This is a genomic window from Bradyrhizobium zhengyangense (assembly GCF_022012435.1).
In the GTDB taxonomy this organism is placed as follows: domain Bacteria; phylum Pseudomonadota; class Alphaproteobacteria; order Rhizobiales; family Xanthobacteraceae; genus Bradyrhizobium; species Bradyrhizobium zhengyangense.
Genome location: NZ_JAKLUA010000009.1, coordinates 115343 through 172138 on the forward strand (window position 1 = coordinate 115343; position 56796 = coordinate 172138).

The 56796-nt window shown below is 59.3% G+C and carries 54 protein-coding genes and 1 pseudogene (2 of these 55 only partly in view); 31 read left to right on the forward strand and 24 right to left on the reverse strand.

From position 1 onward, the window contains the following. From L6637_RS25720 to L6637_RS25755, 8 genes are all read right to left on the reverse strand, one after another. Window positions 1–542, reverse strand: partial view of an amino acid ABC transporter permease gene (locus tag L6637_RS25720; RefSeq protein ID WP_128930043.1) — the 5' portion only. The gene continues 106 nt to the left of window position 1, outside the view; the window shows 542 of its 648 coding nt (coding positions 1–542); it begins with the start codon at window positions 540–542; its stop codon lies beyond the left edge, outside the window. A 15-nt stretch (window positions 543–557) separates the two neighbouring features. Further along, window positions 558–1241, reverse strand: a complete 684-nt coding sequence (locus L6637_RS25725) for an amino acid ABC transporter permease (RefSeq protein ID WP_128930044.1) — start codon at window positions 1239–1241, stop codon at window positions 558–560. Window positions 1242–1275: 34 nt separating this feature from the next. Next, a complete protein-coding gene (locus L6637_RS25730) occupies window positions 1276–2073 on the reverse strand; it encodes a transporter substrate-binding domain-containing protein (RefSeq protein ID WP_128930045.1) in 798 nt (265 codons plus the stop codon). Between the two features lie 354 nt (window positions 2074–2427). Next, window positions 2428–3222: a shikimate dehydrogenase family protein gene (locus L6637_RS25735; RefSeq protein ID WP_128930046.1), complete on the reverse strand. Its 795-nt coding sequence runs from the start codon at window positions 3220–3222 to the stop codon at window positions 2428–2430. Between the two features lie 17 nt (window positions 3223–3239). Beyond that, window positions 3240–3713, reverse strand: coding sequence for a nuclear transport factor 2 family protein (locus tag L6637_RS25740; RefSeq protein WP_128930047.1), 474 nt, complete (start codon window positions 3711–3713; stop codon window positions 3240–3242). Window positions 3714–3717: 4 nt separating this feature from the next. Further along, window positions 3718–4446, reverse strand: a complete 729-nt coding sequence (locus L6637_RS25745; RefSeq protein WP_128930048.1) for a ribonuclease activity regulator RraA — start codon at window positions 4444–4446, stop codon at window positions 3718–3720. A gap of 138 nt (window positions 4447–4584) precedes the next feature. Further along, window positions 4585–5712, reverse strand: coding sequence for a mandelate racemase/muconate lactonizing enzyme family protein (locus L6637_RS25750; RefSeq protein WP_237864938.1), 1128 nt, complete (start codon window positions 5710–5712; stop codon window positions 4585–4587). Beyond that, window positions 5709–7361, reverse strand: a complete 1653-nt coding sequence (locus tag L6637_RS25755) for an IclR family transcriptional regulator domain-containing protein (protein WP_128930050.1) — start codon at window positions 7359–7361, stop codon at window positions 5709–5711. Before L6637_RS25755 ends, L6637_RS25750 begins: the two co-directional genes overlap by 4 nt. 233 nt (window positions 7362–7594) lie before the next feature. On the opposite strand from L6637_RS25755, the gene L6637_RS25760 reads away from it, so the two are divergent. Further along, the gene (locus L6637_RS25760) at window positions 7595–8242 is read left to right on the forward strand and encodes a type IV toxin-antitoxin system AbiEi family antitoxin domain-containing protein (protein ID WP_128930201.1); all 648 of its coding nucleotides are present in this window, start codon (window positions 7595–7597) and stop codon (window positions 8240–8242) included. 218 nt (window positions 8243–8460) lie between these two features. Here the strand turns inward: L6637_RS25760 and L6637_RS25765 are convergent, their stop codons facing one another. The 3 genes from L6637_RS25765 to L6637_RS25775 form a co-directional block, all read right to left on the reverse strand. Next, window positions 8461–9051: a mobile mystery protein B gene (locus tag L6637_RS25765; RefSeq protein WP_128930051.1), complete on the reverse strand. Its 591-nt coding sequence runs from the start codon at window positions 9049–9051 to the stop codon at window positions 8461–8463. Beyond that, window positions 9048–9500, reverse strand: coding sequence for a mobile mystery protein A (locus L6637_RS25770; RefSeq protein WP_128955143.1), 453 nt, complete (start codon window positions 9498–9500; stop codon window positions 9048–9050). The genes L6637_RS25765 and L6637_RS25770 overlap by 4 nt, the downstream gene beginning before the upstream one ends. 246 nt (window positions 9501–9746) lie before the next feature. Continuing rightward, window positions 9747–10664 (reverse strand): LysR family transcriptional regulator, encoded by a 918-nt coding sequence (locus L6637_RS25775; RefSeq protein WP_128930053.1) that lies wholly within the window; start codon window positions 10662–10664, stop codon window positions 9747–9749. Between the two features lie 122 nt (window positions 10665–10786). On the opposite strand from L6637_RS25775, the gene L6637_RS25780 reads away from it, so the two are divergent. The 3 genes from L6637_RS25780 (at window position 10787) to L6637_RS25790 (ending at window position 14716) form a co-directional block, all read left to right on the forward strand. After that, complete coding sequence (locus tag L6637_RS25780; protein WP_128930054.1) at window positions 10787–12139, forward strand: MFS transporter; 1353 nt, start codon at window positions 10787–10789, stop codon at window positions 12137–12139. A gap of 46 nt (window positions 12140–12185) precedes the next feature. Continuing rightward, window positions 12186–13382, forward strand: coding sequence for an L-talarate/galactarate dehydratase (locus tag L6637_RS25785; RefSeq protein WP_373291656.1), 1197 nt, complete (start codon window positions 12186–12188; stop codon window positions 13380–13382). An 83-nt stretch (window positions 13383–13465) separates the two neighbouring features. Continuing rightward, entirely contained in the window at window positions 13466–14716 is a 1251-nt protein-coding gene (locus L6637_RS25790) for a lactonase family protein (protein WP_164933592.1), read from the forward strand. A gap of 83 nt (window positions 14717–14799) precedes the next feature. Here the strand turns inward: L6637_RS25790 and L6637_RS25795 are convergent, their stop codons facing one another. From L6637_RS25795 to L6637_RS25805, 3 genes are read right to left on the reverse strand one after another with little or no spacing between them, the layout of a single operon-like run. Beyond that, on the reverse strand, window positions 14800–16095 hold the full coding sequence (locus L6637_RS25795) for a glycerate kinase type-2 family protein (protein ID WP_128955144.1): 1296 nt from the start codon (window positions 16093–16095) through the stop codon (window positions 14800–14802). A 9-nt stretch (window positions 16096–16104) separates the two neighbouring features. Further along, window positions 16105–17181, reverse strand: coding sequence for a tartrate dehydrogenase (locus L6637_RS25800; RefSeq protein WP_128930057.1), 1077 nt, complete (start codon window positions 17179–17181; stop codon window positions 16105–16107). Between the two features lie 27 nt (window positions 17182–17208). Then, complete coding sequence (locus L6637_RS25805) at window positions 17209–18501, reverse strand: MFS transporter (RefSeq protein ID WP_128930058.1); 1293 nt, start codon at window positions 18499–18501, stop codon at window positions 17209–17211. Between the two features lie 153 nt (window positions 18502–18654). Here L6637_RS25805 and L6637_RS25810 point away from each other — a divergent pair, with 153 nt between their 5' ends. Together L6637_RS25810 and L6637_RS25815 are read left to right on the forward strand one after the other, a co-directional pair. Continuing rightward, window positions 18655–19572, forward strand: coding sequence for a LysR family transcriptional regulator (locus tag L6637_RS25810; RefSeq protein ID WP_128930059.1), 918 nt, complete (start codon window positions 18655–18657; stop codon window positions 19570–19572). A 608-nt stretch (window positions 19573–20180) separates the two neighbouring features. Then, entirely contained in the window at window positions 20181–20435 is a 255-nt protein-coding gene (locus L6637_RS25815; protein ID WP_232995554.1) for a type 2 periplasmic-binding domain-containing protein, read from the forward strand. Between the two features lie 443 nt (window positions 20436–20878). Here L6637_RS25815 and L6637_RS25820 read toward each other — a convergent pair whose 3' ends face one another. Further along, window positions 20879–21784 (reverse strand): LysR family transcriptional regulator, encoded by a 906-nt coding sequence (locus L6637_RS25820; protein ID WP_128955145.1) that lies wholly within the window; start codon window positions 21782–21784, stop codon window positions 20879–20881. Between the two features lie 442 nt (window positions 21785–22226). Between L6637_RS25820 and L6637_RS25825 the strand changes: the two are divergent. The 17 genes and pseudogenes from L6637_RS25825 to L6637_RS25905 all read left to right on the forward strand — a co-directional run bounded on the left by L6637_RS25825 (window position 22227) and on the right by L6637_RS25905 (window position 38691). Further along, window positions 22227–23211 (forward strand): annotated as a pseudogene (locus L6637_RS25825) (pyruvate kinase). A gap of 232 nt (window positions 23212–23443) precedes the next feature. Then, window positions 23444–24421: a LysR substrate-binding domain-containing protein gene (locus L6637_RS25830; RefSeq protein WP_128930062.1), complete on the forward strand. Its 978-nt coding sequence runs from the start codon at window positions 23444–23446 to the stop codon at window positions 24419–24421. Continuing rightward, window positions 24411–26078 (forward strand): GspE/PulE family protein, encoded by a 1668-nt coding sequence (locus L6637_RS25835; protein WP_128930063.1) that lies wholly within the window; start codon window positions 24411–24413, stop codon window positions 26076–26078. Before L6637_RS25830 ends, L6637_RS25835 begins: the two co-directional genes overlap by 11 nt. 4 nt (window positions 26079–26082) lie before the next feature. Beyond that, entirely contained in the window at window positions 26083–27297 is a 1215-nt protein-coding gene (locus tag L6637_RS25840; RefSeq protein WP_128955146.1) for a type II secretion system F family protein, read from the forward strand. Window positions 27298–27317: 20 nt separating this feature from the next. Further along, a complete protein-coding gene (gene gspG, locus L6637_RS25845) occupies window positions 27318–27788 on the forward strand; it encodes a type II secretion system major pseudopilin GspG (protein WP_128930065.1) in 471 nt (156 codons plus the stop codon). Then, the gene (locus L6637_RS25850) at window positions 27778–28242 is read left to right on the forward strand and encodes a GspH/FimT family pseudopilin (protein WP_128930066.1); all 465 of its coding nucleotides are present in this window, start codon (window positions 27778–27780) and stop codon (window positions 28240–28242) included. Before gspG ends, L6637_RS25850 begins: the two co-directional genes overlap by 11 nt. Further along, on the forward strand, window positions 28220–28618 hold the full coding sequence (locus L6637_RS25855) for a general secretion pathway protein GspI (RefSeq protein ID WP_128930067.1): 399 nt from the start codon (window positions 28220–28222) through the stop codon (window positions 28616–28618). The genes L6637_RS25850 and L6637_RS25855 overlap by 23 nt, the downstream gene beginning before the upstream one ends. Beyond that, entirely contained in the window at window positions 28615–29349 is a 735-nt protein-coding gene (locus L6637_RS25860; RefSeq protein ID WP_128930068.1) for a general secretion pathway protein GspJ, read from the forward strand. Before L6637_RS25855 ends, L6637_RS25860 begins: the two co-directional genes overlap by 4 nt. Window positions 29350–29431: 82 nt before the next feature. Next, complete coding sequence (locus L6637_RS25865) at window positions 29432–30295, forward strand: type II secretion system minor pseudopilin (protein ID WP_164933593.1); 864 nt, start codon at window positions 29432–29434, stop codon at window positions 30293–30295. Beyond that, window positions 30292–31365 (forward strand): PilN domain-containing protein, encoded by a 1074-nt coding sequence (locus L6637_RS25870; RefSeq protein ID WP_128930070.1) that lies wholly within the window; start codon window positions 30292–30294, stop codon window positions 31363–31365. The genes L6637_RS25865 and L6637_RS25870 overlap by 4 nt, the downstream gene beginning before the upstream one ends. Then, window positions 31343–31900, forward strand: coding sequence for a type II secretion system protein GspM (gspM, locus tag L6637_RS25875; protein WP_128930071.1), 558 nt, complete (start codon window positions 31343–31345; stop codon window positions 31898–31900). The genes L6637_RS25870 and gspM overlap by 23 nt, the downstream gene beginning before the upstream one ends. Continuing rightward, window positions 31897–32496 carry a hypothetical protein gene (locus L6637_RS25880; protein ID WP_128930072.1) on the forward strand — a complete coding sequence of 200 codons (600 nt, stop codon included), beginning with the start codon at window positions 31897–31899 and terminating at the stop codon, window positions 32494–32496. Before gspM ends, L6637_RS25880 begins: the two co-directional genes overlap by 4 nt. A gap of 460 nt (window positions 32497–32956) precedes the next feature. Next, window positions 32957–34234: an MBL fold metallo-hydrolase gene (locus L6637_RS25885; RefSeq protein ID WP_128955148.1), complete on the forward strand. Its 1278-nt coding sequence runs from the start codon at window positions 32957–32959 to the stop codon at window positions 34232–34234. Between the two features lie 82 nt (window positions 34235–34316). Further along, entirely contained in the window at window positions 34317–34967 is a 651-nt protein-coding gene (locus L6637_RS25890; protein ID WP_128930074.1) for a DUF1007 family protein, read from the forward strand. Between the two features lie 279 nt (window positions 34968–35246). Next, the gene (gspD, locus tag L6637_RS25895) at window positions 35247–37544 is read left to right on the forward strand and encodes a type II secretion system secretin GspD (protein WP_128955149.1); all 2298 of its coding nucleotides are present in this window, start codon (window positions 35247–35249) and stop codon (window positions 37542–37544) included. Window positions 37545–37560: 16 nt separating this feature from the next. Next, window positions 37561–38160, forward strand: a complete 600-nt coding sequence (locus L6637_RS25900; RefSeq protein WP_128930076.1) for a prepilin peptidase — start codon at window positions 37561–37563, stop codon at window positions 38158–38160. A 45-nt stretch (window positions 38161–38205) separates the two neighbouring features. Beyond that, a complete protein-coding gene (locus L6637_RS25905; protein WP_128930077.1) occupies window positions 38206–38691 on the forward strand; it encodes an SEL1-like repeat protein in 486 nt (161 codons plus the stop codon). Window positions 38692–39423: 732 nt separating this feature from the next. On the opposite strand, the gene L6637_RS25910 is transcribed toward L6637_RS25905, so the two are convergent. Continuing rightward, entirely contained in the window at window positions 39424–40509 is a 1086-nt protein-coding gene (locus tag L6637_RS25910) for a TRAP transporter substrate-binding protein (protein ID WP_128930203.1), read from the reverse strand. 88 nt (window positions 40510–40597) lie between these two features. Beyond that, complete coding sequence (locus L6637_RS25915) at window positions 40598–42328, reverse strand: thiamine pyrophosphate-binding protein (protein WP_128930079.1); 1731 nt, start codon at window positions 42326–42328, stop codon at window positions 40598–40600. 129 nt (window positions 42329–42457) lie between these two features. On the opposite strand from L6637_RS25915, the gene L6637_RS25920 reads away from it, so the two are divergent. From L6637_RS25920 to L6637_RS25930, 3 genes are all read left to right on the forward strand, one after another. Beyond that, entirely contained in the window at window positions 42458–43933 is a 1476-nt protein-coding gene (locus tag L6637_RS25920) for an aldehyde dehydrogenase (RefSeq protein WP_128955150.1), read from the forward strand. Window positions 43934–44064: 131 nt separating this feature from the next. Further along, window positions 44065–45435: an amidohydrolase family protein gene (locus L6637_RS25925; RefSeq protein WP_128930081.1), complete on the forward strand. Its 1371-nt coding sequence runs from the start codon at window positions 44065–44067 to the stop codon at window positions 45433–45435. Between the two features lie 101 nt (window positions 45436–45536). Further along, a complete protein-coding gene (locus L6637_RS25930; RefSeq protein ID WP_164933595.1) occupies window positions 45537–46508 on the forward strand; it encodes a Bug family tripartite tricarboxylate transporter substrate binding protein in 972 nt (323 codons plus the stop codon). Between the two features lie 27 nt (window positions 46509–46535). On the opposite strand, the gene L6637_RS25935 is transcribed toward L6637_RS25930, so the two are convergent. Next, window positions 46536–47330, reverse strand: coding sequence for a GntR family transcriptional regulator (locus L6637_RS25935; protein WP_128930083.1), 795 nt, complete (start codon window positions 47328–47330; stop codon window positions 46536–46538). 553 nt (window positions 47331–47883) lie between these two features. Here L6637_RS25935 and L6637_RS25940 point away from each other — a divergent pair. Next, window positions 47884–48843, forward strand: coding sequence for a LysR family transcriptional regulator (locus L6637_RS25940; protein WP_128930084.1), 960 nt, complete (start codon window positions 47884–47886; stop codon window positions 48841–48843). 790 nt (window positions 48844–49633) lie between these two features. Here the strand turns inward: L6637_RS25940 and L6637_RS25945 are convergent. Both L6637_RS25945 and L6637_RS25950 read right to left on the reverse strand, forming a co-directional pair. Continuing rightward, window positions 49634–50161, reverse strand: a complete 528-nt coding sequence (locus L6637_RS25945; protein ID WP_128930085.1) for a GNAT family N-acetyltransferase — start codon at window positions 50159–50161, stop codon at window positions 49634–49636. Continuing rightward, the gene (locus L6637_RS25950) at window positions 50149–50463 is read right to left on the reverse strand and encodes a type II toxin-antitoxin system TacA family antitoxin (RefSeq protein WP_128930086.1); all 315 of its coding nucleotides are present in this window, start codon (window positions 50461–50463) and stop codon (window positions 50149–50151) included. The genes L6637_RS25945 and L6637_RS25950 overlap by 13 nt, the downstream gene beginning before the upstream one ends. Window positions 50464–50884: 421 nt before the next feature. Between L6637_RS25950 and L6637_RS25955 the strand changes: the two genes are divergently transcribed. Then, window positions 50885–51172: a type II toxin-antitoxin system Y4mF family antitoxin gene (locus L6637_RS25955; RefSeq protein ID WP_128930087.1), complete on the forward strand. Its 288-nt coding sequence runs from the start codon at window positions 50885–50887 to the stop codon at window positions 51170–51172. A 9-nt stretch (window positions 51173–51181) separates the two neighbouring features. On the opposite strand, the gene L6637_RS25960 is transcribed toward L6637_RS25955, so the two are convergent. The 4 genes from L6637_RS25960 to L6637_RS25975 all read right to left on the reverse strand — a co-directional run bounded on the left by L6637_RS25960 (window position 51182) and on the right by L6637_RS25975 (window position 52478). Beyond that, window positions 51182–51412 carry a hypothetical protein gene (locus tag L6637_RS25960; protein WP_188637393.1) on the reverse strand — a complete coding sequence of 77 codons (231 nt, stop codon included), beginning with the start codon at window positions 51410–51412 and terminating at the stop codon, window positions 51182–51184. 37 nt (window positions 51413–51449) lie between these two features. After that, window positions 51450–51632, reverse strand: coding sequence for a hypothetical protein (locus L6637_RS25965; RefSeq protein ID WP_188637394.1), 183 nt, complete (start codon window positions 51630–51632; stop codon window positions 51450–51452). Window positions 51633–51681: 49 nt separating this feature from the next. After that, window positions 51682–51912, reverse strand: coding sequence for a hypothetical protein (locus tag L6637_RS25970; protein WP_188637395.1), 231 nt, complete (start codon window positions 51910–51912; stop codon window positions 51682–51684). A 209-nt stretch (window positions 51913–52121) separates the two neighbouring features. Further along, the gene (locus tag L6637_RS25975; RefSeq protein WP_232995558.1) at window positions 52122–52478 is read right to left on the reverse strand and encodes an XRE family transcriptional regulator; all 357 of its coding nucleotides are present in this window, start codon (window positions 52476–52478) and stop codon (window positions 52122–52124) included. Between the two features lie 291 nt (window positions 52479–52769). On the opposite strand from L6637_RS25975, the gene L6637_RS25980 reads away from it, so the two are divergent. The 3 genes from L6637_RS25980 to L6637_RS25990 all read left to right on the forward strand — a co-directional run. Then, complete coding sequence (locus L6637_RS25980; protein WP_128930088.1) at window positions 52770–52949, forward strand: hypothetical protein; 180 nt, start codon at window positions 52770–52772, stop codon at window positions 52947–52949. 612 nt (window positions 52950–53561) lie between these two features. Next, entirely contained in the window at window positions 53562–55625 is a 2064-nt protein-coding gene (locus L6637_RS25985) for a hydantoinase/oxoprolinase family protein (protein WP_128930089.1), read from the forward strand. Then, window positions 55622–56796 carry the 5' portion of a hydantoinase B/oxoprolinase family protein gene (locus L6637_RS25990; protein WP_128955152.1) on the forward strand. It continues 487 nt past the right edge of the window, so 1175 of the gene's 1662 nt are visible here — the first part of the coding sequence; its start codon is at window positions 55622–55624; its stop codon lies beyond the right edge, outside the window. Before L6637_RS25985 ends, L6637_RS25990 begins: the two co-directional genes overlap by 4 nt.

The window sequence follows — 56796 nt, forward strand, 5'->3', positions numbered from 1 at the left end:
GGCTCAAATGTTGCGTTGTTGATGATCTTTGCGTTGTAGGAGAGCTCGGCGTATCCGACCACAAGTGAGGCGATCGATGTGTTCTTGACGATCTGGACCAAGAAGCCGACTGTCGGTGGAATGGCAATGCGCAGAGCTTGCGGCAGGATGACAGCCCTCATGCGCTGCCAGCGCGTCAGGCCGAGGCACTCTGCGGCTTCCCATTGCGGCTTCGCCACCGCCTGAATGCAGCCGCGCCAGATCTCGCCCAGATAGGCGCTGCTGTAAAGTGTGAGCGCGAAGGTCGCTGCCGTCAGCGGAGATAAGGAGTCGTAGCCCAAAATGCTCGGCCCGTAAAAGCACAGACCCATGAGGACGAGCAACGGAAGTCCCTGCATGATCTCGATATAGGCCGCCGCCCCGCGCGAAATCGCCCAATTCCGCGAGATGCGTGCCAGAGCGACGATGAAGCCGGCGATGCCGCCAAACAGGAAAGTTAACAGGCTCAATACGACCGTCGCCCATAGCCCCTGGAGCAACGAGAGAATGTAGGCGCTATTCATCTGCTATCTCCATGCTCACAGCGGGGTTCCGAGCTTGCGGCGGCGAGGAAACATCGCAAGCCCGAGGAGAGCAAAACCCCCACGTACCAGTATGGCGAGACCTAGATAGATGCCGCCGAGCACGACGAAGATTTCGAAATTGCGATAAGTCTCGCTCTGGATACGGTTAGAGATCCCGAATAGCTCCTCAACGCCAACCGAGGACACGATGCTCGAGGCCAGCATCAACAGAACATACTGGCTCGACAGCGCCGGATAGACGCGCTCCAGCGCTGGCCGAATAATCACATGCAGATAGGTTTGGGTGCGCGACAGTCCAAGGCAGGTCGCCGCCTCAAGCTGGCCGCGATGGATCGATTCAATGCCCGCACGCACGATCTCAGTCGTATAAGCTCCGATATTGACCGTCAGCGCGATGGTCGCACCAACCAGGATGGGCAACCGAATTCCCATGCTCGCAATGCCAAAGATTAGGAAGTAGCACTGCACGAGCAGCGGCGTATTGCGGATGAACTCCACATACAAGGAGACGATCCAACGGGCCCAGGTTGGCCCGCCGGTCCGGACCACGGCGCAGGCACCACCTAAAAGGATGCCGAACACCGTGCAGAATAAAGTGAGCCGTAGCGTCGTCCAGATACCCTCCAACAGGAGCGGCCAATAAGCCAGCACGGCTGCGAAGTCGAAATTGTAAGTCATAGGACTTTGCTCGTTTCAAGGGCCGTAGGCCATGTCATTGAGACGCGGCGATGACTTCCTGGGGCAGGTCGGCGCCCTGAAACTTCTTGAAGATCGCTTGGAGTTTTCCGTTGGCGATGTTCTTCTTCACCCAGCTGTCGACCCATTCCTTCAGATCCGTATCCTCCTTACGCATGCCAACACCCATAGGCGCGGTCCGAAGCGGCAGCTTCAGCTCAAGCTCTTTGGCCGGGTTCTTCTTATTGATCAGGTCGACAAGGGTCGGCACCTGCGCGACCAAGTCAAGCTGGTTGGACACGACCGCCGTCATGGTCGTTGCTTCATCCTCAAAGCGCACGATTTCCGCATCTCGCGGGGCCGCCGCAGTCACATCCGCATCGTTCGTCGTGCCGCGCGTGACGGCAATGCGCTTTCCCGACAAATCAGCGAACGTCTTGATCTGCATGCTCTTCGGTGCTGCCACATAGGACGTCGCTCCAGAATATGGCAGCGAGAACGCGATCAGCTTCTTGCGCTCATCAGTGATCGACAAGGCCGAAAGGACTGCGTCTGCGCGATGCGACATCAGGAAAGGAATGCGATTGGCGCTGTTCGTCCCCACGATCTCCATCTTCACGCCGAGATCGGCAGCCAAGAGCTTAGCTGTTTCGACTTCCGAGCCAGTGGGATTGAGGTCTTCGTCCTTGAATGCCCAGGGAGGGACACTGAGATCGACGGCGATGCGAATGATACCCGCGGACTTGATCTTCTCAAGCGTCCCGGCTGTCGCTGTTTGCCCCAAGAGGGCCAGCGAGACAACAGCAGCTGTCAAAACTCTAGCAAGAGTCTTCATTTTCAATCCTCCCGATGGCAATTGACTGTTCGAATTAGAGCTACGCCCAGATTTTCGGCTAGAAGAGGTCGATTCGGACTCGGTATTCGGAGCGCATCCGCTTCCGCCCCGGCGTTATTCTCGTCGCGGCGGTGCCAGGCAGAGCGACCACTCAGGGAGCAGGCGGCGATCGATTCCTTTGGCCCGACCGCCTCGATGGCGTTCGCAAGTGTCTCCTCCAGAGTGCCAAGTATTGTTGTTATGATTGCGCGAAACGTTAGCGAGCGCGGCTTTCAACGTGAAGCCCGTCTTTCATTGTCCGCGAGAGATCGTCTCACTTCGTGAGACTGTCGCCGTTAGTGAGCGGTCTGATGCTCAATGACCAGAGGTCATGAAGGAGAACAGAAGCGCGATCTGTCCATCCAGCATGTGCGTGCCGTCTCGCGTGGCGCAGCCAATCTTGGCTGCCTCCGACAGGAGCCTTGTCGGGACCGGATCGGTGATAACGTCGGCAACGATCATGTGCGGCGCAAGTTGAGCGGGATCGACTGGTAGCGGGTCGCCGTCCCGCAAGCCTGCCGACGTCGCATTGACGACAATATCGCAATCGCGAGGAACGGCAGTATCGATGGAGACCTTGCCTGGATATGCCTTACTAAGCCTGTCAAACAGGCTGTTCTGGTTTGACGCGTCGAGGTCGTGGAAGGTCAACCGGCGGGCGCCTTCTTCGAGCATGGAGACGCCGATCGAGGAGCCTGCACCGCCCGCGCCGACCATGAACACGTTTTTGCCGGCGATGGCATGGCCCGCCTTCTTCAATCCGGCAGTCAGACCGGCACCGTCGAAATTGTCGCCGAGCCAGCGGCCGTCCTGTTCTCGTCGCATGGCGTTGATCGCCCCGAGGACCTTGGCGCGATCAGACAGGCGGTCGCAATGCGCGATCGCCCCGAATTTGTGTGGCAGCGTGATAAGAATACTGTCGATGTTGAGCATTGCTTTGAGGGCCGCCAGAGCCGTGTCAAGATTGCCTCTCTCGACCTGCAGCGGCACCAGCACACCGTCATATCCGGCATCCTCCATTCGCTTGGTCAGCCAGCCCGGTGCCAGCACCTGCGAAATAGGCGAGCCTATTAGCGCATGAACGCGTGTCTTTCCGGTCAGTGAGGTCATGAACAGGCCCGGGCGCTTCAGGACAATTTGGGCGGAGGCGAGGGCGGCGCCATGGCATAGCCCCTGGCCTCATAGTCGAAGTCATGCAGCTTGTTGACTGTCTCGGCCTTGTTGACGGGAGAGGCATAGTAGGCCCGGATCTCGGCAATCCGTGTGACGTCGTCGTTGAAGACGTACCATTCATCGCCGCGCAGCACCTCACCAAGGGCCGTCTTCCAATGGGTCCATTCGATCACCGCTTCGTGGCCGTCCGAGCTGGCCAGAACCTTCTCAATGGTCCAGCGCGATCCCATCGTTTTGACACACCAGACCCAGCCGTCGGCTATTGCCTGAGCGCCGCGCCAGGGCGCACCAGGCAGGCCGGGTGGGAAATAGTGGACAGCATTGCTCGTGAAGCAGTCCAGCAGCGCCTGGTGATCGGCATCGTTGCAGGCTTGAAAGTATCGGCGGATCAAGGCCTCCGCCTGCGCGGCTTTCGTGAGCGCACCCATCGCTTTACTCCGCCGCTCGCCGGGCTCGCCATTCCGCGTATTCCTTCAGCGTTGCCTCGTTCGGCGGGTAGGTGCCCCAAAGAGGCGCGCCAGCATCGATCTTGGTGAATAGAAATCTCTCGCGCAGCTCCTGCTCATGAGACTCCTCCGCCACCTCCTCGGCGATGGCACGTGGGATGACGACGACGCCATCGCTGTCCCCGACGATGATGTCGCCGGGGTAAACGGCAACATCGGCGCAGCCGATTGGCAATTGCATGTCAACCGCGCGATGATAGGCAGGGCGCGTCGAGGCCGTGTTGGCCCTGCAGTAAGCGGGAAACGCCATTTTTGAGATTTCTGTCCCGTCGCGGAATGCGCCGTCGGTAATGGCTGCCGCAACGCCCTTGCGCATCATGCGCGTCATCAACATGTTGCCGGCCGATGCGGCACGCGGGTCGTTGCGGCTGTCGATCATCAGGACTTGGCCTGCACCAATCGCCTCCACGGCCTCCCACTGCATATTGTCCTCACCCCGCTTGCGGAGATCAGAAAGATCCCAGTCCTTGTCTTCCCGCGAGGGAATGAAGCGCAAGGTGAAAGCCTCCCCGGCAAACGCACCAGCGCTCGGATTGAGCGGCGTGATCCCAACCAGGAATTGCTGACGATAGTTGCGCTTGAAGAGCTGCGTGGTCAGCGTCGCTGTCGAGCAGGCCTTCAGCTTTTCGAGGGTTTGGGAAGCAATCGGAGCCATGCGTATCTACCTCCAAGAACGGAATCTAAACCAGCGCAAGCAGTGCAATGCTTGCCTTCAGGCATCACCATAGCGGCAGCAGTGCTCGGCGGAAGGCCTATCAAGCTCGCAGCGAGTGCGCCGTCTCACATGTTGAGATCAGGTGCGGGGAGCGTAGCGCTTGAGGACATCGAGATCTGGTTCAAAGCCGATGCCGATGCGATCAGATGCGCTGACAACCCCCTTCACCGGCTTCGGTGTGCTCGCGAGCCACACTTCAGGGTCGACGAACAGGAACTCGATCAGCGTCTTCTCCTGCATCAAAGGCAGCATCGCCAGGGTCGCAAGATATCCCGGCCCGAAGTAAGGCGTATGTGGCATGACGCTCTTACCGTGTCGCTCGCATGCGGCCAAGATCTTGACGAATTCGGAGATCCCGCCGACTTTTGTCATACTCGGCTGTGGATAGGTAACAGCGTTGATGATCCGCATGAAATCAAAGGCCGTGCTGGCGTTCTCACCGCTGCCAACGGGGATTGCGGCCTTCTCAATCTCCTCCATACTCTTGTAGTCGTCGGGCGGGAATACCGGCTCCTCCACCCACAAGGTGTTGCAGGCGCGGAACGTTTCTCGCAAAGCGATCGTCTCCTGCATGGACCAGGCGCAATTGGCGTCAACCATCAGCGCGACACCGGGCCCGATGACCTCGCGCGCGTGCCTGATTACATCCGGGGCGATCTCGTGAAGCTTGATGTGCCGGTAGCCGCGCTCGAGCGCCCGCTTGCATTGCTCAGCGACGAGGTCCTTGTCGCCATACCTGACGAGGCTCGCATAGGCCGGCCGGTGCGTCGGCGCATTCGCCCGGAAAAGCCGCCATAGCGGCACGCCCTGCCGTTTCGCCTTCAAGTCCCACAGCGCGATGTCGACCCCTGACAGCGCGAACATGGTTATGCCGTAGCGTCCAAAGAGATGAAGTTTCTTTTGCACCTCCAGGTTCCAGGCAGCGATATCGTCGATGGCTGCCTCGGTCACAAACGGCGCGATCATGTGATCGACGGCCGCGCGCACCGCCTCCAAGCAGAAATAGGCAAAGGCATCGCCCCAGCCGACATGCCCATCCTCATCTTCGATACGAATCAGCACCATGTCGAGGCGATGCCAGCGGGACGGCGTGCCGCCCGTGCCCGGGCCGCCATCGGCGAACGGAATGCGCACCGGAAAGGTTTGCAGTGAGATGATCTTGGGTACGGTGTTGCTTTGGGGCATAATGCGAGTGGCCTGGGTCAAAGCCTTGCGACTGGATCGGCGAGGCCGCGCTCGCCGACATCGATCGACAGGAGGTGTCCCGAAAGAGGAGCATTGGCGAGGCTTTCGCGCGACAGGCCGGTGCGGGCACTGGTCACGAAGAGCTCGGACAGGGAGGCTCCTCCAAACGCGATACCGGTTGGTCTTGGCACGGGGAGGGCGACGGTTCGCTCAATCTCTCCGCTCTCATTAAGCTTCACGACGCTCCAGCCGTCCGACAATCCAACCCATGGGTTAAATTGCTCGTCGACGGCGAGGGCGCAAGGAGCGCCCGCGACCTTCGGAATATCGGCGAATTTTCGCTTTCGCGCCGCCTTTCGCTCAAGCAGATAGACGCATTGACGCGATGGCTCCGTCGCGAACAGGCCGGCATCACCGCAAAAGGCGATGTCGCTCACCTGGCCTTGCACTTCGAACACCGGTTCCATCCCCGATTGCCGTCGCCACGGTCCAACCAGGCTTATGTTGGCCTCGGCGCTGTAGGCTGCTGCCCAGATCTCACCAGCCTCCGAGACGCGCAGCACTTTGAAGGAAATACCCGGCTTTCCTTCAATGCGCTCCTGGCCGCCCGATAAATTGTCGATCACGATGTCATGGCCAACTGAATAGGCGACGCCGCCCTCGACAAGGCACAGCGAGTTGATGCCCTCAGAGAGCGCCTGCAGCGAGACGGTGAAGGGATGCCCGCCGTCGGCGCGGATAGCAGGCGCCAACAGGTCGGCCCAAACCAAGTTCTGCGCGCGCGCATCCCAGCGCGGCGCCGCGCCCACAAAGGCTGTGCTCTTCGTCCAGACCTTGTAATTTCCCGGATCATGCCGAGCGCTCTTGATGGCAGGTGCGAGCAGGCTCGAAATCCGTCTTGCGACATCAACGAGCTCTTGCCCTAATCGTTCGGCGCGCTCGGCGGTGATGCGAAAAGTCGGGCCGGCCACGCTGATGGCCGCAAGCGGTTTGCCGGCGGGATCGAGAATAGCCGTTCCGACGCAGCGGGTGCCGAGAACTATCTCTTCGTCATCGATCGCATAGCCGCGCGCACGGACGATGGCCAGATGTGCCTTCAACTGCTCGCCGTCACAAATCGTCTTCTCGGTAAACTTGGCAAGCCCGTCGCGGACCACCAAGTCGAGTTGCGCGTCGGAGAGATGAGCGAGGATCGCCTTGCCCTGGCTTGTGCAATGCATCGGTTTAAGCGCGCCGAGCCTCGCATTGGATCGCTCGGAATGTGCGCTCTCGAAGCGGCCGAGCGAGAGCACGTGGTGACCGTCTTGAACCGCGAGATAGGCGGTCTCACCGGTCAAATCGCGTAAGCGCCTCAACTCTACGGACGCAATTGACGCAAGGTCAGACGACGACCAAGCATTCTGTGCAAGATCGAGAAAGTTGAAACCAAGCGTGTAGGCCTGGGTGCGCGGATCTGCCCGGATCAGTCCACGCGAGATCAGCGCCGCAAGGATGCGATACAGGGTCGCCCTGGGGATGCCCGTCTGGTCCGCAAGACGCGCCTGGTCGAGGACGCCGGGTGATCTGCCGATCAGCTCGAGAATATCGCAGGCCTTTCCCAGAAGCGCCGTCCCGGCGACATTCTTAGGATGGATCAGCTCCGGCGACCACTCGACTTCGTGTTCAGACATGGCCCAATTTTAGGTTCACGAGACGAGACCATCCAGCCTGTCGCAGGCTTGGTGCGCCTCATCCAGCCGGGTTGCCCACATGGTGAGACCCGGAGGGGCAGATTCCGAGCCAGTGAAGCGAGGGGTTATGTGCTTGGTTTCAAAAAGGCATTTGTCTTGTGGGAACGTCGCATTGATATAACTCCTTGTGCAAAATCTTGACACTTGCAAGGTTTTGTATCATGCGGGTTTCCATGAGGAAGCAACCACAACGCCAGAGGGATAGGGCGATCTCGCTTCTTCAGAAGCGGGGCATGATGCGCCTTTCTGAATTTCTCCAGGAAGGGATCACGGCCGCAACCATTTCCCGAATGGAACAGAAGGGCACGCTCAATCAGCTCAGCCGCGGCCTTTACCAGCTACCCGATGCACTGCTCGACAGTAACCACTCGCTCGCAGTTGCTGCGAAACTCATTCGAAACGGCGTCATCTGTTACGAGTCTGCGCTCGCCTTCCATGAGCTGACAGACCGCATCCCGCCCTATGTATGGATGGCGATCGGTCCGCGCGACTGGCGGCCCAAGATTGCGCGGCCTCGCATTCAAATTACGCGCTTTGGTCCCAAGGAGTTTGACAAGGGGATCAAGCATTACACCATCGAAGGGATCTCGGTACCGATCTACACACCGGCCAAAACTATCGTCGATCTCTTCAAGAGCGGCCAACGTCAAAAAGCCTTCTACAACGTCCCCACAGGCCTTGCGCACGCCACGCAAGCGATGAAAGACGCGATCAGACTGCGCAAAGCGACACCCTCCGAAATCGCAAAATACGCCGCCGAAGCCGGCATATGGGACAAAATCGTTCAGCCGCGCCTTGAGACGCTGACCTTGAATGCGTAGGCCGCTGACGAATGTCGGAGCATCCATCCGTGGCCGCCTGCTCAATCTTGCAAACAGCGTAACGAGCCTTTCGATCTCTTGCTCACACAGTATGCGTTCGAACGGCTGCTCTACAGGCGAAATCTGCGGATCCCTGCTGTTGATTCCGACGTAGACCGAGTTAGCTAAGGAAAGCGCCTTGGTTTAGTTAGGGTTTGCCCGATGGTGGGCCGGGCATTTTATGATCGCGCGAAAGCGATGAGGGGCCCGAAATCATGGTTGTCGGCAGCCTGAAGCGCTGCAATGTAGGCCCTGCGTGCGGTGCCGGCTGTCTGCAAGCCGGCGGCGCCCCATGTAAAGCGCCGGCCCCCAAGCTGCACGATCAACAAGTCAGCAGCCAATCGTGACCAGCGACCGTTGCCGTTTGGGAACGGATGTACGGATACGAGGCGGTGATGGAAGCGAACCGCAAGTTCGTCCGGTGGATAGGTGTTGTTCTCAATCCAATACCTTGCGTCGTCGAGCACCTGATGCAGCGAAATTTCGATCAGATGTGGCGCGACACCAAGATTGCGCTCCGTCGTTCGAAATTTTCCAGCCCAGCGCCAGACGCGTTCGAACATGCGCCGATGCAAACTCTTGAGAAAACTTTCCCGCGTCGGAACCTTGCGGCGGCCAAACGCCCAGCGGTTTGCCGTCGCGATGTTCTGCTGCTCCAGTTCGTTCAACTCGCTACGTAAGGTAATGTGCGTTGGGATAAGATCTTCGCGCTCCTGAGGGGTCAGCGGTGTCGCGTGATCGTCGGCGGCATGCAGATCAGTCTCAGTCATTCGTCGTCCCAGAGGCGCGCGGGGCGTTTCAACAAATCCTCGATCGCTTGTTCCCGAAGCGCGCGGGCAGCCTGATTGTCCTCCACCGCTTGGTCCTCGAGCCGCATCGTTTGCTCGATAGCTCGTGATTGCCGCTCGGCGACCTCAGCAGCTCGCTTGGTTACAACTTCTGCGAGGGGGCGGTCGGGTACAAGCACATAGACCAGCCTGCAGCCGAGGGCCTCGGCCGCGCGTTGAAGCGTATTGAGGGTTACGCTGCCGCCTTGCTCGGATTTTTCGAGTTCCACGATGCGTGGCTGCGAAACCCCCAGCCTCTTGGCATATTGGGCGGTGGTCATGCCGAGGGCGTCGCGGATCGCGCGAATCCAGCCCTTGGGAGGGCGCTGGGAGTGCGAGAGCGCTCGGAGCGCGGCAAAGCGGCTGTCGAGATGCCGGATAGCGTCTTTCATCCGATAAGATATACCATATAACGAGCTGATAAATCTATAAGGAATACCATATTAATATTTCCCGCGGTAATAAGCTTTTTCTTATAATACACAAGGTTGACAATAAGATAAATCTTATCGAAGTGACGCAGGGCCTTCACTACGACCTTTCGTCAACCATTTAACATCATTGCAGAAGTAAGCGACGAGCCACCCCAGGGCGGCGGTGGCGGACCGAATCCGGGTCCGCGTTCTGGTTAGTGGCCTCTAGGGCTGCAGCTGCAAGGGCCGGCGGACACCGCTGCCCTCGTCCCGAAAGGCAAGCTCGCGCAGGCGCGGTAAAACAGGATTGCGATTGTCACTTCTCCAGATGGCGTGCAATTCAGCAAAGATAGAGCGCCCAAAGCGGATAGGCCGAAACACGACATTGTCGAAGCAGGCATTGCGGGTCTCTCCGGGAACAATCGCAAGACCCAACCCCGTGCTGACCAGCGCGAGGATGGCTTGTGCCTGGCTCATCGACTGCACGACATTCGGCCGGATGCCGGCGGCTCCAAACGCCATGGTCAGCAGCGAGTTCATGTAGGGGCCAGCGCTCGAATACATGATGAAGGGTTGCCCATCGAGCTGCTCAAGCTCGGGCCGGCGCCGCCCCGCGAGCGGGTGATCGAGTGGCAGGGCGAGCGCCAGCTCCTCGCGGAACACGCATGCGCTTCTGACCGTCTCGGCCGTCTGCAATGGGCGCACCAAGCCGAAATCGATTTGCCCTGATTTGAGAGCTTCGAGCTGCTCGCGCGAGGTCAGCTCGACAAAGCTTGCTTCGATGTGCGGTAGTTCGCTGCGCAAGCACGAGGCAAGCCAAGGCAAATACCCGTAAGTTGTAGCACCCACGAAGCCGATCGTCAGGGCACCACCAGCCAATAAGGCTGCTTGTCGCGCAGCCTTCACCGCATTCTCCCGTTGCTGAAGCAGCCCTCGCGCTTCAGAGAGAAACGCCCTTCCAGCGACGGTCAGCTCAACCGACCGGCTCGTTCGCTCAAGCAGCGTCACATCGAGCTGTTGCTCGAGCATCTGGATGTGCCGGCTGAGTGGCGGCTGAGTCATGTTGAGGCGCTTGGCCGCTCGCCCGAAATGAAGCTCGTCGGCAACCGCAACAAAGGCACGAATTTGTGCAAATTCGATCATTGATAACTTTAAGGTATTAGCTCGATCCAAAATTGAGTTTAGACGTGAATTGATCCTGCGTCTAGGTTGGGCTCCGTGATCGGCGAGAGATCGATCCGGGAAAACCTCGACGGGAGGATCGTATGTCAGGGAGCAGAGTGGCGCGCTTCCAATTTCGTTTCGTGATCTTGGCACTCATCACGATGTTGCTGGCACTAAGCAGCGGCGATCGAGCGACGCTCTCGATCGCGGGCCCCAATATGTCCAAGGCTCTTGGCATCAGCCCGGTCGAACTCGGCTGGATGTTTTCCGCTTTCGCATGGGCCTACGTGCTGGCTCAGGTGCCCGCTGGCTGGATCACGGACAAGCTCGGCGCAAAGCTCAGCATCCTGGTCGGATTGATCCTCTGGTCGGTCGTCACGTTCCTGATGAGCGGCGTGGCCTGGCTCGCCTATCCGTTTCTGGCCATGCTCGCCTTGCGCTTCCTGCTTGGCGTGTTCGAATCTCCAGTCGGGCCGGCTGCTGGGCGCATCATCGCTGCCTGGTTTCCATCGAGCGAGCGCGGCATTGCCGGCGCGATCTTCAACAGCGCGCAATATGTCTCCCTCGTGATCTTCACGCCTTTGATGGGCTATCTAGATCATCGCTTCGGCTGGGAGCACATCTTCACTGTGATGGGCGTCCTAGGGCTCGCATTCTCCGCCCTCTGGTTCGTCACGTACTATCCGCCTGCTCAACATCCAAAAGTCGCGCCAGCTGAACTCGATCACATTCGCTCTGGTGGCGGCCTTGTCGACCTCGGCGCAGCTCCTGTGCGCTCCGCCGAGCGCGGTCCAAAATGGTCGGATCTGGCCGAAGTCTTCCGCAGCCGCATGCTCGTCGGCATCTTCCTCGCGCAGTACGGCATTACATCCATCACCTGGTTCTTCGTCTCCTGGTTTCCGAGCTATCTCGTCAAGGCCCGCGGCTTTTCGGTACTCGACGCAAGTTTAGTGGCGACCATCCCGGCCATCGCCGGCTTCGTTGGCGGCGTCATGACCGGCTTCTTCTCAGATTGGCTTCTTCGCAGGACCGGATCGCTAAGCACCGCGAGGAAGACGCCGATTACGATTGGTCTGTTGATGACGATGCTGATCATCGGCTGCAATTACACAGACTCCACCACGTTGATCCTAGTCCTGATGAGCGCCGCCTTTTTCGGCAAGGGCTTTGGATCGCTAGGTTGGACCGTAGTGGCCGATACCGCGCCAAAAGAAGTCATCGGGCTGACCGGCGGCGTCTTCAACGCGATCGGTAATACTGCCGGCATCACGACCCCGGTTGCGATCGGCTACATCCTTGCAGCGACCGGATCCTTCAATGGCGCGCTGCTCTATGTCGGCCTCCATGGCCTACTCGCCATTATCAGCTACTGGGTCATCGTGGGCCCGATTCAACGTGCCGTCATTCAGGAAAGGCCCGAGCTTCCTCGCGCTGCGCCAATACCAGCCGAATAGACGCCGGGCCGCAGAAGAGTATTCAACGACGAAAGAGGACGAACAGATGAACTTTATGCAAAACACGACACGCATCATTGCCAATCCGCTAGCTGCGGGACTTGCGCCCGGCGAAGCCACCACCGATCGAATCGCATGGGTCAAGCTATCGCTGGTTTTCCTTCCACTTGCCGCACCGATCAGCGACGCGAAGGTGCTTACCGGCCGCCAAAAGCCGCTCACGGAGATCGCGTTCCTGTTCGCGGAGATCGAAACCGAGCAGGGCCATAGTGGCATCGGCTATAGCTATTCGAAGCGCGCGGGAGGGCCCGGGCAGTTCGCTCATGCCAAGGAAATTGCCGGTGAACTTATAGGTGAGGATCCCAATGACATCGCGCGCATCTGGGACAAGCTGGTCTGGGCCGGCGCTTCCGTCGGGCGTAGTGGACTGTCAACCCAGGCAATTGCCGCCTTTGACATTGCGTTGTGGGATCTCAAGGCCAAGCGAGCGAAGCTGCCGCTGGCCAAATTGCTCGGCGCCCACCGAGATTCGGTTCGCTGCTACAACACATCCGGCGGCTATCTCTCCATGCCCATCGAGGAGGTCAAGGAGCGCGTCTCGATGGCGCTCGAAAAGGGCATCGGCGCCATCAAGCTCAAAGTCGGCCAGCCCGACCCGATGGTTGATCTCGCCCGCATCGAGGCAGTGCGCAAACATATTGGCGACGTACCGCTGGCGATCGATGCCAATCAGCAATGGGACCGCACGACTGCACTGAGGTTTGGTCGCATTGCCGAGCAGTTCAGCCTGACCTGGATCGAAGAGCCGCTGGATGCTTACGATTACGAAGGGCATGCCGCGCTCGCCAAGGAGCTTGCAACCCCGATCGCCACGGGTGAGATGCTAACAAGCGTCGATGAACATTACGAGCTGATCCGGCACAATTCGGTCGACTTCATTCAGCCAGACGCCCCCCGCGTCGGGGGCATCACCCCCTTCCTGAAGATCCTCGCGCTTGCCGACCATAAGAAGCTGCAGCTCGCTCCCCATTACTGCATGGAGATCCACCTTCATCTGACGGCGGCTTACGGCCGCGAGCCCTGGGTCGAGCACTTCGAGTGGTCGGAAGCCATGTTCAACGAGAAACTCCATGTCGTGAATGGACGCATGATCGTGCCAAACCGACCGGGCCTCGGCTTCAGCCTCTCGGATCAGGCTCGGGCATGGACTCGCGCCACTCACGAAGCCGGAAAGCGGCCCTAATAAACAGAAGGCTGGTCCGGCCCCGCCGGCCCAGCCTTTTGAGGCCGAGTAGACTTAGCAGCACGTTACGAGGAGTTGAACGCATGAACCGCGCAGTGTCACTCAGCCGCCGTACGTTTGTAGGCCTCCTTGCCGCAGCGGGGCTATCGCCACGAGCAGTTGCTGCGCAGAACACAGCTCGCGCGGTCCTCTACGTCGCAGTTGGGTCCGAGCTGATGTGTTACGAGGCCGACGACACGAAGCTCGCCTTGCAGAAAATTGACACTATTCGCGTGCCAGAGGCGGTTCAGTACGCCTGGAAGCATCCATCAAAGCCGCTGCTCTACGTGGCTTTTAGCAACCGGTATACCTCCAAGGCTGACGACCGGCACGGGGTCGCGGTCTATGCGATCGATCAAGACACGGGGCGGCTGCAGCAATTTGGAGAGCCTGTCTTTCTCAAGAACCGCCCAGTTAACCTCACGCTCGATCCGGCAGGGCGCTATCTGCTTGTTGCTTACAACATGCCGTCAGATCTGACCGTCCATGCGCTCGGGGAGAACGGCTCCATCGGAGTTGAAATCAAGCAGTCCGGCTCAATCGATGCCGGCATCTATGCTCACCAAGTCCGTGTCTCACCGTCTGGCAAGCTCGTCGTGCTTCCGACGCGCGGCAACGATCCGGGCGCCGGCAAGCCCGAAGATCCCGGAGCCCTGAAAGTCTTCCGATTTGAAGCGGGGCAGCTTTCGCATGAGACTTCGATCACTAAAGGAAACGGACTTGGCTTCGGCCCGCGGCACGTCGACTTTCATCCGGAAAAACCGTGGATGTTCGTATCGATGGAACGCAACAACCAGCTGCTGGTCTATGGGACGAGTGACGAAGGCATCGATCCTAAGCCGCTGTTCGAAAGATATACTGCTGAAAACCACGAAGCTAGGCTACCGGTCCAGTTCGTCGGCCCCATCCACGTGCACCCCAACGGCCGGTTCGTCTATCTTGCCAACCGCTCGGACGGAACGATCGATTTCGCGGGCCGAAAGGTCCATGGGGAGGGAGAAAATACTGTCGCCGTGTTTTCGATCAATCCCGCAAGCGGAGAGCCGACGCTCATCCAGACCATTGATACCCTGACCTTCCATTGCAGGACATTCTCAATCCATCCGGCCGGACGAATGCTGGTCACAGCTGCGGTTGCGCCGCTTGACGTTCGCGACGGTGGCGCCGTTCGGACGGTTCCAGCAGGGTTGACAGTATTCGACGTCGCCGACGATGGCAAACTGAACTTCGCTCGCAAATACGAGGTCGATATCGGCAAAGATTGGATGTTCTGGTGTGGAATGGTTGCTCTCTGAGCATGCAGCTCTGCACGACGCGCTCGCGGGAGCTCTCGCACGAGCGGGCGCCTTATGTAGGCGAACGAACGAGCTTTGCCAGCTTACGACGTCTGTTGCCTAGTCGGCGCAATCAGAACGGCCCGAATGTCATTGACATTTGTGAGAGTGGGACCTGTTCGAACGAGATCACCAAGACGCTCGAAAAAGGTGTAACTATCGTGAGCCGTCAGAAGCGCGCGGGCATCGAGCTGGCTCGCAGCGGCGCGATGCAAGGTATCTGGCGTCACCAAAGCGCCGGCGGCATCCTCCGTTCCATCAATCCCGTCACTATCCCCGGCAATGGCCCAAATGCCCGCCGCTCCATCAAGGGCCACCGCAAGTCCGAGCAAGAACTCGGTATTGCGACCACCACGACCTGCTCGGCCATGACCGATGCTAACTGTCGTCTCTCCTCCTGAAAGCAGAACGGCCGGCGCCTTTACAGGATGCCCGTGCTGAGCGACCGACCGGGCAATTCCGGCCATCATGGTACCGAGCTCTCGGGCCTCCCCCTCGATTGCGTCCCCAAGTACAACAGCGCTCAATCCCTCGCGCTTGGCGAGCTGCGCTGCAGCATCAAGGGCCGTGAGTGGCGCGGCGATAATACGGACATCTTCGGCAATGTCCCCAGGCTTCGCCGTATCTTGTCCGCCGTCTAGAACGGCTTGCGCAGAGTCGGGCAGCTTGATCCCGAAACGGCGAACGATCTCGCGCGCATTGGCCTTCGTGCTGGCATCCGGCAGCGTCGGGCCGGAGGCGATCGCAGCCGGATCGTCCCCCGGAATGTCTGAGATCACGAGGGTGAGGAGGCGCGCAGGGCGCGCTGCAAGCGCCAGCCGACCGCCTTTGATCGCCGACAGGTGCTTGCGCACCACATTCATCTCCGCAATCGTCGCCCCGCTCGCGAGTAATGCCCGGTTTACCGCTTGCTTGTCCGCGAGGGTCATCGGAGGGGCGGGAAGGGCCATCAGTGCGGACCCGCCACCGGACATCAACGCTAGGACCAGGTCATCCTTCGTCAGCCCTCTGACCGCATCCAGCATCCGCAGCGCCGCGGCCTCGCTCGAGTGGTCCGGGACGGGGTGCGACGCCTCAAGGACTTCGATCCCGCCCGCCGGCACCGCGTGCCCGTGCCGCGTCACAACGACCCCCGACAATTCGACGTCGGGCCAGGCCGCATCGACCACCGCAGCCATTGCCGCGGACGCCTTGCCGGCTCCGACAACAATACAGCGTCCGCTGGGCTTTGGCGGCAGATGCGTCGTGACGGCTATGCGCGGATCAGCGCTCGCGATTGCGGCATCAAAGAGTTGCCGCAGCAAGCTGCGAGCCCGTGCGTCGGTCCACACAGCGGACATTGGGGGGCTTCACGCGTTTTCCGCTTGGATCGCGCTCACGACAGCGTCTGTCACCTTGCGGGTGTTCGCCGATCCTCCAAGGTCTGGCGTATGCAGTTCGGGGTTGGCGGTGACGCGCTCGATTGCCTTCATGAGCCGCTGCGCGGCTGCATTCTCCCCCAGATGCTCAAGCATCATAACCGCCGACCAGAATGTCCCGACGGGATTGGCAATGCCCTTGCCTGTGATGTCGAAGGCGGAGCCATGGATGGGCTCGAACATCGATGGGAATTTGCGCTCGGGATTGAGATTGGCGGTCGGGGCGATGCCAAGCGAACCGGCAAGGGCAGCGGCAAGGTCGGACAGCACATCAGCATGGAGATTGGTAGCCACGATCGTATCGAGGCTCTGCGGGCGCATGACCATGCGCATCGTCATGGCATCGACCAGCATCTTGTCCCACGTCACGTCAGAAAACTCGCGCGCGACCTCCGCTGCAATTTCATCCCACATGACCATTGCATGCCGCTGTGCATTGGATTTCGTCACGACGGTCAACAACTTGCGGGGACGAGACCGTGCAAGGCCGAAGGCAAAGCGCATGATCCGCTCCACACCGGCGCGCGTGAACATAGCGACATCGGTTGCTGCCTCCAAAGGAGATCCCTGATGGACCCGTCCGCCGACGCCCGCATACTCGCCTTCCGAATTTTCCCGAACGATGACCCAGTCGAGCTCCTTGTCCTTGACGGCACGCAAGGGCGAGGTGATGCCGGGAAGGATGCGGGTCGGACGCACATTCGCATATTGATCGAACGGCTGACAGATCGCGAGCCGCAGGCCCCAAAGCGTGATGTGGTCCGGAATTTCTGGGTGCCCTGCGGAGCCAAACAGGATTGCATCGTGATTACGGATCAGATCGCGCCCGTTTTCGGGCATCATGCGGCCATGCCGCTTATAATATTCCCCACCCCAATCAAAGTGGTCGAAGTGAAAGGTGAATGCCCCATCGCGCTTCGCCAGCGCCTTAAGAACTTCGACGCCGGCATCCACAACTTCGGAGCCGATACCGTCGCCTGGGATTGCCGCAACGTTGTAGGTCTTCATGAGAGATATCCTTCCTCTTCCGTATGATTAGTGCGCGACGGCCGCCTGATGGCGGCCGATCGAGCGCGCGAGCAGCAACGTCAGCGTGGCGGACAACAACAAGAGTGCGCAGACGAAATAGAGCCCGCCCTCGAAGCTGCCGGTGAGGTCCTTGATCCATCCGATCATGGCCGGACCGACGAAGCCGCCGAGATTGCCGATGGAGTTGATGGTTGCGATGCCGCTCGCCGCGGCCGGACCGGCCAGGAACAGTGTCGGCATGCTCCAAAGCGGCGGCTTGGCGGCGCTGATGCCGACGTTCACCAGCACCAGCGCAGCGATAACTGAAGCAACGCCAGTCGACATGCCTGCCAGCGCGAGCCCGGCCGCCGCAACGAGGCAAGCGATGACTACATGCCACGTCCGTTCGTTGGTGCGGTCCGAATGCCTTGACCACAGATACATGGCCACCACGGCGATCGTCGGCGGGATCGCATTGAGCGATCCAACCGCCATATTCGACAGGCCGAAGCCTTTGATGATCTGCGGCGCCCATACCCCCAGCGTGTACAGTCCCGCCGACGTGCCGAAGTAGACGAGGGACAAAGCCAGAACGCGTAGATCCGTCAGTCCCCGCCAGACGCTATGGCTCGCCGACCCTGCCTTGGCCGCCCGCTCCGCATTCATGGCCTCGACCAGCCAGGCCCGCTCATCATCGGCAAGCCACTTCGCCTGTTCCGGCCGATCCGTCATGAATCCGAGCACGATGAACCCAAGCACGATGGCGGGTAGCGCCTCGAGGAGAAATAGCCATTGCCACCCCTTAAGGCCGAACAAGCCGTGCAACTCCAGAAGAGCGGCCGAGACGGGCGATCCGAGGACCGTTGAAAGAGGCGCCGCTGCCATGAACAGAGCGGTGATCCCGGCACGCTGGCGCGCGGGAAACCAATAGGACAGATAGAGGATAATTCCTGGGAAGAACCCAGCTTCGGCCGCGCCGAGCAAGAAGCGAAGAACGTAGAAGCTTGTTTGCCCTTGGACGAACGCCATTGCCCCGGATATCAAGCCCCAGGTGATCATGACCCGAGCGATCCACAGTCGGGCTCCCACCTTGTCCAAAATGATGTTGGAGGGCACCTCGAACAGGAAGTAACCCCAGAAGAAAATGCCCGCACCAAATCCGTATACGGAGGAGGAGAAACCAAGATCCTTGTTCATCGTCAGCGCTGCGAAGCCGATGTTCACTCGGTCGATAAACGCGACGAAGTAGAGTAGCATCACGAATGGCACGATCCGGTAAGCTACTCGACGGATCGTGCGCTTCTGAACCTCGTTCACCACCTTGGGCCTCCTCGTTTTTCGGCTGGCGCCCCGGCTGGCAGCCATGCCTTTTATCTACGGCCAGCCTAGAAGGAAGAGACGGCGTCACTCAATACGCCCTTATTTGTACAAAAAAATGGTATAATGGCTCGGATTCGACAAAAGGGCCTGCTCATGGAGCTGCGTCAATTGAGATGTTTCGTCGCCGCCGCCGAGCAGCTGCATTTTGGCCGCGCGGCCCAACACCTGCAGATGCTACCTTCCGCCTTCGGCCGCCACATCAAACTCTTGGAAGAGGATCTTGGTACGCGGCTGTTTGCAAGGACCACGCGAGCCGTCTCTTTGACCGACGACGGCGCGCTACTTCTTCGGGAGGCGCGCATCATTCTCTCAAAGGTCTCGACCGTGGAGGCCGTCTTGCGCGGTCGCTCGCGTTCGGTCGGAGCCCGGAATCTCAAGGTAGGCGCCATAGACAGTGCTGCGGCCGGGCTTATGCCGCAGCTGTTGCGAGACTTCCGCGCGAAATACCCCGACGTCACCGTTCATCTTCTGGAGGAAAAGACGTTCCGGCTGCTTCCCAAGGTCCTTTCCGGAGCGCTCGATCTCGTTTTCATCCGTCCTCCGGAGAAGATGGACCGAAGGCTCGAATGTAAAACTCTGCTCATGGAAACCGCAGTGGTCGCCCTTCCCCGCAGGCACGCGCTTGCACGTAACGAATGTCTGTCGCTCTCGGCGATCGCTCATCAACCGATGATCGTTCCTGATCGGCGATCTCGGCCCCACAGCCACGACTTGACCATGAAGCTGTTCGAGGACGCCGGGCTGACGCCCCGCATCGCTCAGCTCGCCGATGAAAAGCAGACGATCGTGAACATGGTTGCGGCTGGACTGGGACTGGCCGTCGTCCCCCGCTGGACCTCTCGCATGGCTGTTGCGGGCGTTCGCTTTGTTCCGCTCAAGCTGGAGCGCTTTGGAGCAGTTGGACGGCTTCCGCTCGCTGCAAGTTGGCTGCGTGGTTCCCGCGATCCTATTCGCGATACGCTTTTGACGGTCCTCGAAAAGCGGTTGCGGTCTTATGCCAAAGGTGCCTGATGATTCTTGCAGAAAGCCAGGCGCCGAGCTCCGATGCGAGCGCAAATGTCAAGCTCGCCGGTCCGAAAGTGTTTGAACCGTGTTCGGTCGGGTACCGATGGTCATCGTTGAGCGCATCTGGAAAGGGAGGCAAGGAGCACGAATACTCATGAGCCGTCGATTGTCGAGGCATCCTGCAAGCCCACTTCGCGTGCGTTTCGATGTTCATCAGCGCGATCCAAGTTGGACGACCGATCGGGGGTGCGATCCGCTGCTAGCCCCCGAGCCGTAACTATTGCGTTTCACAAACACCTCTGTTCGACCGCGACGGTCGAGGAATGCAGATGACCGAGGCAAGCCTTCTCTTGCACCGGAGCGCATCTCAGATCCTGCGTGACCTTGCCGGTTAGGAAGTCATGGCCGACGGAAAGCATCTCACCAGTGATGTCATCATCGGTGCTACCCCGTCCGTCATTGCATTGGCAGGCGCGGAGCTGATCAGGGCCTACCGGGAGCGTCTGCCCGAGTACGCCCGCACTTGCTAGAGGGACGTTGACGCGCTCGATCGACGTCGCGTTGGTCCACGTCTTCAACCAGAAAGCCCACGCTTAATCAGCAAGCGCCTCGCAGTGGAGCGGCTGTTCGCAATCGGGCCGCCAGAAATGTTCGCCGGCGATCCGGTCAGCCCCGCGAGCCTGCTTGCTATACTCTTTCCCTCTGCTCAAAATCCGATTCGAAGCCTTCTCGACGCCGGTGCCGCGGGCATCGATCTGTCGGTGTCGATTGTGCTGGAGATCGACACGATGATTCCTCTAAAAGACCTCGTCCGGCAGCGCCTTGCCCCGGCGTCCTCCCGTTCTGCGCGGTCAGACATGAGTTCGTGACGGAACTTTGAGCGCCGGCTCAATCGTCAGGCCGAAATCAGAAGGGATCTGGGCCTTATCTGCCTTGCGGATCCGGCCGCCGACGCGCGTCGCCTCCGAGCTGATTGCCCGCTTCGGTATATCCTGCGCAAGATCGTCTCCGGAAAGAGAGGACACGGTTTCGTCGATCCGATAACCGCCTAAGATAGTAGGCCCCTAAATATACAGCGATGGCGCGATGAGGCGGCGCTCCACCAACTTTGGAAGCACAACAAAACCAAGATCCGCGGTGTCTATAACGCGGCCGCTTGAACCCCATGGGCTTCTTCCGAATCTACCTCGAGTGGCCCGAAATGATGTAGCCTTCCGGCCCGGTGGTTTTCCCAGTCTGCCTAACTCCCAAAAAAACGCCCGCCATAGGTGGCGGGCAGTCTGCGGGAGAGAGTAGTGCGATCGGGTGCGACTCAAGCTTCCTTTGCGTAAGCTGCAAGATCGGCCCGCAGCATCTTCAATATGTCGTCTCGGATGGGATCCCTGGTCCCGCGCGACCAAGCAGCCGCAAGGGGAAGTTTGTTCATGTCCGACGCCACGAGCCGGACATAGCGAACCCCGCGGCTCGCCAGGCGCGACGTCCAGCTAGGTACGATAGCGATCCCCAAACCGGCCGACACCAGGTTGACGATCGTTTGCTTTTCCTCCGCAATCTGAGCAATCCGGGCGTCTAGCCCGGCTTCCGCAAAGAGCTTCATCGTTAGATCGTGGCTATGAGGCCTGGACCGCCGTTCGGGAACGATCAGTGGCTCGTTCTTGAGATCCGCAACCTTGACCATCTTCCTCGACGCAAGTCGATGATGGTGCGGAAGGGCTACGACGGCTGTCTCAAAGAAGAGAAATAGAAACTCCAGCCGCTTGTTGGCGTCTTTTGGGGGGCGCACGAAGGCGAGATCAAGCCGTCCGGTCAAAAGGCGCGGCAACAGACGAATGGTCTTATCCTCGACCAGTTGAATCGTTGCATCAGGCCGACGCTTGCGAAAGTCTTTAAGAAGTTTCGGAATAAGTCCGGCGGCAGCACTGTCGATGGCACCAACGCGTATGATTGTTGCCCCTTTGCGCGAGCGCGTCCGAAATCTGACCGCAAGCGCATCGGCTTGCGTCAGCAGCGCACGCGCATCTTTAAGCAAGACAACACCGTCGTCCGTCAGCGCGACGTTTCGCGTCGTGCGCGTCAGAAGCCGCGTGCCGAGATCCTCCTCCAGCAGCCGAACAAACCGCCCCAGGGCCGAGGGAAGCATATTCATTCGTTGCGCCGCTCTTCCGAAGTGAAGCTCTTCGGCTGTTGCTACGAAGCAGCGCAGTTGTTGCAGGTCCATCAGTTCCTCCGTACGACGACGATAACATCAAAAACGCCGGTCTTATTATGTCATTCTTTTGTATAAACGATTGGAGATTGAATCCGCTCTGCCTTGATTGCAGCGTTTTCTCGATAGCGCCGTCGATGCGCAGAACAATCAAACGCCGATCGGGCCAGGAGCCCATCCGGCTTGACGAACGATCTGGAGGTCCGGTTTGCGAAAGTGATGCTGCTCTACTTGGCTGGGACGGAGACGCCGAGTGCGCCAGGCACGATCGTGCGCCGAGCGCGCTAGGCCAGGCACATGCGGCACACTTCGATCCGCTCTTGCCTCGCGGCCCGCGATAGCAACGGCCTTCTTGATCGCGTCGGCGCTCTCATTCGCATCGATTCGATACGCACGAACGTCGGCAATGTCAGGGCTGTTTGATGGGCGGCCCCGCAATTTCGCGAGGTAAAACATGCATCGTCGGCGAGCCAAGATTATTGCGACCGTCGGACCCGCCAGCCGTTCGCCAGAGATGCTCGCGGCATTGGGCCAGGCGGGCGGATACGTTCCGACTTACAGGCAGATCACGCAAGGCGTCATGGCGCAATTCGTCAACTCGAACGAAGATTCAGCCGCCCTATTGGTATTCTTCAGGACTTGCAGGGGCCAAAGATCCGGGTTGGTACCATAAGGAATGGCAGATTTTCCCTCAGTGCCGGTGACGCCGTTCGCTTTGTTCCGTCGGTCGGCGTCCGGGCATATCGATGACATCGTGCGCCTCTCCGATGGGATAGTGATCGCGCGCGTTGATCTTGGCGTCGCAATTCCGCATGCGGAGGTTCCCGGCCGACAAAAGGAATTGATCCGATCGTGCCGCCTCGACGCTCAATGGTTGCTGCGCCGACGCCGACACGCGCCGACACTTCGGATGCGGCCACAGCGATCTATGGCGGAGCCGACGCGATCATGCTGTCCGCGGAATCTGCGACCGCGCAATATCCGTGCGAGGCCGCCACCAACATGAGCCGCATAATCGAAAGCACCGAGCGACATAAAATGTATCGTTCGATCGTCAATGCGTCGGAGCCGGACGAGGAGCAGACCGCCCCGACCGCGGCGGCTGCGGATCTCGCAACGATGATCGGAGCCTCAGCGATCCTCGCCTTCACCTCGAGCGGTACGACTGCAACGCGCATCGCGCGCAAACGTCCCAAGGTACTGATCCTCGCGATCACACCGGAGGAACGGGTCTCGCGCCAACTATGCCTGTTGTGGGGGCGCCCACGGCATGAAGTCCCCCAACATAAGCTCCTACGAGGAGATGGTCGAACGCGCGACGCAAACCGCTCTCAACGTGAACTTTTGCGGAGAATGCCGATGTCATCGTCGCCGTGGCCGGCATACGTTTCGGCGATGCCGGCACAACCAATAATTTACGCGTGGTGACGATTGCTTAAGCGCTTCGCCGCCATCCTGGCCGCCCCCTTCCTCTAACCAGCTGACGTCGCAGCGCGGCCTATGCCGTTTGCCGGCCCAACCTTGCGCAACTGCCCAGCAGATCACGTCCTCGCAAGAAATTATTCTAATCGTTTGTATATTATAATGAGCATTGAGGTCAGCGAGCCAGTGACCTTAAGATTATAGATTAGCGGGCGAATAAGTTCCGTTTTGCAATCGGGAAACGTCGGGGTGAAACCATTAGCACAAGATCTTGAGGTGTTTATCGTTGCGGCGCGGCGGGGAAGTTTTGCTGCGGCGGCGACAGAGTTAGGTGCGTCGCCTGCCTACGTCAGCAAGCGCGTCGCGCTACTTGAGCGGGCACTCGGACGCGTGTTGTTCCTGCGTACCGCTCGACAAGCGGTGCTCAGCAGCGATGGGGAAGTGTTGCTGTCCAAAGCGCAGCGCGTTCTCGATGCCTATGCGGATTTTGTAGCTGACGGTCCTGAGACCGATTCCGTCGCCCGCGGCAGCGTACGAATTACGGCAAGCTCGGGTATTGGCTGCAATCATGTCGCACCACTTGTATCGGAGTTGGCGCTCCTACACCCGGAATTGGATATTCGGCTGGAAATCGTCGATCGGAGCGTGGATCTGGTTGAGGAGAATGTCGACATTGACATTCGGGTCGGCAGGGTACGCGAGCCTCACTTGCTCGTGCATCCTATTGCGCAGGGAAGACGCATTCTCTGCGCGGCTCCCAGCTATCTCAATCGACGCGGCATGCCGGAGGAACTCGGCGATCTCGCTGGACATTCGTGCCTGGTCATGCGCGAACGTGACGAGGTGTTCGAGCGCTGGACTTTGCATGGTCCCATCGGGATGCGCACCATCAACGTCACCGCTGCCCTCTCCACCAACCATGGCGATATCATCCGCAATTGGGCGATTGCCGGCCGTGGGATAATGCTGCGTTCTTATTGGGACGTGGCCAAGGGGCTCGCGAATGGCCAATTAGTCCACGTGCTTCCCCTCTGGTGGCAGCCGGCTGATATATCTGCCGTCACCAAAGTCCGCTCAAGCAGTGTGTACCGATATTATCTTTGCGTCCGCTATATTCGCGAGCGGCTCCGTGACGGGCCATTCGCACTTGCCACAAAGCGATGGCCCGAGACTCCAGGTGAAACAGAGCTCACACTTGAGGAGGCTCCCGCGCTTCATGAGGCCTGAAACCGTGACTGAGTTTGCAGAGCGCCTTCGGGGCGATGCGCATGTCGCAGCCGGCATGGGCGGCCTTGTCGCCGAAAAGCTCACGCTGCGCCAGCTTTTCGAATCGTCCGACCTGTCGGCCCAGGAGTTTGCCGACGCGGTCGCAGCCTTTTTCAAACATGACCGTGCGGCTTTAGCCGACCTCTTGGCTGGGACGAGCTTGGTCGAACACTTCTCGCCTCGCTTCCTCCGGGAAATGACGATTTTTCCGTATCAGCTCGCGAATGGACGCGCCGTGATTGCCCTGTTCGATCCCACGGACACGGCAGCGATCAGCGCCGCGGAGATTGTACTCGGCCCCGCGGTAAAGGTCGCCATCGCGTCGTTTGAGGACATTGATACCGCGCTCTCTCAGCGCCTTAGCGAAGGCGAGACCACCGCAGCGAATAGGGATAATACCATCGCTGTCCGCGAGGAGGATATCGAAAGCCTCCGCGACCTAGCTAGCGGCGCGCCGGTCGTCCGTGCCGTCTCCGAATTGATCGAAAAGGCCGCCGAGCTTCGCGCCAGTGACATACACATTGAGCCTTTCAGGACGGAACTGGCAGTGCGTATGCGGGTTGATGGCCTGCTTCGCCATATCCCCTCACCATCCCATGTACTCCCACAGGCCATAGTCTCCCGCATCAAGATCCTGGCGGGTCTCAACATAGCCGAGCGCCGATTGCCTCAAGATGGCGCCGCGCGTGTCCAACTTGGGCGAGCTGAAATGGATTTGCGCGTCGCTATCATGCCGACGCAGCATGGTGAGTCTGCCGTCATTCGGCTTCTGCCCAAGGAGCGGGGACTCCTTGCGATCGAGAAGCTCGGCTTTGCGCCCGACGACGAAGCAAAGCTCCGCGCAGTCCTGACGCTCCCGCACGGTCTCATCGTGGTCACCGGACCAACCGGCAGCGGTAAAACCACGACGCTTGCGACCGTGCTCGGCCTCCTCAACGAATCCTCCCGGAAGATACTGACGATCGAGGATCCGGTAGAATACGAAATCAAGGGCATCAATCAGTCCCAGGTAAACTCTGCTATCGGCCTGACTTTCGCGAAGGCATTGCGCGCTTTCGTGCGGCAAGATCCGGATGTCATCATGGTGGGCGAGATCCGTGATGCCGAGACAGCGGAAGTAGCGATCCACGCTGCCCTGACCGGGCACCTCGTCCTGACCACGCTGCACACCGAAACCGCTGCGGCCGCCGTGCCGCGACTGCTGGACCTCGGCGTCGAGGCGTTTCTGTTGAGTTCAACCCTCCGTGCCGTGATCGCGCAGCGGCTGGTGCGGCAGCTTTGCGACCGGTGCAAAACAACGAGCCGGCTCGAGCACTCGGAGTTTGCGGCCGATCGGCGGTACGCCGCGATCGGCCTTCGGGTTGGTGATGAAGTTTACAAGGCAGGCCGATGCGAGCGTTGCGGCGGAACGGGCTACCGCGGCCGCGTTGGCCTGTTCGAGGTCCTTGAAGTGGCCGATGAGGTTCGTCAGCTGATGAATGCGCACTGCGACGCCGTGTCGATTGATCGAACAGCGGTTCGATCTGGAATGACCACCATGATCCAAGACGGCCTCGCGAAATGCCGAGCCGGCGTCACGTCGCCCGCGGAAGTTCTCCGCGTAACGACCATACGATAACGTGATGCAAACCTTTCGCTATCTAGCTATGACCCAGAGCGGTGAGCTCGTAAACGGTATGATCTCCGCGTCCACCGCGAAGGAAGTTTTCGCGCGTATCGAGTATCTCGGTCTCGTTCCGATCGAAACAGTCGCTCAGGACACTAAGGTTGCGGTCGCTCATATCGCTGCTGGTTTTCTTGGGCGACCACGCGCCGAAGACGTGACCATCTTTACACGTGATCTTTCTTTGCTGCTCAAGGCGGGCGCGAGGCTTGACGATGCACTGGAGTTGTTGTGCTCAGATGACGACATCGGCCGCCTGCGCCCGATTGTGAGTAAACTCCGCGTCGCAGTGCTTGCGGGCGAAAGCTTCGCTGAAGCCGTCGGCAAATATCCGAGTTGCTTTCCGCCTATCTATGCGGCGCTCGTGCAAGTCGGCGAAACGTCCGGGAAGCTCGGCCACCTTCTCGATATGCTGGCAAGCGAGCGCGCGCGCACGGAGGCCTTGCGCCGAAGAATTACTGATGCGCTGCAATATCCTGCATTCGTGTTGCTCGCTGCATCCTGCGTGCTGGCATTTTTTGTTCTCGTGGTACTGCCACAGTTCGGAGCTGTGTTGCGCGATTTCGGCGCCAAGCAGGACTCGCTGATTGTCACGGTGCTTGGCGTTTCTGAATGGACGCGCTCCAACGGTCTGGCGATTCTTGGAGTCGCAGGGGCCGCCATCTTTGCAGCCTATGCCGTCCTCCGCCGGCCCGTGATCCGGTTCCGGCTGCTCGCAACACTGATGCGATTGCCGGGCCCCAGTTCGATTTTTCGGGCCTACCAAACTGCGGTGTTCTGCCGCAATCTCGGCATCCTTGCTGGCAGTCAGGTACCTTTGACCACCACCCTGCGCATCCTCGTCGATATCATGTCCTTTTCGGGCGATGTTCCCGCCTGGACAACCGCGGCTGATCAAGTACGACACGGCGCGAAGCTTTCTGACGCCCTTTCCCAGTCAACGGTCTTGCCCATGATGGCGATCCGCATGATCCGCATTGGCGAAGAAACCGGCCAGCTGCCAATACTCGCCGGGCGCATCGCGGAGTTCTACGAAGCCAAGCTACAGAGGAGTCTTGACCGGCTCGTCGCCGTTATCGGACCGGCGGCCGTGATCGGCATTAGCGTGGTTGTCGGCGGTCTCATCGTTTCCATTATGACGGCCCTGCTGTCTATCACTCAACTCGTATCGTGATCTCAAAACAGCGAGCGCAAATGACGCTTATCTCATCCCGCGCAATGGCCTGGCGGCGGCGGTCGTTCGCAGCGGGCGAGAATGGATTCACCTTGGTCGAGATGCTGGTCGTCATTACGATCATCGGGCTGATCATGGGACTGATCGGCCCCCGCGTGTTGAACTATCTCGCTGAGTCCAAGGTCAAGACGGCCAAGATACAAATCCGCAGCCTCGCCAGTTCGCTCGATCTCATGTTTCTCGACACGGGACGCTATCCGTCATCTTCGGAAGGCCTTAACGCCCTGGTAAAACCCGCAGCTTCGATGGCCGGATGGCACGGTCCCTACATCGATGGAAATAGCCTACCGAACGACCCGTGGGGTAGGCCCTATGTTTACCGGTCGCCCAGTGGGAACGCCAAGTTTGAGATCATGTCCTACGGGGCTGACGGGCATGAGGGCGGTGCGGATTCTGCCGCCGATATCTCGTCAAACAGCAATGAGAAATAGCCCGGAAGCACAAAACGGATTTACTTTGCTTGAGATGGTCTGCGTGTTGTCCATCGTCGCAATGCTGGTCGGTATCCTTCTGCCACGGCTTTCGCCTGGAACGTCGCGGCCGCGGCTCGAGGCATCGGCACTCGAAATCGCGTCCCTATTGAAGATCGACCGGAACGCGGCAGTTAAGAGCGGGATGCGCGTGCTGACCAGAATCGACGCGAGCACCCGGCGCCTGCAATCAGGTTCGAACGGCAGCGTTCTCGTGGTACCGGACGATGTGACGCTGGACGCACTATTGCCACGGGATTGCGAAGGACGACCCGCCCTTTCGACCATAAGTTTTTTCCCGAGCGGGTTCTCGTGCGGTGGCACGCTTAGACTCTCGCGTCTGAATACTGTCTACGAAGTTCGTGTGAATTGGCTTACGGGGGGAATCGAGATTGTGCGCGTTCCGGCTGTGTAATGCCTCCCGCAGCGTCGCGGGGTTTACGATCGTCGAGGCATTGGCCGCTCTCGCGATCGCCACCGCCATGCTGGCGGCGATCGGCTCGCTCATGTCGACCAGCATAAAAGGCGCGCGGAGGATTGATGATCGCATGGTCTTGGTGGAGACGGCGCGCACTCTGGCGGCAGCATTGCCGCCGCGCGGCGACGCAACCACGGGCGTAACGTCGGGTGAACTCAACGGCATTGTCTGGCGCGTCGATATATCGCCCTTGCTCAGGACAGCGTCCGACAAGCAGCAATGGGTGCCGAAACGGGTCCGGATCCAGGTTAAATCTTCAGCAGGTACGAGCTTCGCCCTGGAAACTGCGCGTCTGGGCCGGAGGTCGCAGTGATAGCCCGGGATCACCTCTCCCAAGCCTTGCACCGCGCGAGTATCGCGGGGTTCACGCTGTTCGAAGCTCTCGCGGCGATCGTACTTATGGGGATTGTTGTTTTTTGTCTAAGCACAATCGCGACGCATTGGCTACCCAGCTGGGATCGTGGCCTGGCGCGCGCGCAACGCGCCGAGCTTATTGGCATCGCCCTTGACCGTTTAACCGCCGATCTTGCGGCATCGCAGTTCATTTCCGCCAACGGCGGAAGCAAAAAGCCGCTGTTCAACGGCACAGAAGGATCTGTCACTTTTGTGCGCACGGTTACAAGCCCCAACGCCAAGTCGGGCCTCGAGATCGTTAAAATCGAAACAATCAAGGACCCTACTGGTCTCGTCCTCATACGCTCTTCGAGGCCCTTCGTCTTGTTTGAAGGTGCGATTGACCCGTCTGGCTTTGGTAATCCCGTCGTCCTGCTGCGATCGCCCTATCGGGCCGAGTTCGCCTATGCGGGACCCGGCGGCGTGTGGAAGGCGAACTGGCTGAATGTCGGCCACTTGCCGGCCGCCATCCGCCTCACGGTCCAAGATCACACCCTTGGGGAGGCGAGGGTAATCTCGACCACGACGCTTATTCATGTTGACGCGCCTGCACTATGCATCAGCGGAAAGAGCACGGATTGCACGGGAGAGCCCGACACTAGTCCCGATACGGCTCCCGCAGCGGACTCTCTCGAGAGCCGTCGGACCTGAGGCCACAATGATATTTTGCAATCCGCAGGAAGGACACTTATCTGGGGGGCGGGAGGGCTTTATCCTCATTGCGGTCCTCTGGATGTTGATTGCACTCGCGACACTTGCGTCCATCTATTCGATTTACATAGGCAGTTCTTCCTGGTCGAGTTCGGTGATCGAGCGCCGTCTGCAAGCCGATCAATTGGTGTCAGCCAGCCTTAATCTCGCGACCCAACGCCTTGCTGTGGCAGACCAGCGCGATCGACCTACGCATGGCCACTTCAGCTTCCGGCTAGGCCAAGCCAACGCATCGGTCAGATTCGTTTCCGAAGCGGCCCGGCTCGATCTCAATCAGGCCCCGCGCGAACTACTATCGAGTTTCTTCATAGCGATCGGCGCATCGGAGGAGGATGCCCCGCGTTTTGCTGCGCGGATTGTTGGTTGGCGAGAGCGCTTAAGACCATCCGATCGCGCTAATGAAGCGCAGCTTTACCGCGCCGCCGGCCGCGGCTATGGACCGCGAGGCGCTCCCTTCGCACATGTAGGAGAGTTATGGTTAGTTCAAGGTCTGCCGCAGGTCATCATAGAACGAATGTTGCCTCTGGTGACCGTTTACAGCGGCAGGTCCGATATTAACGTCTTCGACGCGCCGCCCGAGCTTGTTGCGGCTTTGCCTGGCATGACCCTAGATCGTCTGAATGGTTTTCTTGGCCAACGGCAGCTCGTGGCTCCCAGTAAGGACGCTCTAGTCCGACTGCTCGGTTCAGATCAAACCGCCGCGACCGCCGATGCAAGTGACGCGTTCCGGCTGGACATAAAAATAGGGGGCGCAGGGGGATGGAATAGCTGTGCGGAAGCGGTCATCTTGCTACAGGGTCCGGACGATCCTTTTCATATCCTTGCCTGGGATGACAGTTTGCGCGGTGACTGTCGTCAGGGCATGGCAACGGCGAACCCGCCATGATCCTGTTTAATTCGATAGCGGCAGGCCTCGCTTCGTGGGTACAAGCCGTGGCGTCCGAAGTTTCATCGCTCTCGAACGGCTTGCGCCGACGCTCGCAGGTTCGGATGGTGGAATTCGAGAAGGATCAATTCACCCTTCATCTCGTGACCGACCCCAAAAACGCGAAAGCGCCTGACCACGCGCTCGCGGTCCTGGAGGGAGCGGTTGCTAGCCCAATCCCTCCAGCATGGAAGTTAGCTCTGACTGGAAGTCAGCTTGAACTTGTCCTTCACCCGGCGCGATTTCTGTTTCGCCCGCTGGATTTGCCGAGGCGCGCTGCCGAATATGCGGCGGGTGTCGTGAGGTCCCAAATCGACCGACTAACCCCGTGGGATGTGCAAGAAGCGGTCTATGGTTGGAGTGCTTCACCTGACGAGACTGGCGACCGCATTCAGCTGACAATCGCTGCCACGCCTCGCGCTAAGCTAACGCCCTTGCTCGATGCTATCGGATCGCTTGGGACTTGGTCAATCCTGGTCTCCACGTCACGTTCGAACGTGCCAATTAGGATCGTTGAGACACAAATACACGGACCGACCGATTTCCGTCGTGTTCGTACGTGCCTGATGGTAGTTCTGCTGTTAAGCGGCTTTGCTGCCACTTCGTCGCTTTGCATTTCAGCGCTCATTTCGGACGGTTTGGCCCTGAGACGGGAAGAACTCTCTCGAAAGATATCGGTGCTCACAAGAGCGTCGCAGAATGTTGTTGCCGAATCCGCTTTGCGAGAGCTCGAACAACAGAAGCGCAACACTCCTTCGCCCGTAATGGCGATTGAGGCGCTGTCGGATCTACTGCCAGACAACACGTTCCTAACGGAGCTGCGTATCGATCACGCGAAACTACAGATAGCGGGCCTTACGAGCGACGCCGCATCGCTCATCCGCCTGATCGAGCAGTCGCCCCAGTTTTCACACGCGATCTTCTTCGCTCCAACCACACGGTCTGAAGGAGCAACCAAAGAGCAATTCCACGTCGAGGCTCAAATCAACCCCGCATTCGCCGCTATCCATGAACCAGACCTACCGCATTAGACGCTACGTCAGCGCCATTCCGTTCGTTGCCACAATTTGTTACGCGGCAATGACGGGATTTCTATTGCTGATCACGGGCTGGACGGCGTTGGACCTGGCGGAACAGCATCGTACGCTGGCGAACGCGAACGAAATGTTCGACAGGTTGCAGTCACAACAGCGGGCGGCCCGCAGCACGAACGACGGGGCGCTCGCTGTGAGTCCACCAGTTGTCGAAGGTCCCACGGTCACAGTCGCGGCCGCCGTGGTGCTGCAGCACGTTTCTGCAGAAGCGACGCGGATGGGAAGCAACATCTTATCGTCGCAGGTCGATCTGCAGGACGCAGGAGCACAACACGGGATCGTCAGAGTCTCTGTCGATCTCGAGATCGAGCAGCCGGCCCTTCAAGGCCTCCTTTACGAGCTGGAGGCGGGATCGCCCTTCCTGTTCATCGATCAATTGGTCATACAGGTACCCGAGTCGTCGACAAGACACGCCGCGACGAAGGTGCGCGTCGCAATTGTCGTCTCCGGATGGTGGCGGAGTGTCAAATGAAGTGCCCCCTCACGATTCAAGCTCTCGCGCTGGCCTTCCTGATCTTGGCAGTCGAATCGGGGAGGCGGCCTGCCGAGGCGAGTCAGACTTCAACGGCTACTGGCCTGAATCCGCCAGTGTCGCCCACAATGGAGTACCTGCTTGCGAAGGAGCCATTCGAGGCTACCCGATCGGAGCATAATCCCATTGCCAAAGTCCCCCTTGCGCAGCTCAATAAAACGCAAGAGCGCCCGCTATTCTCTCCGTCACGCCGCCCTCCGTCTCTGCCGCCGCCGAACGCGCCCACTATCCCCGTTGTCGTCGCGGCTCCCAAGCCGCTCGAGCCTGAGCTTCCGCCATTTGAACTCGTGGGCACGATAACTGGGGGCGCCGACAGCATCGCCGTCTTTGTGAATCGCGCGACTGGCGAGACGGTGAAGTTGCGGCAGGATGAAGTTCAATCAGGATGGACGTTGCGCGACATCGGAGCGCGTGAAGCCACGCTTTCGAACGGCGAGAACATCAAGGTTCTGGCTCTCGCCTTGCCCGGCACGACCGCAGATCCGGCGCCTGTGGAAGCCAGCACCGCTTCAATACGGCATCCTGCGAAGCGTTAAGGGTAAATGCGATTATGTTAGCGGATCAATCGCAACCGCCAAGTGTGCCGCGCTGCGATGGGTCGCCTTCAGGTACACCGACACGACGATCTCGTAGCCGCTCGTGCCATTGCGTGCAATGCCGCAGACCCTACGTTGCAGCGCACAGAGGCAATTCATCTTGACAAGCAACACTTCGTGTCGCTCGACAACACACCTCAGATATTGATGTCCGTCATTCAGTCCCTAGCATCGCGAGAAAGCGCCTTATGAACCGCTTTTCGTTTGGCGCGGCTGGCGGGGGACTTTCAAACATCAATGGCCCGATCCGATCTGTCGCCTATCTACTCGGAAACACGAGCGAGGCTTTTCGAGATGGCGACCTTCACTCTAACGATTGAACAACCGAAAGAGGAACCTTTATATGTTACGCAGGAACTCAATCCCAACCAAGTGTGCCTTGGCTTTGGCCGCGACGCTCATGGCAGGTTCGGCGTTGTCGACCACGGCTCACGCAAACAATGGCGACTTGATCGCAGCGCGTCAGAAATTTTTCGGCGACGAGAACGTCGATCCCGAGTCCGGGCGGGTCAGTCCCGACAAGGTCATCTTGTCGTGGCTCTCGAATTCAACTCTGGCGGCTTCCATTGCCGGCCACGTTTTGCTTTTGGACACTTACGTCACTCGGCTCGAAGTTTCGCCGGGCCGCACGCCCTTCGTTATCGGCGATTTGGTTGCTCTCAAACCAGAAGGCCTTCTAATCGGGCATGGTCACTTCGATCACGCGGACAACGCGGCCTACATCGCTGCGATGACCGGCGCGAAACTCTACGCCACCGCGGAAACCTGCGTTGCCCTGCAAGCCGATTTCGCGCGCGAGCAGGCCGACCCGGCGATTCAAGGTAATCCGGCTACGGCGTTTCCTCACAAGGCGTCGATCTCCTGCAACACGGTCACGACGACCGGTTCGGTTCCCGGCACCCAAATTGTCAAACTGGACTTCCTGGAACCGGACGCCTGCGTAATCGCCTTCCGACACTTGCACTCGGTTGCAGTCCCGGTCGACCCGACCTGGCCGCGGGCACCTAATCCGTCCGTTTATTATGCGGTTGACCCGCGCGATCCGGGGCTGTTTCCGGCCGGAACGCCGCTTGCGCCCGGGAAAAGTGGGACGCTGCCTGGGCAGATCAACATTGCTACCAGCGGCAGTGGTGGTCCGGGTGGCCCTATTCCGCTGTTTTTCGATTTTGTGTTGCGCGAAGGTCGTCACTTCACCTTTGCTTGGTATAACTCGTCGGGAGCACTCAAAGAAGGATTGGGAAGCGGGTGGCCCAACGGCACGCCAGCTGACGGCCAGCGTATCACGAACATCCTGAAGAGTTTACCGGCCACCGATGTGGATGCCGGTACGATTGCGACAGCCAATTTCGATAACAATTCTTATCGTGATCCCTTCGCGTATATTCAAGCGCTGAACCCGAAGATCTTCATTCCGTTGCATCTGACCACCGGGTCGACCTTCAAGGAATCCATCTCGCCCGCCGTTTACGGCGGATACCTGGATCAAATTAAGCGCCTCGGCCTGACACTCGATCAATGGCCAGACACACGATGGCTCGTTGATCCCGAAGATTACGCAAAGCCCATCGTCTACGACATTCGGGACCCGCGCTGGGACAATCCAAAGAAGCTGCCCGCCATCAAGCATTATTGCGGTTCTGATCCAGACGACCACCACGACGACCACGGGAAGCCGTGACCACCGCGCCGACGGCTGCTCGAAAAGAGGAGCCGTCGCGCCCTTCCACGATCCGCGCGCCGGATGCAACTGAAATGATGCAATGAAACGCTCTCTGATTTGGTTCGTAATCGTCGCAACGCTGTGTGTGTGCATCCACGCAAGGCACGTCGACGCTCATCCGGATATATTGGTTCACATGCATGATGCGGTTATCTTTGATGGAAATGGCTCTATCAGCGGCGTCCGCGTATCTTGGACCTACGATAGGGAAACGTCGGTGACGGCATTGCGAAGTAGCGGCCTCAACGAAAGCGCCCCACACCTCGGGCGTGACCAGCTTGATCCGCTGGCCAGGGCGACGGTTAATTCGCTGCGCGCGTCTGACTTCTATACGTTCGCGCGCGTCAATGGCACCAAGCAGCCATTCGATGGCGCATCCGATTCATGGCTCGAGTGGGATGGATCGGTGCTAACATTGCATATGGCTCTCAACTTCAAGCAGCCCGTGAGCAACAGCAATTTCACGCTCGAGCTCTTCGATGAAACAGACGAGATCGAGTTCGATTTCCAAGAAGGAGACGCCGTCATCATGACGAAGGCACCCAAAGACTGCGCGCTCGTCGTCGCACGGCCAGGCGATGCCGCCGCTCAACGGGAACTTCTCGGCGATGCTTATCTCAATCCCAACGTTCAACCGGTCGGTTGGGATGCGCAATACTCAAACAAGGTTTCGGTGCGATGTCTAAGTTAGAGGCAATTACAGCCTTGCTCAACCGAATGAAGTCGCCGCTCGACGCTGAACAAGCTGTCTTATGAGCGATTTCGCGCGCGGAGACATTGCTTTGCAGAATTGTCACGGGCGAAACGAAAGTGTCGGTGCAGCGATATTGTTGCATGCGGCTTAGCCGTTGCGACAACAACATAAGGAGTAACGTCAATCATTGAGAAGATTGGGCGCCGCGCGGTTCACGCGCTCGACGATCTGCTCGCATTTGTAATGAAGACGCGAGAGAGTGAGAGGCTACGCGCTATGTTGACACGCCTGCACCGTTTGCGATGTGGCGCGAAGCTGAAGAAGACAATTGCCCTAGTTGCCGCGGGGGCTCTGACGGGATGCGGCGCGCCACTCACGTGGCAGGACACTCACACCAAACCTGACGTAATGGATGAGGTTCGTAATCAGGATCTGCTTCCCCGATTTCCGGAACGCACCGCAGAAGCCGATCTGCAAGGCACTGTCCGGCCAGGTCGCGCCCAACTCTTTTCGGCCGAGCCGGTCTCTTCTATGCAGGCAATCGTGGCCCCGGCGACGAGTACCGGCACCGGTCCCGGGTATGAACTGAATTTCGAAAACGCCACGATTGCGTCGGTTGCAAAAACTGTACTCGGCGACATCCTGAAGACGAGCTACACAATCGACCCGCGTGCTCAGGGCAATATCAATATTGCGTCGGGAAGGCCGGTTCCGAAGCAGGACTTGCTGTTCGTGTTCGAGAGTGCGCTCCGATTGGCAGGAGTCGCGCTCGTCCGCGACGGCGCCGCTTATCGAATTGTCCCACAGACAGAGGCACTCGCAGCCGGCAGTCTTGATTCGCAGCCTGCAAACGTGGAGCCGGGATTTGGCGTCTCTGTCGTGCCGCTTCAATACATATCGGCCGGGACGCTGATGCAGCTCCTGGATAGTTTTGCTACGAAGCCCGGTGCGGTTCGCGTGGATAAGGCTCGCAACATGCTGCTGGTTCAGGGCACAGGGCCCGAGCGTCGCACGGTCGTCGATACGGCTGTTGGTTTCGACGTTGATTGGATGCGGGGGCAGTCAGTCGGTATCTTTCCACTCCAGAACAGCGCTCCTGAGCCTGTCCTGACAGAACTCGAAAAAATCTTGAATTCAAAGGAAGGCGACGTTGGGCACGATCTTGTCAAGTTTCAGGTAATGGAGCGCCGCAACGCGATTTTGGCGGTAACCTCCAAGCCGCAGCTCCTGCGAACGGTCCAGACTTGGATTGGCCGACTCGACGCATCAGATCCTGCCCGTGTTGTTGTACATGTCCGCCGGGTCAAGTACGGCGACGCCCGGCAGCTCGCGAAAGTGCTCGGCGAAATCTTCGGCGGAGGCAGCTCAAATGCAACCGACAGCGCGGCGGGACAGGTCGCGCCTGGGAGCGGTTTGGTGAGGACATCGTCCAATGCCGACCGACTACCAGCCATCTCAACGACTTCCAGCTCCTCCACAAGCACAAAAGGCAATACTGATTTCGGCGGAGGCGCACTCGGGGGCGGATCGCGAACAGGGAACGACACTGGCGGCTCGGAGCTACAGAGCGCTGGCCTTAGCGGCAGGCCCGTGATGGAGGGGATTCGCATCGCAGCCGACGTTTCCACGAACTCCCTGCTTATCTATGCGAACGCTCAGAATTACCGGACCGTCGAACAGACCATACGCCAGCTCGACCAACCGCAGGCTCAAGTCGCGATCGATGCGACCATCGCTGAAGTTACGCTCAACAACAATCTGAGCTACGGGGTTCAATTTTTCATCCAAAGCAAAAACCTCGGTATGGCTCCCGATCGAGGCTCCGCCCTGAACGTCCCAAGCTCCCCCCCAGGACAGCAGTCGAGCGTCCTCAATGGCGTCGCATCCGCTTTCCTTAACCGCGCCTTCCCAGGCTTTAATTTCCTCGTCGGCCCTGAGGCGCAGCCCAACATGATCATAGATGCGCTGCACGCGGTGACAGATGTCAAGATATTATCGAACCCTTCGCTGGTTGTGATCGACAATCAGGTCGGCACACTACTCGTTGGGAACGAGATCCCGGTATCGACCGGCACCGGCAACGTTCTCAATTCGGCGACCGGCACCAACAACACGATCATCAACTCAATCGACTATCGCAACACCGGCATTATCTTGCGCGTCATTCCTCGGGTTAGTCCCGACGGCAACGTGCGCCTCGATATCGAGCAAGAAATCAGTCAGGCGACGAACGCGACCGCGAACTCGCTCACGCCGACCGTCTCGCAACGCAAAGTGAAGAGCTCTGTCGCCGTGCCGAACGGGCAAACCGTACTCTTGGCAGGCCTCATTCAGGAAAACACTGAAGTCGATCGTGGTGGGATTCCGGTTCTCGACGAGATACCGAAAATTGGCGACCTCCTGTCGCACCAGAACAAGACGACGACCCGGACCGAGCTCATTATCTTCATCCGTCCGCAAGTCATTCGGGACAGCATTGCCGCCCACTACGTCGCCGAGGAGTTTCGGGCAAAGCTGCGCGGAACGGTCGAGTCCCTTCCTTCCAAGGGAAGACAACCGCCACTACTTCAATGAAGGAGCAACGAGGAAAATGCCGGAACGCCTCTCGCGTTGCTCGCAAAAGTTTCTCACGTTCCGAGCACCGACCCACGTCACGGTCACGGCGGCATTCGTCCTCTGCGCCGTCTGCATGGCGACGAGCGTCGCAGCGGATCCGAGCTCCGCAGGCCTCCTCGGGGCGGCATTCTCCGCCGTTGCCATCGCAATCGCCGTTATAGATGCGCGACTCTTCGTAATACCAGACGAACTGACCATCCTGGCGCTTGTACTCGGATTGGCAAACGTGTTCGTGCAACCTCCAGACTGGATGGTGCCGACGCTCGCGACGGCAGCATCGCGCGGAGCGGCATTAGCCGCGATGTTCTGGCTATTGCGCATCGCCTACAGGTCCGTCCGTCTGCGCGACGGCATCGGGTTGGGGGACGTCAAACTCGCCGGCGTTGCTGGAGTCTGGCTCGATTGGAATCTGATTCCAATCGCAATCGAGGTCGCGGCCGGATCAGCTTTAATCGCCTGCGGAATTGCGGCGCTTCTCCGTCGCGACAGCATCCAAGCCATCACCCGGCTGCCGTTCGGTCTGTTCTTCGCGCCAGCCATTTGGGTCACATGGCTGATATGGAAGGTCTGGTGAGGTTCGAATGATCGTTGCAGATTGCAAATCGACTCGGGAACATCTATGAAGAATGCACGCCCCCTGATCGGAACTTTGTTCCTCACACTGTGGACTATCGGCAACGTGTTCGGCGCCGAACTCTCCGAAAACGGGCGCTCATTCGCGCGGCGACATGTTTCGGCGGCGGGCGGTGCGATTGAAGCATGCCGGTCCGCTCGAGCCGCAGCTGTCTTGGGCTTCAGGCACGAACATGGCTTCAATGTCCCGCAGTCCTACGAGATAGCCGCGGCGTATTACCACACGGCAGCCGCATGCGGTGATCCGACAGGCCAATATTTGTTCGGCCTCTCCTACGATAAGGGGCATGGCGTTGCGCAGGATGGCGTTCTTGCGTACATGTGGCTGAATTTGGCTGCCGCCCACGCTCCTCAGCTACGGCGCCCGTATTACCTTCGAACAAGAGACGCGGTAGCCAATAATCTCACGCCTGCACAACTCAGCCAAGCTCAATGGCTAGCCATTCAATGGCGGCCCGGAACGGCACCTTAATCCCACTTTTCGAGGTTCCGACCAGGCCTTCTTCGATCATGTGCGAATGGTGCTAGCCGTCGCTTTTCGCGGCGCAGCTAGGATGCATCTGTAGACTCTCGGTTCGGCGGCGTGGCGGTCGACGTCGGTTCTGATCTGCTCGGGTTCGGCGCACGAGCCACCGGTCTTGCGCGCCTTCTGCTCAATTCCTTCGCTCGGAATAGCGAAATTCACAGCGAGCAGATCATTGCCGTGCCTTCTTAAGTTACGCCTTGCTTGCGTATTCACGTGGAGCCAGCCCGGCAATTTGGCTATAAAATGCGGAAAGTCAGTCCCATGGGCGGGTGACAAGGTCTGCCGGAGTTGCCGCCCCGGCGCCGAGCGGTTTTGGCGGTCCCAATCCGTCCAACATGATTGCATCGCCTTCCGGCGGCACCAACCTACTCCGCATGCGCCGGCTCGGGCTGTCCTGTGTTCGTGCTGAATTCGTTACTGGGCGTCGTTGCCGAGTAAGAACTCTGCGGCGTAGCACTATATATATCGCGTCAGGGCCCAGAGTTGTGTTACCGCACACAGTTCGAGGGGATGACGGAGCGTGCGCGGTAAGACCCTCACGATCCATATTCGGCCGCAGCCAGTCCAAGAAGGATAGCCAGCACGAAACTTCTTGGGCATCGTTTGAACGCGGCTGCTGGAAGTCGCCTGAGTTGCCGATGCGAAGCGCGGGCCCCCGAGCCCTAGAGACCGATCCGGTCACGTCTTGTACAAGCTATACAGATTGGATTCGAAGCTCGCTTCTGCGACCCTGAACCAGGTCACGATGTCCTCACGAAACTTCAGCCATTCGCTGTAGATCTTGCGAAACTCGGCATTCTTCTCCGTCTCTTCGGCGTAGAGCGAGAATGCCGCGCGATAGCCGCCCTCCATGATCTCGCGCGAGAATGGCCTGAGCTCGGTGCCGTTTGCGATCAGCCGACGCAGCGGCGCCATGTTGCTGGCGTCGTAATGCGACAGCATGTCCCAGGAGGCCTCCGCGGCGGCCACCTCGAATGCCCGCTGATAATGAGCAGGCAAGGCCGACCAAGCCTTCGCTCCTACATAGAAGGCCAACTGCCCCGTGCAATCCCACCAGCCCGGGTAATAGTAATATTTTGCGACTTTGTTGAAGCCCAGCTTCTCGTCATCGTAGGGGCCGACCCATTCGACCGCGTCAATCGTGCCTCTTTCTAGTGCAGCATAGGTGTCGCCGCCGGCAATGTTCTGAGGAACGACGCCGAGGCGTGCGACCACGTCGCCCGCAATGCCGGGGATGCGCATCTTGAGGCCCTTCAGATCATTGAGCGTATTGACCTCGCGGCGAAACCAACCGCCCATCTGCACGCCCGTGCTGCCGCCGGGAAAGTTCACGACGCCGTAGGACTTGAAGAACTCCCTGAACAGTTCGAGCCCGCCGCCGCGATACATCCACGACAGATGCTGGCGTGGCGTCATTCCGAACGGCAGCCCGGTGTCGATCGCAAACGCCTTGTTCTTGCCGCTGTAGTAGATCGATGCCGTGTGTCCTATCTCGACCGTTTCGCTCTGCACGGCATCGAGTACCTGCAGGCCTGGCACGATTTCCCCGGGGCCGAACACCTGAATCTGGAAGCCGCCATCCGTCATCTCCTCGACGTGCTTGGCAAGGCGAACGGCGATACCGTGAATGGTGTCGAGGTTCTTGGGATAGCTGGACGCCAGGCGCCAGCGGATCGTGGCCTTTTGCGCTCGGACGACAGAGGGGGCGGTCAGCGGCAACAGGCCGACCGCGGCAACTCCAACAATAGCTCGACGGGTCTTCATGGTTCCACCCTGGTTCTTTATGATTGTTGATTGTCGTAGGTTGGATCGCTGACGGCGTGCCCGCTCCTCCGGCGCGCCGTCCGCCAATCTAGAGCTTCCGTTCCATCACGGCATCGAAATTGGTGACGGGCGGAAAGGCTTCCTTGTCGATGACGACGTCGATCACGAACGGATTGGATGCCTTCATTGCGACCGCCATGGCTGCCACAAATTCCTCGCGATTGGTGGCGCGTGCGCCCCTTGCACCCAGCGCGATTCCGGCCGCGGCGAAGTCGACGCGCCCGAAATCGTTCGCTTCCGCAACCACATTTCCCTTCCAGCGATATTTCTCGTGATATTCGAAGGCGAGCGCGCTGTTGTTCATGACGATGATCACGACCGGCAGCCTGTAGCGAACCGCCGTCTCGACATCAGCCAGGTGATAGCCGGCGCCGCCGTCGCCGGTAATGCATACCACCTTCTCCGATCGCGCGATCTGGACGCCGAGCGAGGCGGGGAGCGCCCAGCCGAGCGATCCGACTGCGCGGAAGAAGGCGTCGTAACGCAGCGTCGGGAACAGCACGCCGGTCCAGGCAGCCATGTAACCTGTGTCTGCGACCAGCGTGATCTCGCTGCCATAGCGGGAGAGCTCGTCGAGCACCGAAAGCGGGGAGAGGGCCGTGTTGCCACCTGACGCAGCGAGTTGTTCGCGGTGATTAGCTGTCCATTTATCAGTATCGCGGCGGCAGCGGTCCAGCCAGGCGGACGATGTCCGCAAATTCTGCTGTTTAACGAGGTCAAGTAGGTCGGTGAGGAAGATCTTGATGTCGGCGCGGACACCGAGGCGTGGCGCGTAGGTGTTAATGAGGGAAGCCGGATCATGGTCGATCTGGATCACGGTCGCCTTGCGGCTCGGCAAAGTGTAGCCGTTGGTTGCCAGTCCGCCCAATCGGGTCCCGAGAGCGAGGGCGCAATCGGCCTCTGCCACGAGCTTGTTGGCGCTCACCGAGGAATAGCGTCCGACGATGCCGCAGAAATTCGGGTGTGACGTCAGAATGGCCGGCTTGCCGCCAGCCGTGGCGACGATCGGGATGCCCGCAAGGTCCGACAGCAGTGCCAGTTCGGCCCACGCGCCGGCAAGCCGCACGCCCTCGCCGACAAACAGAACCGGGCGCTCCGCGCGCTTGAGGAGGTCGAGCGCCGTAGCAACCTCGGTGCCGAGCGCACGCACCTTGCTGGCGGCATTTGAGTAGGAACGTTCTAGCCGGTTCGCGGTTTGCGGGTCCCCGGGCAGCGCGAAGAAATTCTTCGGCACGTCGAGATGGGTGGGTCCGCATGTCGGTGTCGCCGCGATGTGAAGCGCCTGCGAGACGAGACTCCCAGTCATCTCAGGAGCGGCGACGGCACCGTTCCACTTCGTGACGGGCTGGAAAATGACATGTTGGTCGAGGTCCTGATACTCGTTCATGTGCAGGGCTTGCGTCGCGGTCGCTCCTGTCAGCGCGAATACCGGCGATTGGGCCCAGACGGCATCTGCCAGTGCGGCCGCGACGTTGGCGGCGCCGGGCCCGGCCTGCCCATAGGCCGGCGCGACGCGGCCGCTGGCGCGGGCATAACCGTCCGCCATGTAGACCGCGCTGGCCTCGCTGCGTGCGACCACCATTCGAATTCCGGCATCGCGAAGCGCGATCCACAACGGCTGGTCGCCGCCGGTGAGGAGGAAGAAGTTCTCGACACCGGCATGCTTTAGCGCAGCGGTGATGTCGGTGGCCACGTTGTTTGTCATTCTAGTCCTCCCCGCGCGGGTTCGTCGACCTGCAACGTCAATAAAGTATGTCATACCGTATTATTGCAAAAGATATTTTGTCAAACCTCCCTCAGGGCGCGTAGTAAGCAATAGCTTGACCTCACTAAAAGCCAATAATACGATATTATGATTCCAGATATTTATGCTGCAGGGAGGCGTTCCGTGAAGAAGTACCAGATGTATATCGGTGGAAAGTGGGAGGATCCGGCCTCGGGCGAGTGGTTCGAGACCATGAATCCCTACACCGCCGAGCCATGGGCGTTGATCCCGCGCGGCAATGCCGAGGATGCCGCGCGCGCAGTCCAGGCGGCGCATCGGGCGATGAATGTGGGGCCGTGGCCCAAGCTGAATGCAACGCAGCGCGGCGCGCTGATGCGCAAGCTGGGGGACCTGATCGCGGCGAATGCAGAGCGGCTCGCCGAGATCGAAGTGAGGGACAACGGCAAGCTGATCAGCGAGATGCGAGGGCAGCTCAATTACATTCCGCAATGGTACTATTACTTCGGCGGCCTCGCGGACAAGATTCAGGGCTCGGTCATCCCGATCGACAAGCCCAACATGTTCACCTACACCAAGCACGAGCCGGTCGGCGTCGTCGTCGGTATCATCCCCTGGAATTCGCCGTTGATGCTGGTCGCCTGGAAGCTTGCGCCGGCGCTGGCGGCCGGAAATACCGTGGTGCTCAAGCCCTCGGAATTCACCTCCGCATCGCTCCTCGAGATGATGGCGCTGGTGGAGGAGGCGGGCTTCCCCCCTGGGGTCATCAACGTGGTTACCGGCTTTGGCAATGAGGTCGGGCCGGCGCTGGTCGAGCATCCTCAGGTCGCCAAGGTCGCGTTCACCGGCTCCGATGCCACCGGCCAGAAGATCTACAAGGGCGCTGCGCGCGGCCTGAAACGCGTCAGCCTGGAGCTGGGCGGCAAGTCGCCCAATATCGTGTTCGACGACGCCAATCTCGACAATGCGGTCAACGGCGCCATTGCCGGAATCTTCGCGGCCGTCGGGCAGGCGTGCATCGCCGGTTCGCGAATGCTGGTACAGGAATCTGTCCACGACGCCTTCGTCGAAAAGCTCCTGAAGGCGGCGGCCACGATCAAGATGGGCGATCCAATGCAGAACGAAACACAGGTCGGGCCGGTCGCCAACCGGCCGCAGTTCGACAAGGTCCTCGCCTATATGGAGATCGGCAAGAAGGATGGCGCGCATCTGGCACTCGGAGGCGATCGTGCCCATCGGCCGGAATGCGGCAAGGGTCTCTTCGTCGAGCCCACGGTCTTCACCGGCGTCAAGAACAGCATGAGGATCGCGCAGGAGGAGGTGTTCGGCCCGATCCTGTCCGTGATCCCATTTCGCGATGAGGAGGAAGCCGTCGAGATCGGCAACGACATCCTCTTTGGTCTGGCCGCAGGCGTCTGGACGCAGAACATGAAGCGCGCCCATGTCATGGCTGACCGGCTAAAGGCCGGCATGGTCTGGGTCAATACCTACCGCACGGTGAGCTACATGGCCCCGTTCGGCGGTTACAAGCGCAGCGGTCTCGGTCGCGAAAACGGCATCGAGGCCATCAACGAATACATGCAGACCAAGACCGTCTGGATGAGCAGCGGCGACGAGCCCTATCCGTTCGTGCTGCGATAAATCGCTGAGTTAGGTGATCCAGGGCGCATCGTCTCGGGATCAATTGCTAATTGCTCGTAATATAGTACTATAAGATTTAATGGCCCCTGGGACCAACCCGTGGGGAACGAGGAAACAGGGAGGAGCGCCGCATGAGAGCCGCATCGGTCGTCATCTTGGCCATCGCGGGCCTGTGTCTATCGGGCATGCCGGGACAGGCGCAAACAAAGTCAGTCGTCCTGAAGGGAGCCACTCTGATCGACGGAGCGGGTGGAAAGCCGCTTCCCGATTCCGTCTTGGTCATTCGCGACGGACGCATCGCGGCCGTTGGGTCCGTAACGGCGGTGCCGGTGCCATCCGATGCCGATGTCGTTGACCTCAAGGGCAAGTCCATCATCCCCGGCATGATCTCGGATCATTCCCATGTGGGTATCGTCAGGGGCCTCAAGGCGAGTCCGGACAACTATAATCGCGACTACATCTTGTCCCAACTTCGACAGTGGGAGGCCTATGGCGTCACCACGATCACGTCGCTGGGCCTGAACGCACCTGAATTCTACGATCTGCGAGCGGATCTACATGCCGGCAAGGCGCCAGGGGCCGACATCTTTGGCGCCGACCGCGGCATTGGGGTTGCGATGGGAGCACCGCCCGTGGCGATCGTTCCCGTCGGCCCGAACCAGATCTATCGCCCGGATACGCCCGACGCAGCGCGCGAAGCGGTGAGGGAGATGGCGGGACGCAAGACCGACCTGATCAAGATCTGGCTTGACGACTTCGGCAAGCTGCTGCCAGTCAAAGTGAAGCCGGAGGTCTATACCGCCGCCGTCGACGAGGCCCACAAGAACGCGCTTCGGGTCGCCTTCCACATCAACGACCTCGAAGATGCTCAGGCCGCCCTGAAGGCCGGCGCTGACATTCTGGCGCACGGCATCCGTGACAAAGAGATCGATCCGCCGACGATCGAATTGATGAAGAAGAATGCCGCCTGGTACGTTCCCACCTTGGCGCTCGACGATTCAAATTTCATTTTTGCCGACAAGCCGCAGGTCTCGGCGGATCCGTTCGTGAACCGGGCACTGGATCCCGCCGTGAAGACGCAATTGGAGGATCCGGCTTGGCAGCAGAAGGTCCATGACGCACCAGCTTCCGAGCGCGCCCGCAAGGCGCTGGCGATGAACCAGAAGAACCTGATGACGCTTTACAAGGCAGGTATCGGCATCGGGTTCGGATCCGATTCCGGCGTGGGCCTGCGTTTCCCCGGCATTGCCGAACATCGTGAGCTCGATCTCATGGTTGAAGCCGGCCTCACGCCGATGCAGGCGCTGACCATCGCGACCAGCGGCGCGGCGAAGCTGCTCAAGCTGGATGACCGCGGTGTCCTGCTAGCTGGCAAGCTCGCCGATCTCGTCGTGCTCGACGCCGATCCATCGGCCGACATAGCCAACGTCCACAAGATCTCGGCGGTCTGGCACCGCGGAAAACCTGTTGCAGGGCCGATCGCAACGTTTGCGCAGCGATAAGGAGAATGGGCGGGGCCGGCGACGCTTGCATGCCGTCCTGGGCCACCCCCCGAACTGTTGGTCCGAAGTCTTGTTCTCGATCATCACCTCGGGAGAAACACATGGGACAACTGACACGACGTGCCGTGCTCGCCGGCGCACTCGCCACCCCCTTTGTTGCCAGGGCAGAGGACTGGCCTGCGGGTCAGATGAAGTTCATCATCCCGTTTCCTGCCGGCGGAACGCTGGACGCTATCGCCCGTCTGGTTCAGCCGGGTTTGCAGCAGAGACTGGGAACGACGATCATCATCGAAAACCGTCCGGGCGCAGCGGGCAGCATCGGCGCGGCGGCAGTGGCGAAGTCACCGCCAGATGGCCGCACGTGGCTGTTCGTATTCGATACTCACGCGACCAACCCGGTGACGCAGCCGAGCCTGCCATATAATTCCGAGACAGATCTGGATCCGGTCATGCTGGTCGGTACGGCGCCGAACATCATTGCCTGTCAGCCGTCACGCCCTTACCAGACTTTGGCTGAGTTGATCGCTGCGTCGAAAGCCAAGCAGGGCGGCTTCGCATTTGCGTCGGCTGGAACGGCGAGTCTTGGCCATCTCACGATGCTGCTGCTTGCCAAACGCTCCGGCGCGCAGTGGAGCCACGTTGCCTATAAGGGAGCAGCCCCCGCGGTGAACGACGCGATTGCGGGACATATTGACCTGATCATCGCAGCGACCACGGTGCTCAACAGCCAGATCGACGCCAAGTTGCTGCGCCCTCTCGCTCAGACCGGCGCAACACGCCACCCGACCCTTCCCGACGTACCGACGCTCGCCGAAAGCGGGTTTCCCGATCTCGTCGCGACGCCTTGGTGGGGACTGTATGCGCCCGGGAAGACGCCCAAACAGATCATCGCGCGTTTCAATACAGAGATGCGCGCGGTTCTGAAGGACGCCAGCGTGACGGGACGGATCAACGCGATGGGGCTGACGGTCGCTGCGAGCGATCCGGACTACATGCGCAACTTTTACGCGGAGCAGGCGCATATTTGGGGGCAGGTGGTTCGAGACAACGGTCTCCAGGCCGAGGGTGGATAGCAGATAGACCATCGCGCGGACCGGTTTTTACATCGTCACCCTACCGACCGGATTATTTGGTGCCGCGTCACGGCGCGGCCGTCCCCGCGGACGTTTCGCCCGAAGCGCGGCTTCCGCGTCCAGCGCGGCCTGGTGTTCCGCCGCCACCTCCAGCTGCTCCAGCACCTTGAGGGTTGCTCTCGCGCCCATGTTGACGTGATTGACGGCAGCCTGCCACGCCGCCTGCGGCTTCCGTGTGATGATCGCGTCGATTATCGCATGGACCTCGACAGCGTTTTCCTTCAGGCGTTCGGGCTGCGACAGAACAATGGGACGAAGATAGCTGAGACGTGCGCGAATGACGCTCACGAAGCCCTTGACGACGCTGTTGGCCGAAACGCTCATCAGGAATTCGTCGAGCTGATTCTTGCATTCGAGCACCTTAGCAACGCTACCTGATTTGAAGGCGCGGTCCAAATCTCGTTTGAGCCGGTGCAAGTCCTTGATTTCGCGCTCAGAGATCCGCTCGGCGGCGGTCCTTGCCGTCAGCCCTTCCAGCATACCCCTGACTTCATAGTGTTGCCGCGCCTCGTCGGGGGATACCCGCGCCACCACGGGTCCTTGATTGGGGATGTTGTCGACGATGCCCTCGGCCTCCAGTTGCCGCAGGGCTTCACGGACGGCAGTCCTACTGACGCCGGTCCATGCACACAGCTCGCCTTCCTTCAACCGCTCGCCTGGTTGAAAGCGGCCATCAATGATGGCGGTGCGCAGATTGCTTGCGACCTGTTGCCGGAGCGGTGCGGCCTTGGCCGGTACGCGCTGGACTTTGGAAACCTTCACGCAGTAATTCCTTGTACTAATTCGGTAATTGGTATCATACAATACTAGTTGATTATCCTGCTGCCTAGCTGCGATTTAGTCTCCTCAGGCTTGAGACGCTCGGACTGACATTGCCGAATATCCAACTTGCACTGGGCGAGAACGAGCCGCGGTCGAAAGAGTTGCCGCCGCACGCGCCTTGCCATCCTTGCTCACCAGGCGTCAAGGTCGGAAAGGGGTCCTGCGGATTGCGGCTCAACGAAGCACGTTCTCGCGGTCCTTTTCGCAGATCGCCGTTCAGGCCCCGCAGACCCATTCATACCTACGATGCCGGAGAGCTCGGCAGCCGCCGCCCTTGCGATGCGTTTGCCCAAGCTAGCTGGCGAATGGGCGAGGAAGAAACCAACGTCTACTGGTGCGCTCTGCCAGGCTCGCATAAGCTGAGTGGCTAACATGTGAGGGCCAAAAATTCATGCGGCAAGCTCGGTTTGACGGTTGGTTGCAGAGCTGTCGCGGTCCCGTCCGCACAAGCCGAACGGCATTTGCTATGTATCAATTCGCCCGTTCATAAGCCATGGACCTACGACAGCTTCGGTACTTCGTTTTCGTCGCGGATCTGAAGAGCATCGCCCGCGCTTCGGCTCACCTCGGCGTAGCAGGCCCTGCCATCAGCCGGTCAATCAGTGCTCTCGAAGACGAACTGCGAACGCCGCTGTTCGACCGAGACGGGAGAGGCATGCAGATGACGGAAGCAGGCCTCATGCTGCACCGAAGCGCATCCCAAATCCTGCGCGACGTGGAGCTTGTTCGTCAGGAGGTCATGGCCGAAGGAAAACACCTGACCGGCGACGTGATTATCGGAGCCACGCCGTCGGTTATCGCCATGGCGGGAGCGGAGCTCATCAGGGCCTGTCGCGAACGTCTGCCTCGCGTTCGTCCGCGCTTACTTGAGGGATATAGCGCTTATTTGCAAAACTGGGTGCTGACCGGCTCGATCGATGTCGCATTAGTCAACGGCCTTCAGCCAGATAGCCCGCGCCTCGTCAGTGAGTGCCTTGCCGTCGAGCGGCTGTTCGCCATCGGGCCACCAGGGATGTTCGCTGGCGATCCGGTCGGCCTTGCGAGCCTCCTTGAACATGCTCTGCTGCTTCCGTCGGCTCAAAATCCGATCCGAAGTTTGCTGGATGCGGGCGCCGCTGGCCTCAATCTCTCCGTATCCACGGTGCTGGAGATCGATTCCGTTACCCTTCTGAAAGACCTCGTGCGACAGGGCCTTGCTCCCGCTGTCCTCCCCTTCGGCGCTGTCAAATACGAGCTCGAGACTGGCGTCTTGAGCGCCAGCCCCATTGTCACCCCCGAAATCAGAAGCGATCTGGACCTCATTTACCTTGCCGATCGTCCGCCAACGCGAGTGGCATCCGAGGTGATCGACATGCTTCTGGAAATCCTACGCCAGATCGTTTCCAAAAAGGAGCCGAATGGTTTCGTCGAGATCCGGCATCGCGCCAGCGTCCGCCGCAAGGCAAAGACGTAGCCAAATCGCCGACAGCCAGAAGCGCGTGCCCACATAGCTCGATAGTGTCCACTGCTCGTAAAGGCCGGTGCGCAACACTCGAAACGAGGCAATGGTACCGGAGCCAAAGGCCATCATGGGTGTTAAGCGCTGGCGACTTCGCAATGAAGGCGTGATCCCTTTGTCGGCCTAACTGTTTCTGCGCGTTTGAGATGGGGCGTCTGAGGTTGACCTTCGCCAAACCGTCGCACGGATTCCGGCCGCCGTGAACGGCAGCAACTCCAGCCAAGGCTCAATTTCCCAGACCGTGATCTTCACTGGCCTTTCCGCGTCGGAATTGTGGGGCAGGCAGGGGTCAATGTCGATTTCACCAAGCGTAAGTTTCATGTTCATGAGCGCGCCGACGAATACAATCAGCTCGGCCGCCCGAAATCAGGCTCGGAGGAGCGTTCGTCCCATTGCCGCCGATCGCATTCAATGCGTTGCGTGAATGGAGGCTGCAATGTCCCAAGCCCGATCTCGGATCGGTGTTTCCAGTCCGGTGAAGGACGTCGAGATCGTCACCCGCGATTACATGGTCAAACGGGGCCCTGTGACCGGTGCAAATCGCCGCCGGTATCACCAAGTTAGGTAAGGCTCCAACGAGAAGGCCATGGACGCCGCAAAATATCCGGGCTTCACTCTCTTTCGGCACTTCTTTGCGAGCTGATATATAAACCGCAAGGTTGATGGCGGGCTTGAATTGCGGCGCCTAAGGTGGTCCAGGAGCGGCTCGGCCATTCGGTACTGGGGCAGTTGGATTGTGACGCCATTAGAGTGCGTCGATGGCAGTTTCGATAGGGAGGAAAAATGTTCGGGACCCAATCGGACTTTCTATGAATTCCGCTTCTTTCCAAAAAGCGGCAGCCTTCTCATCGATCGCGTGTACCAGGATGGCGCGAATACCGATCGTTTCAGATGCGTGAACGATTTGGTGGAGGGCATGTTGAAGCAGGTCTTGGCCGAGCCCCTTGCCCTTGTAGGTAAGATCTCGCGCCAAGCGGCCTATAATGGCTACAGGTACGGGATTTGGGAGTCCGTGCCTTTTTATGGGCGGCTTGGGAATTGCAGCCCTCTCAACACTTCCAGAGGCGATGCAGTAGTAGCCTACGACCGAATTGCCCTCGCAAACAACATAGGTGCGAGCAGTCTTGCCCTCGCTGTCGAGGGCGCGATTCTTCAACCAATCGGTCAGGGCTTCATTACCGCAATCAAAGCGGCTAAAGTCATGCGTCGGCTTGAGAAGCGTGGGGGAGGTTATGCCCGCACGCTTCCTCGGATGTTCGATTACTTCTGCCAAAGCGGCTTACGCTTCATCAGTGCCTTCAACTTGGTCCCGGCCGGAGGCGGGTTATCAAGTGCATTCAAGAAGGCATCGTGCTTCTCTGGATCAAGGACAAATAACCTTTGGTCCAAAAGCACATCGATGGCATGTTGCCGCGCACTATCCAGCATGAATTCGCTAAGCGTCTTGCCCACCGCCACTGCAGCGGTATCGATCAAGTGCTTTACCTGTGCGGTAGCGCGAATGTGGATATTGGTTTCGCTCCGGACGCGGCGCGACCTTACTCGCGCCGCAGGGCGCTGTAGTGCTGCTTCCATTGCGGTTACTCCTCACTTCTTATGAAGCGTTATATTGCATTCGTGTACACAATGTCAACACGGTTCGAATGGTTCCGAAGAAACTATCCAAAAAAGGGCCGAAGAGGACATAAGTGACCAATGGATCAACCGAAACGTTCACATAACCCAACTTAACTCCCCAAGTCGATTCTCAACGGGCGAGGTCCCTGGCAACGGTCGGAAAACCAAAAGCGGAAAAAACCCAGCTGCGGTCGAGCGGGGTCGCCGCTTGCTTGGTCAATGCCAAACTAAGCCGCTGTCGGCGTCTCAAATGATTGGACATCCCGGCGCAGATGTCGTCGATCGGCGACATTCTAAAATGTTGTCAAACGCTGACATTTCCGATTGTCAGCGAACGGCGACACGGTAATGTAAGCGATCGCTGACATTTGGATGTTCCATGCTCACACGTACCGCAGCCGATCTTGGCGCCGTCATCCGCGACCGGCGCAAGCGCCTCAAGCTCGATCAGTCGACGCTAGCTAAACAGGTTGGTGTCAGTCGCCAATGGATCATCGAAGTCGAGCATGGCCACCAGCGCGCAGAACTCGGGCTCATCCTTCGCGTCCTTGATGCTCTCGGCATCAAGCTCGATGCAGACAGCAATCTCTCCTCGGGCCACGCCGCCCCGAAGTCCGCCGTCGATCTGGATGCCATTGTGGCGAAAGCCAAGAAAGGCAAGCCATAATGGCCGAGCTCATTGCACTCCTTGAACGAAGTCGGTCGCGTCCGTAGTGATGCACGCGGCCGGCTGATCGTCGACGTTGGAAATCAGTGCATTGAACGTCATGCGTCGAAAAAGTTCTTTCGCATCCTTTCCCGGCTCCTCCGTGACCCGGCGCATCTCTTCCGCCATCAACACATAGGACCAGCGATCGCGCATCTCGACGGCTTCATCAGCTCGCAAACCGGTTAGCCCGCTGATCATCCGCGAACGCAAATATCCCTTGCCCGTCTACGTGCGATCAAAGCGCTTGACGAGAAGAACGTCCTTCGCTGCAAACCTTGGCCAACTCGAGCATCGCGCGTTCGACGCGAGTGTTGTTCCAGCGGTCGTCCGGACGATTGAACTTTGCGATCCAGAATCCGTGGTCATCTTCGACGACAGCTTTCGGACGGGCTCCGCCCATGGAGGTGCCGAGCAGCATCCAGTCTCGAACCTGGGCGCCTTCCTCGGTTTTACATCTTCCTAGAGCATCAAGGCTTCGGCGATTTCCTGAAGCTTTGCAAGTTCGAGCGTCTTGTTGAATTTGCGACGTGGTGCCGGAGGTTGTTGACCAAGTCCAAACCAAGCGCCCCTACGCCGTCGTCGGCTGAATTCAGCAGATAGTCGAGTTCGCCAAGCTGGGGAACCCCGGCATGCTTCTCGATGACGCGGCGACCCCAATAGTCCGAGCTTGCATCGCGTAACGCGCCAAAGACCGCCATTCAGTCGGCCTGTTTCGTAAGTCTCATCCGATAATTCAAGCTCGATAGGATCAATCGCGACCGCATCTCCGTTTGAGAGGTACAACTTGCCGTAGACGAAGCGAGCCAATGCATTGCCACGGCGATCCTTAGCGAGCTAGAATCGGGCCGGCGGTTATCGGTTCGGTCTGACACGGCAGCGTGATGTAGACGAAGCATTCGGTGTTGCTTTAGAAGTCATTGTCGAGCCCTCCGGACTTGCGCGCCCGCTTGCGTTCCCGCGTCGCTTGCAGAGCAATCCCTTCCCTGTCCTTTGAGGGGTCAGCGAGTTCTTCGAGGGGCTGGAGCATATCGTAGAGCCACAGCAGCCCGGCATACACCACGATACCCGTCGATGCTTTGCCCTTTTCGGCGTCCATAACAGCGCGCACGCCCGTTCCAATTCTGCTGGCTGCGTCCTGCATGGTCATGTTGCGGCGGATGCGTGCAGTACGCAGATCCGCTCCCAATTGCGTGAGCGTCCGTGACACCGGGTAAGGGGGCGCCTTTTGAAGTTTGTTGGTTGCTACCATGCTCTTGAAGGCCATTAAGCAGATTATTATGCTCTTAAGAGCATACAGCAATTTCCTGCAGTTTGCCATATTTTGCTTTTAAGAGCGCTTTATGTGCGATAATTTGCTCTCAAGAGCACTTATTCCATTTTCTAGTGCCGTAAATATATCAACGGGATATGTAACCAAAATATGCAGCTATTAGTTGTGAAAGTTCCTATGATAATCTATTTGGGAAGCTCTTTGACTCGTCAGGGGCAGCCATTTGGGACCAGCACCGAGGGTGCCGCCAGTCACGACTAACCAGGCGGGTCGGAATCCAGAAACATGTCTGGAGCCAACAACGAACAGCTTCGTCCGCCGCCGAGCTGGGACAAATTCGAGGAAATCTGCGCGGATCATTTTTCGCGCATCTGCAAGGACAACCAACACGACCGTGCCGGGCAAGGCAACTCGGCGTCGATGACTACGGCAAGGATAGCGGAGCTGATGCGAGATGAAGCGTGAGTTGACCTCCGAGATCGTCACGCGCGTTGTCAAGGAGGTGCGAAGCACTAATGTTGTTGCTGGTCCCAGCCCTGCGCAGGCACCGACCGGTCGGTCTGATCCACTGGACAACGGCTGACGGAAGCGCTCGAGCGCGACTACGCTGCGCGTTGCGAACCCCTTCTCCAGCAATCGGTCTTTCCCGAACTCCACAAACGAGACGAGCTCCCGCCGCTCCTTCCGATTTGCTGGAAACGAAAGGCAGGCCGCGTACGCTTCTCCCGGCACAGACGCTCGCGTCCGTGAATCAGTCGCAGAGATCCAGGCTTCGCCATCGTCTCCGGATCTCTCGCGAAATACGGCCTTGCTGACTTTGTCGCGTGACAGATTGGCCCTCCCAGGCTTGTCACCGTACGCATCAAGACTCTGGAGAAGAGGCTGCTTAGATGGGCACGGAACGGGAGGAACTCTTCTCACACGATGATCAAGAAGGGGGCGTCGGGCACGCCGCCGCCGCAGCAGGCAGCCGCGGGCGGAGGACTAATGCTCCCTTAAAGCTGGATTGCCCAAACGGTAATTCGGCTGTCACCCCATAGTCGCTAATCCTACCAAATCCTGAATTTGGAGGAGCGGATGCGTTTAGGCGCCGATATTGGGGGAACTTTCACAGATATCGTCCTGGTCGACGATGAGACCGGTTTATTTCGGCTCGGTAAGGTCCTGACAACTCCAGATCAGCCTGACAATGGCGTAATCAATGGAATTAAGCAGGTCATCAACGGTGATGCAGGCCAAGTTTCGCATGTTGTGCATGGGACGACGCTTTTCACCAACGCGCTGATCGAGAGAAAGGGGGCGCTGACCGCTCTCGTCACGACCCGCGGATTCCGCGATGCCGTCGAAATTGCGCGCGAGCACCGCTACGACATGTACGACCTTCGGCTGCGTCGTCCCGCCCCGATTGCCCGGCGGCGTCACCGGTTTGAGATTGCCGAGCGAATTCTGTCGGATGGAACAATCCGCCAGGCCCCCAACGAAGACGACGTCGCGCGCATCGCCGAGGAGATGCGCAGAATAGGCATCGAAGCGGTTGCCGTCAGTCTCATCAACGCCTACGTTTGTCCGGATCACGAGCGCATCGTTGGCCGCATCCTACGGGAAAAGCTCCCCGGCGTTGCGATAACTCTCTCCAGCGACATCTCCCCGGAAATCAGGGAATTCGAGCGTTCGACGACGGCGCTCTGCAATGTCTATGTCAAGAGCATCGCCGAGAAATATCTGACGCGGCTCGAAGCGCGTACGCGCGACGAGCTCAGCGATGCAGCCGGTCTTTATGTGATGCAATCGAATGGCGGTCTGCTCACCGCCAGCCAAGCCATCGAAGCGCCGATCCGTCTTGTTGAGTCGGGACCTGCGGCCGGCGCGTTGGCTGCGGCACATTATGCCAAGTCACTCGGACTTTCAGACGTGCTCTCTTTTGACATGGGCGGCACCACCGCCAAGGCCTGCCTCATCGTCGATGGCGAGCCTCTGCTGGCCCCGGAATTCGAGGTCGATCGGCAATATCAGTTCAAGAAAGGCAGCGGTCTCCCAGTCAAGGTGCCCGTCATCGAAATGATCGAGATCGGCACGGGCGGCGGTTCGATCGCGCAGATCGATGCACTCGGCCGCCTCAAGGTCGGGCCGCATAGCGCCGGATCCGTGCCAGGACCTGCCTGCTACGGGGCGGGCGGGGAACGACCAACGGTCACTGATGCCGATCTGCTGCTCGGTTACCTCAATGCAGGCTTCTTCCTCGGCGGAGATATGAAGCTCGACAAGACCGCCGCAGAACGTGCCATTAACGAACAAGTCGGGGCCTCGCTTGATCTCGACACGATAGCCGCAGCCTGGGGAATCCATCAACTGGCAAACGAAGCAATGGCTTCTGCTGCACGCATCCACGCCATCGAGCGGGGGCGCACCATTTCCCAGTTTCCGATGTTTGCGTTTGGTGGCGCGGGGCCGGTTCACGCCTACGGCGTCGCGCGCGTCCTGAAGTTGCCGAAGATCATCTATCCGTTCGGTGCGGGCGTCATGTCGGCCGTCGGCTTCCTCACCGCGCCACTGGCATTTGACTTTGTGCGATCAAGCCCGGCACGGCTGGAACAACTGGATTGGGGCGCAGTCAATCGGTCTCTCAAAGAAATGGAGGAGGAGGGGCGAAGCCGTCTTGCTCATTCAATGGGTGATCGAGAGGTCTCGTTCCGTCGCTGGGCCGATATGCGCTACCGCAAGCAAGGCTTTGACATCCGTGTGCCGATTCCCTCCGGTAAACTTGGGCCAGACAGCATCGCGGAAATCACCGCTTCGTTCGAGCGGGTCTACACCGAACTCTACGGACATACCGTACCCAACACGCCAATCGACGTGATGTCATGGCGAGTGGTCGCATCGGGGCCCAAGCCTGACTTCAAGCTACCGGTCAATACGTCGAAGTCCGACGGTCCACTCAAGGGCTCCAGAAAGATCTACGTCCCTGACGCAGGACTCATCGACGTGCCGGTCTACGACCGTTATCGCCTTGGAGCCGGTGATCGCCTGCAGGGGCCAGCCATCATCGAAGAACGTGAATCGACCGTTGTTATCAACGGACCCGGCGAAATTAGCGTCGATCAGAACCGTAATCTCATTGTCGATCTCGAGGTGGCCCGATGAGCGCCAAGGAACTGGACCCCATTACGCTCGATATCATGTGGGGGCGGCTCATTGCCGCCGTGAACGAGCAGGCCGCGGCCCTGATGCGTTCGTCCTTTACGTCCATCGTCCGGGACGCCGAAGACCTTTCTGCGTGCGTGTTCGATCGCCGCGGCCGGATGGTGGCCCAATCGGTCACGGGCTCGCCGGGGCACATCAATTCCATGGCGACAGGAATGGAACACATCTTGAAGACGTTTCCGCTGGATACGCTCCAGCCCGGGGACGTCATCATCACGAATGATCCTTGGATTACGGTCTCTCAGCTTCACGACATCACGATTGCAACGCCCGTATTCCACAATGGGCGAGTCGTTGCGCTTTTTGCAAACTGCTGTCACGCGCTCGATATCGGCGGCAGGGGGCTGTCGTGTGATGCCCGCTCCGTCTATGAGGAGGGTCTCTTCATCCCGATCATGAAGTTGCATTCGAAAGGAGAACCCGTCGAAGCCGTTTATCGGCTGATCGCGGCCAACGTGCGGACCCCCGATGAAGTGATTGGCGATATTCATGCACAGATCACCGCGAACGAAGTCGGAGCAAAGCAGCTCAAGTCTTTCCTCGAAGAGTTCGATCTTGCGGATATCGAAGGGGTGGCAGACGCCATCGTCGCGCGCACCGAAAGGGCGATGAGAGCCGCCATTACGGCTCTGCCCAACGGATCGCATCCGTTCAAGATCACCATTGACGGGTTCGACAAGCCGATCGAGATTCAGGCCAAGGTCACTATCAAGGACGATGAGGTCATCGTCGACTATGAAGGGTCTTCCTCAACGGTTGATCTCGGTATCAACGTCGGTTTCAATTATACCGTTGCTTACACCACCTATGGCGTGAAGTGCGCAATTGCGCCAGACGTGCCCAATAACGCCGGTTCGTTCACGCCGATACGCACGATCGCCGCCGTCGGGTCAATCCTCAACGCTCAGCATCCTGCTGCCGTCGCTGGCCGTCATACGGTCGGTCACTTCCTCCCTTCAGCCATCATGGGCGCGTTGTCAGGTATCCTGCCGGATAAGGTGATGGCACCCGGCGCCGACAGTCTCTGGAATACGCATATCAGCGGCTTCGATAAGCGCGACAATCAGTTCTTCTCGTACACTTGGTTCTCTACCGGCGGAACTGGCGCCCT

What these genes read in the sequence shown, in the direction of transcription:
- L6637_RS25745 (WP_128930048.1), bottom strand. Translation starts at nt 4,446, where the DNA reads ATGGCTCCGATTGCTTCCCAAACCCTCGAAAAGCTGAAGGCCTGCTCG.
- L6637_RS25735 (WP_128930046.1), bottom strand. Translation starts at nt 3,222, where the DNA reads ATGACCTCACTGACCGGAAAGACACGCGTTCATGCGCTAATAGGCTCG.
- L6637_RS25975 (WP_232995558.1), bottom strand. Translation starts at nt 52,478, where the DNA reads ATGGCCTTCAAGAGCATGGTAGCAACCAACAAACTTCAAAAGGCGCCC.
- L6637_RS25910 (WP_128930203.1), bottom strand. Translation starts at nt 40,509, where the DNA reads ATGAAGACCCGTCGAGCTATTGTTGGAGTTGCCGCGGTCGGCCTGTTG.
- L6637_RS25890 (WP_128930074.1), top strand. Translation starts at nt 34,317, where the DNA reads ATGAAACGCTCTCTGATTTGGTTCGTAATCGTCGCAACGCTGTGTGTG.
- L6637_RS25925 (WP_128930081.1), top strand. Translation starts at nt 44,065, where the DNA reads ATGAGAGCCGCATCGGTCGTCATCTTGGCCATCGCGGGCCTGTGTCTA.
- L6637_RS25780 (WP_128930054.1), top strand. Translation starts at nt 10,787, where the DNA reads ATGTCAGGGAGCAGAGTGGCGCGCTTCCAATTTCGTTTCGTGATCTTG.
- L6637_RS25970 (WP_188637395.1), bottom strand. Translation starts at nt 51,912, where the DNA reads ATGGCGGTCTTTGGCGCGTTACGCGATGCAAGCTCGGACTATTGGGGT.
- L6637_RS25725 (WP_128930044.1), bottom strand. Translation starts at nt 1,241, where the DNA reads ATGACTTACAATTTCGACTTCGCAGCCGTGCTGGCTTATTGGCCGCTC.
- L6637_RS25795 (WP_128955144.1), bottom strand. Translation starts at nt 16,095, where the DNA reads ATGTCCGCTGTGTGGACCGACGCACGGGCTCGCAGCTTGCTGCGGCAA.
- L6637_RS25930 (WP_164933595.1), top strand. Translation starts at nt 45,537, where the DNA reads ATGGGACAACTGACACGACGTGCCGTGCTCGCCGGCGCACTCGCCACC.
- L6637_RS25905 (WP_128930077.1), top strand. Translation starts at nt 38,206, where the DNA reads ATGAAGAATGCACGCCCCCTGATCGGAACTTTGTTCCTCACACTGTGG.
- L6637_RS25850 (WP_128930066.1), top strand. Translation starts at nt 27,778, where the DNA reads ATGAGAAATAGCCCGGAAGCACAAAACGGATTTACTTTGCTTGAGATG.
- L6637_RS25785 (WP_373291656.1), top strand. Translation starts at nt 12,186, where the DNA reads ATGAACTTTATGCAAAACACGACACGCATCATTGCCAATCCGCTAGCT.
- L6637_RS25880 (WP_128930072.1), top strand. Translation starts at nt 31,897, where the DNA reads ATGAAGTGCCCCCTCACGATTCAAGCTCTCGCGCTGGCCTTCCTGATC.
- L6637_RS25760 (WP_128930201.1), top strand. Translation starts at nt 7,595, where the DNA reads ATGAGGAAGCAACCACAACGCCAGAGGGATAGGGCGATCTCGCTTCTT.
- L6637_RS25870 (WP_128930070.1), top strand. Translation starts at nt 30,292, where the DNA reads ATGATCCTGTTTAATTCGATAGCGGCAGGCCTCGCTTCGTGGGTACAA.
- L6637_RS25755 (WP_128930050.1), bottom strand. Translation starts at nt 7,361, where the DNA reads ATGTCTGAACACGAAGTCGAGTGGTCGCCGGAGCTGATCCATCCTAAG.
- gspG (WP_128930065.1), top strand. Translation starts at nt 27,318, where the DNA reads ATGACGCTTATCTCATCCCGCGCAATGGCCTGGCGGCGGCGGTCGTTC.
- L6637_RS25840 (WP_128955146.1), top strand. Translation starts at nt 26,083, where the DNA reads ATGCAAACCTTTCGCTATCTAGCTATGACCCAGAGCGGTGAGCTCGTA.
- L6637_RS25765 (WP_128930051.1), bottom strand. Translation starts at nt 9,051, where the DNA reads ATGACTGAGACTGATCTGCATGCCGCCGACGATCACGCGACACCGCTG.
- L6637_RS25955 (WP_128930087.1), top strand. Translation starts at nt 50,885, where the DNA reads ATGCTCACACGTACCGCAGCCGATCTTGGCGCCGTCATCCGCGACCGG.
- L6637_RS25915 (WP_128930079.1), bottom strand. Translation starts at nt 42,328, where the DNA reads ATGACATACTTTATTGACGTTGCAGGTCGACGAACCCGCGCGGGGAGG.
- L6637_RS25865 (WP_164933593.1), top strand. Translation starts at nt 29,432, where the DNA reads ATGTTGATTGCACTCGCGACACTTGCGTCCATCTATTCGATTTACATA.
- L6637_RS25740 (WP_128930047.1), bottom strand. Translation starts at nt 3,713, where the DNA reads ATGGGTGCGCTCACGAAAGCCGCGCAGGCGGAGGCCTTGATCCGCCGA.
- L6637_RS25800 (WP_128930057.1), bottom strand. Translation starts at nt 17,181, where the DNA reads ATGAAGACCTACAACGTTGCGGCAATCCCAGGCGACGGTATCGGCTCC.
- L6637_RS25885 (WP_128955148.1), top strand. Translation starts at nt 32,957, where the DNA reads ATGGCAGGTTCGGCGTTGTCGACCACGGCTCACGCAAACAATGGCGAC.
- L6637_RS25790 (WP_164933592.1), top strand. Translation starts at nt 13,466, where the DNA reads ATGAACCGCGCAGTGTCACTCAGCCGCCGTACGTTTGTAGGCCTCCTT.
- L6637_RS25960 (WP_188637393.1), bottom strand. Translation starts at nt 51,412, where the DNA reads ATGATCAGCGGGCTAACCGGTTTGCGAGCTGATGAAGCCGTCGAGATG.
- L6637_RS25940 (WP_128930084.1), top strand. Translation starts at nt 47,884, where the DNA reads ATGGACCTACGACAGCTTCGGTACTTCGTTTTCGTCGCGGATCTGAAG.
- L6637_RS25950 (WP_128930086.1), bottom strand. Translation starts at nt 50,463, where the DNA reads ATGGAAGCAGCACTACAGCGCCCTGCGGCGCGAGTAAGGTCGCGCCGC.
- L6637_RS25965 (WP_188637394.1), bottom strand. Translation starts at nt 51,632, where the DNA reads ATGCTGCTCGGCACCTCCATGGGCGGAGCCCGTCCGAAAGCTGTCGTC.
- L6637_RS25900 (WP_128930076.1), top strand. Translation starts at nt 37,561, where the DNA reads ATGCCGGAACGCCTCTCGCGTTGCTCGCAAAAGTTTCTCACGTTCCGA.
- L6637_RS25770 (WP_128955143.1), bottom strand. Translation starts at nt 9,500, where the DNA reads ATGAAAGACGCTATCCGGCATCTCGACAGCCGCTTTGCCGCGCTCCGA.
- L6637_RS25810 (WP_128930059.1), top strand. Translation starts at nt 18,655, where the DNA reads ATGGAGCTGCGTCAATTGAGATGTTTCGTCGCCGCCGCCGAGCAGCTG.
- L6637_RS25835 (WP_128930063.1), top strand. Translation starts at nt 24,411, where the DNA reads ATGAGGCCTGAAACCGTGACTGAGTTTGCAGAGCGCCTTCGGGGCGAT.
- L6637_RS25730 (WP_128930045.1), bottom strand. Translation starts at nt 2,073, where the DNA reads ATGAAGACTCTTGCTAGAGTTTTGACAGCTGCTGTTGTCTCGCTGGCC.
- gspM (WP_128930071.1), top strand. Translation starts at nt 31,343, where the DNA reads ATGAACCAGACCTACCGCATTAGACGCTACGTCAGCGCCATTCCGTTC.
- L6637_RS25980 (WP_128930088.1), top strand. Translation starts at nt 52,770, where the DNA reads ATGTCTGGAGCCAACAACGAACAGCTTCGTCCGCCGCCGAGCTGGGAC.
- L6637_RS25775 (WP_128930053.1), bottom strand. Translation starts at nt 10,664, where the DNA reads ATGATCGAATTTGCACAAATTCGTGCCTTTGTTGCGGTTGCCGACGAG.
- gspD (WP_128955149.1), top strand. Translation starts at nt 35,247, where the DNA reads ATGTTGACACGCCTGCACCGTTTGCGATGTGGCGCGAAGCTGAAGAAG.
- L6637_RS25985 (WP_128930089.1), top strand. Translation starts at nt 53,562, where the DNA reads ATGCGTTTAGGCGCCGATATTGGGGGAACTTTCACAGATATCGTCCTG.
- L6637_RS25820 (WP_128955145.1), bottom strand. Translation starts at nt 21,784, where the DNA reads ATGGACCTGCAACAACTGCGCTGCTTCGTAGCAACAGCCGAAGAGCTT.